37 protein-coding genes, 1 tRNA gene and 1 pseudogene (1 of these 39 running past the window's edge) are annotated in these 57,671 nt (G+C 42.2%); 12 read left to right on the top strand and 27 right to left on the bottom strand.

Features of this window, described 5'->3' with window-relative positions:
- Position 1: 1 nt before the first annotated feature.
- From ACLI09_RS14225 to ACLI09_RS14270, 10 genes are all read right to left on the bottom strand, one after another.
- The gene (locus ACLI09_RS14225) at positions 2-1,390 is read right to left on the bottom strand and encodes an endo-1,4-beta-xylanase (RefSeq protein WP_411420303.1); all 1,389 of its coding nucleotides are present in this window, start codon (positions 1,388-1,390) and stop codon (positions 2-4) included.
- A gap of 119 nt (positions 1,391-1,509) precedes the next feature.
- A complete protein-coding gene (locus tag ACLI09_RS14230) occupies positions 1,510-2,613 on the bottom strand; it encodes a hypothetical protein (protein WP_411420304.1) in 1,104 nt (367 codons plus the stop codon).
- Between the two features lie 12 nt (positions 2,614-2,625).
- Positions 2,626-4,149, bottom strand: coding sequence for a RagB/SusD family nutrient uptake outer membrane protein (locus tag ACLI09_RS14235; RefSeq protein ID WP_411420305.1), 1,524 nt, complete (start codon positions 4,147-4,149; stop codon positions 2,626-2,628).
- 53 nt (positions 4,150-4,202) lie between these two features.
- Positions 4,203-7,262 carry a SusC/RagA family TonB-linked outer membrane protein gene (locus tag ACLI09_RS14240; RefSeq protein ID WP_411420306.1) on the bottom strand — a complete coding sequence of 1,020 codons (3,060 nt, stop codon included), beginning with the start codon at positions 7,260-7,262 and terminating at the stop codon, positions 4,203-4,205.
- Positions 7,263-7,734: 472 nt separating this feature from the next.
- Positions 7,735-11,880 carry a two-component regulator propeller domain-containing protein gene (locus ACLI09_RS14245; RefSeq protein WP_411420307.1) on the bottom strand — a complete coding sequence of 1,382 codons (4,146 nt, stop codon included), beginning with the start codon at positions 11,878-11,880 and terminating at the stop codon, positions 7,735-7,737.
- 483 nt (positions 11,881-12,363) lie between these two features.
- Entirely contained in the window at positions 12,364-13,959 is a 1,596-nt protein-coding gene (locus ACLI09_RS14250) for a RagB/SusD family nutrient uptake outer membrane protein (protein WP_411420308.1), read from the bottom strand.
- 18 nt (positions 13,960-13,977) lie between these two features.
- Complete coding sequence (locus tag ACLI09_RS14255; RefSeq protein WP_411420309.1) at positions 13,978-16,983, bottom strand: SusC/RagA family TonB-linked outer membrane protein; 3,006 nt, start codon at positions 16,981-16,983, stop codon at positions 13,978-13,980.
- Between the two features lie 178 nt (positions 16,984-17,161).
- A complete protein-coding gene (locus tag ACLI09_RS14260; RefSeq protein WP_411420310.1) occupies positions 17,162-19,603 on the bottom strand; it encodes a TIM-barrel domain-containing protein in 2,442 nt (813 codons plus the stop codon).
- A 439-nt stretch (positions 19,604-20,042) separates the two neighbouring features.
- Complete coding sequence (locus tag ACLI09_RS14265) at positions 20,043-24,059, bottom strand: ATP-binding protein (RefSeq protein ID WP_411420311.1); 4,017 nt, start codon at positions 24,057-24,059, stop codon at positions 20,043-20,045.
- An 855-nt stretch (positions 24,060-24,914) separates the two neighbouring features.
- Positions 24,915-25,250: a winged helix-turn-helix transcriptional regulator gene (locus tag ACLI09_RS14270; RefSeq protein ID WP_411420312.1), complete on the bottom strand. Its 336-nt coding sequence runs from the start codon at positions 25,248-25,250 to the stop codon at positions 24,915-24,917.
- A 132-nt stretch (positions 25,251-25,382) separates the two neighbouring features.
- On the opposite strand from ACLI09_RS14270, the gene ACLI09_RS14275 reads away from it, so the two are divergent.
- Together ACLI09_RS14275 and ACLI09_RS14280 are read left to right on the top strand one after the other, a co-directional pair.
- Positions 25,383-26,165, top strand: a complete 783-nt coding sequence (locus ACLI09_RS14275) for an SDR family oxidoreductase (protein WP_411420313.1) — start codon at positions 25,383-25,385, stop codon at positions 26,163-26,165.
- Positions 26,166-26,185: 20 nt separating this feature from the next.
- Positions 26,186-26,356 carry a hypothetical protein gene (locus tag ACLI09_RS14280; RefSeq protein WP_411420314.1) on the top strand — a complete coding sequence of 57 codons (171 nt, stop codon included), beginning with the start codon at positions 26,186-26,188 and terminating at the stop codon, positions 26,354-26,356.
- Positions 26,357-26,588: 232 nt separating this feature from the next.
- On the opposite strand, the gene ACLI09_RS14285 is transcribed toward ACLI09_RS14280, so the two are convergent.
- The 4 genes from ACLI09_RS14285 to ribD form a co-directional block, all read right to left on the bottom strand.
- A tRNA-Val gene (locus ACLI09_RS14285) sits at positions 26,589-26,663 on the bottom strand.
- A gap of 93 nt (positions 26,664-26,756) precedes the next feature.
- The gene (locus ACLI09_RS14290) at positions 26,757-27,134 is read right to left on the bottom strand and encodes a DUF4258 domain-containing protein (RefSeq protein WP_411420315.1); all 378 of its coding nucleotides are present in this window, start codon (positions 27,132-27,134) and stop codon (positions 26,757-26,759) included.
- A 63-nt stretch (positions 27,135-27,197) separates the two neighbouring features.
- Entirely contained in the window at positions 27,198-27,818 is a 621-nt protein-coding gene (locus ACLI09_RS14295; protein WP_411420316.1) for an HAD-IA family hydrolase, read from the bottom strand.
- Complete coding sequence (ribD, locus tag ACLI09_RS14300; RefSeq protein WP_411420317.1) at positions 27,796-28,896, bottom strand: bifunctional diaminohydroxyphosphoribosylaminopyrimidine deaminase/5-amino-6-(5-phosphoribosylamino)uracil reductase RibD; 1,101 nt, start codon at positions 28,894-28,896, stop codon at positions 27,796-27,798. Before ribD ends, ACLI09_RS14295 begins: the two co-directional genes overlap by 23 nt.
- A 96-nt stretch (positions 28,897-28,992) precedes the next feature.
- Here ribD and ACLI09_RS14305 point away from each other — a divergent pair.
- Positions 28,993-29,397, top strand: a pseudogene (locus ACLI09_RS14305) (GNAT family N-acetyltransferase); the annotation flags it as partial.
- A 63-nt stretch (positions 29,398-29,460) separates the two neighbouring features.
- The gene (gene prmC, locus ACLI09_RS14310) at positions 29,461-30,351 is read left to right on the top strand and encodes a peptide chain release factor N(5)-glutamine methyltransferase (protein WP_411420363.1); all 891 of its coding nucleotides are present in this window, start codon (positions 29,461-29,463) and stop codon (positions 30,349-30,351) included.
- Between the two features lie 66 nt (positions 30,352-30,417).
- On the opposite strand, the gene ACLI09_RS14315 is transcribed toward prmC, so the two are convergent.
- A complete protein-coding gene (locus tag ACLI09_RS14315; protein ID WP_411420318.1) occupies positions 30,418-31,662 on the bottom strand; it encodes an ABC transporter permease in 1,245 nt (414 codons plus the stop codon).
- A 147-nt stretch (positions 31,663-31,809) separates the two neighbouring features.
- On the opposite strand from ACLI09_RS14315, the gene hisS reads away from it, so the two are divergent.
- Positions 31,810-33,231 carry a histidine--tRNA ligase gene (gene hisS / locus ACLI09_RS14320; protein ID WP_411420319.1) on the top strand — a complete coding sequence of 474 codons (1,422 nt, stop codon included), beginning with the start codon at positions 31,810-31,812 and terminating at the stop codon, positions 33,229-33,231.
- A gap of 73 nt (positions 33,232-33,304) precedes the next feature.
- Here hisS and ACLI09_RS14325 read toward each other — a convergent pair whose 3' ends face one another.
- The 4 genes from ACLI09_RS14325 to ACLI09_RS14340 form a co-directional block, all read right to left on the bottom strand.
- A complete protein-coding gene (locus ACLI09_RS14325) occupies positions 33,305-34,330 on the bottom strand; it encodes a M28 family metallopeptidase (protein WP_411420320.1) in 1,026 nt (341 codons plus the stop codon).
- Between the two features lie 2 nt (positions 34,331-34,332).
- On the bottom strand, positions 34,333-35,310 hold the full coding sequence (locus tag ACLI09_RS14330) for a DUF3667 domain-containing protein (RefSeq protein ID WP_411420321.1): 978 nt from the start codon (positions 35,308-35,310) through the stop codon (positions 34,333-34,335).
- Positions 35,311-35,472: 162 nt separating this feature from the next.
- Positions 35,473-36,234 (bottom strand): dienelactone hydrolase family protein, encoded by a 762-nt coding sequence (locus tag ACLI09_RS14335; protein ID WP_411420322.1) that lies wholly within the window; start codon positions 36,232-36,234, stop codon positions 35,473-35,475.
- 96 nt (positions 36,235-36,330) lie between these two features.
- Positions 36,331-36,879, bottom strand: coding sequence for a type 1 glutamine amidotransferase domain-containing protein (locus tag ACLI09_RS14340; RefSeq protein ID WP_411420323.1), 549 nt, complete (start codon positions 36,877-36,879; stop codon positions 36,331-36,333).
- A gap of 150 nt (positions 36,880-37,029) precedes the next feature.
- On the opposite strand from ACLI09_RS14340, the gene ACLI09_RS14345 reads away from it, so the two are divergent.
- Entirely contained in the window at positions 37,030-37,722 is a 693-nt protein-coding gene (locus ACLI09_RS14345) for a DUF421 domain-containing protein (protein ID WP_411420324.1), read from the top strand.
- 77 nt (positions 37,723-37,799) lie between these two features.
- Here ACLI09_RS14345 and ACLI09_RS14350 read toward each other — a convergent pair whose 3' ends face one another.
- Complete coding sequence (locus ACLI09_RS14350) at positions 37,800-39,116, bottom strand: hypothetical protein (RefSeq protein WP_411420325.1); 1,317 nt, start codon at positions 39,114-39,116, stop codon at positions 37,800-37,802.
- A 150-nt stretch (positions 39,117-39,266) separates the two neighbouring features.
- On the opposite strand from ACLI09_RS14350, the gene ACLI09_RS14355 reads away from it, so the two are divergent.
- Positions 39,267-39,761: an N-acetyltransferase family protein gene (locus ACLI09_RS14355; RefSeq protein WP_411420326.1), complete on the top strand. Its 495-nt coding sequence runs from the start codon at positions 39,267-39,269 to the stop codon at positions 39,759-39,761.
- 160 nt (positions 39,762-39,921) lie between these two features.
- Here ACLI09_RS14355 and fumC read toward each other — a convergent pair whose 3' ends face one another.
- The gene (fumC, locus tag ACLI09_RS14360) at positions 39,922-41,319 is read right to left on the bottom strand and encodes a class II fumarate hydratase (protein ID WP_411420327.1); all 1,398 of its coding nucleotides are present in this window, start codon (positions 41,317-41,319) and stop codon (positions 39,922-39,924) included.
- Positions 41,320-41,566: 247 nt separating this feature from the next.
- Here fumC and ACLI09_RS14365 point away from each other — a divergent pair, with 247 nt between their 5' ends.
- The 4 genes from ACLI09_RS14365 (at position 41,567) to ACLI09_RS14380 (ending at position 47,754) form a co-directional block, all read left to right on the top strand.
- The gene (locus ACLI09_RS14365) at positions 41,567-41,731 is read left to right on the top strand and encodes a hypothetical protein (protein WP_411420328.1); all 165 of its coding nucleotides are present in this window, start codon (positions 41,567-41,569) and stop codon (positions 41,729-41,731) included.
- 194 nt (positions 41,732-41,925) lie between these two features.
- Positions 41,926-43,788, top strand: coding sequence for a glycoside hydrolase family 2 protein (locus ACLI09_RS14370; RefSeq protein ID WP_411420329.1), 1,863 nt, complete (start codon positions 41,926-41,928; stop codon positions 43,786-43,788).
- A 74-nt stretch (positions 43,789-43,862) separates the two neighbouring features.
- Entirely contained in the window at positions 43,863-45,236 is a 1,374-nt protein-coding gene (locus tag ACLI09_RS14375) for a glycoside hydrolase family 27 protein (protein WP_411420330.1), read from the top strand.
- Position 45,237: 1 nt separating this feature from the next.
- Positions 45,238-47,754: an alpha-L-arabinofuranosidase C-terminal domain-containing protein gene (locus ACLI09_RS14380; protein WP_411420331.1), complete on the top strand. Its 2,517-nt coding sequence runs from the start codon at positions 45,238-45,240 to the stop codon at positions 47,752-47,754.
- Between the two features lie 68 nt (positions 47,755-47,822).
- Here the strand turns inward: ACLI09_RS14380 and ACLI09_RS14385 are convergent, their stop codons facing one another.
- From ACLI09_RS14385 to tsaD, 6 genes are all read right to left on the bottom strand, one after another.
- On the bottom strand, positions 47,823-49,208 hold the full coding sequence (locus ACLI09_RS14385; RefSeq protein ID WP_411420332.1) for an MFS transporter: 1,386 nt from the start codon (positions 49,206-49,208) through the stop codon (positions 47,823-47,825).
- Positions 49,209-49,248: 40 nt separating this feature from the next.
- The gene (locus tag ACLI09_RS14390; protein ID WP_411420333.1) at positions 49,249-49,905 is read right to left on the bottom strand and encodes a bifunctional 4-hydroxy-2-oxoglutarate aldolase/2-dehydro-3-deoxy-phosphogluconate aldolase; all 657 of its coding nucleotides are present in this window, start codon (positions 49,903-49,905) and stop codon (positions 49,249-49,251) included.
- 115 nt (positions 49,906-50,020) lie between these two features.
- A complete protein-coding gene (locus ACLI09_RS14395; protein WP_411420334.1) occupies positions 50,021-51,034 on the bottom strand; it encodes a sugar kinase in 1,014 nt (337 codons plus the stop codon).
- A 190-nt stretch (positions 51,035-51,224) separates the two neighbouring features.
- The gene (locus ACLI09_RS14400; protein ID WP_411420335.1) at positions 51,225-52,730 is read right to left on the bottom strand and encodes a tagaturonate reductase; all 1,506 of its coding nucleotides are present in this window, start codon (positions 52,728-52,730) and stop codon (positions 51,225-51,227) included.
- Between the two features lie 27 nt (positions 52,731-52,757).
- Positions 52,758-53,462 carry a 16S rRNA (uracil(1498)-N(3))-methyltransferase gene (locus tag ACLI09_RS14405; protein ID WP_411420336.1) on the bottom strand — a complete coding sequence of 235 codons (705 nt, stop codon included), beginning with the start codon at positions 53,460-53,462 and terminating at the stop codon, positions 52,758-52,760.
- Positions 53,462-54,484 (bottom strand): tRNA (adenosine(37)-N6)-threonylcarbamoyltransferase complex transferase subunit TsaD, encoded by a 1,023-nt coding sequence (gene tsaD / locus ACLI09_RS14410; protein ID WP_411420337.1) that lies wholly within the window; start codon positions 54,482-54,484, stop codon positions 53,462-53,464. The genes ACLI09_RS14405 and tsaD overlap by 1 nt, the downstream gene beginning before the upstream one ends.
- Before the next feature lie 94 nt (positions 54,485-54,578).
- Here tsaD and ACLI09_RS14415 point away from each other — a divergent pair, with 94 nt between their 5' ends.
- Positions 54,579-57,671: the 5' portion of a translocation/assembly module TamB domain-containing protein gene (locus ACLI09_RS14415; protein ID WP_411420338.1), read on the top strand. The gene runs 1,440 nt beyond the window's last position; 3,093 of the gene's 4,533 nt are visible here — the first part of the coding sequence; its start codon is at positions 54,579-54,581; the stop codon falls past the right edge of the window.

A 57,671-nucleotide genomic window follows, 5' to 3' on the forward strand; every position in this document is an offset into this window, starting at 1 on the left:
TTTAATCTAAGCCTTGTAGGAATCCGGTATGGGCACTCTTGATTGCAAAATTTGAATCATATAGTAAAGGCCAATCGTTCCCCGGGTGGTTAAGTTCGGCATTATATGGAATCCAGGATTCATTGTCCCTCATCCCCCAGATTGTCAGGGCATATTTGTTTGCCGAAGGAATTGCATTATATATTTTGACAATTTCTTTGTATTTATCTTTTTGATCTAACCTTCTTTCATTTGTAAAAGTCGAAATATCATTAAATGGATTTACCTGTATGTCAAGCTCAGAAATATGAATTTTTAAGCCTTTACTCACGGCCCTGTTAATATCAGTTTCTATCTGGTCTTTCGTAGGGCTTAGGTAGGTGTTGTGCATTTGAAACCCAACACCATTTATAAGGTTACTTGCTTTTAATGCATCAACCAGTTCATATACCTTATTTTGTTTTGGTATGTTAGCTGAAGTAGCATAATCGTTGTAAAACAATAATAAATCGGTATCTCCCGCCGCATCAGCTGCTTCTCTTGCCCACTGAAAACACTGATTAATATAATTTGGCCCCATCCTTTGAAGAAATATCGTATTTCTCAGGTTACCAGTGTCGTCTACTGCTTCGTTTACTACATCCCACGACGTTACTTTCCCTGCAAAATGAGTAACAACATCGGTAATGTATTGTCGCACTTCGTTACTAAATTCGGCATCTGTACCCGGATAATTGGTTAACCAATCCGGTACTGCAACGTGCCATACCAAAGCATGACCATGCACGTTGATGCCATTGTCATTTCCGTAAGCAACAATTTTATCTGCGGCTTCCCAGTTATAAACGCCACTGGCTACAGAAATAGGGTTCATTTTCATTTCATATTCGGCGGAAATGCTGCTAAATTCATTTTTTAAAATTACATCATATTGGCTTCCTGTTTCCAATTGACTGGCTTTTACAGCCATTCCTACAAAAAATGGATGTTGTAGTGCATTGGCCTTTACTTTCAGGAACGTAGGGTCTTCGGGAATACTGCTCACACCGTTGGTTACTACACTGATTACATTAGAATATGCAGAAATTTCGGAATCCCTTTTAGCCCTTACCCTGTAGAAATAACGGGTACCACCATCTAACCCCACTACAACTTCATTTAAATCGGTCACGGGCTTTGAGTTGTAATCTGGCAGGAATGTTTCAAAATCAGCACTGGTAGAAATGTCCAAAAGGTAGCTTTGGGCGGTAGAAACGTACATCCATTTTGCCCTGAAACCTGTATTGTTTACATCTTTCGCCGGGTTTGCTACAGGCGCTTCCAGCGCATTAGCACCTTCGTTATCATCTTTTGAGCATGAATTTAAAAAAAGCATAGCGCCGGTAAACACTAGTAAAAATATATTTTTCATATCTTTTATATTGTATTATATTCTCCTTGGTAATATGAGTTTCATGTTATTGTTTCCTTTAAATCTTAATGGTGATTTACATGACAGTTTAAACATAAAACCCAAAACCCATTAGTTAATTAATTGTAACGTATCTTTATGTTATCGTACTTTATTGTGCTGGGATTAGGCGTATCTCCCTGGGCGATACCCACCTTGATTTCGTTAACTTTTGAGGCATCAAGCCCGGCAGCCGAGTTACCTCCGAACCCATAGTTGTCTTTAAAATCAGCGAGTAACAGGGTCTTGGTAGTCCAGTTTACATCGGTTATTTTAAAATTATAACCGTAGTTTACACCATCAATTGTATTAAGCTGGATAGCAAATTGCGCACCTATAACATTTGCACTGACATCTATATCTATAAAAGTCCTTGTGGCATCATTATTTGTGGCGTTTAAAAAGTTAGCGCCTCCGCCTCCGCTACTGCCATTGTAACCATTTGCGGTAGAACCTGCCCAAGTAAGTGATGCATAATTGCCCGTGGGGCCGCCCGGAGTGGCCGCGTTAAACGATTCAACATCGCCGTAAGAAACCCATGATTCCCTTACGCCGCCTCCGTCAAAATCTGATACAATAACTACGGTTGCAAATTCTATTGTTGTGGATGCCGTGCCGCCCGGGGTGGTAATTACTAATTCTGACCCCGATACCGCGTTTGCCGGCAAAGCAACAATAATTGAAGTGGGCGAATTTGCAGAAAAAGTTATCGCAGTGCCGCCTAATGTTACTGACGTTACATTATAAAACCACGTACCTACAACCTCTAAAGGATAACCGGGCGTTGCCACAGCCGGTACCGTATTGGTTATAGTGGGAACGGGCTGTAAAATTTCAATATTTTTAGTAACTATGCCGTTTGCAGTAATAAAGGTAATTGGCTGTACCCCAAACCTGCTTCCCAGGTCATCATCAAACGGAACTGTAAAAATAAAAGACTTGTCTGAATTATAATTAGCGTTAAAAGCAACATCAATTGTATTATCAAGAGTAATCTTCTTTAATCCGGCCAGCCCGTTGCCTTCAACCCTTACTTTGTTTAAGGGGTAGGCCTGGTTTAGCAAATCGCCGGGTTCTGCAACCATTGCATCTACAGTCGCAGTACCTTCGTCGTCTTTTTGGCAGCCTGTAAAAAACACCAGGGCACACAGTATAATAAGGCTATATTTTATTTTATTTATCATGTTATAAAGGATTTAATTAAAGTTATAAGCAACCGGAGGTTCTAACAGCGATGGGTTAGTGTCTATTGCAGATTGCGGCAATGGTAATTCAAAGTAAGTGCTTGAAGGCGTAATCATATTTGAAACTAAAACTGTCCTTGCATCATCAGAATAAAATCCAACTTCCTGCTGCGATATTATTGCAGTTGCTTCAGAAAGGCCACGGCGTTTCAGGTCGAAAAAATATTGTCCCTCAAGTGCAAATTCAGTTCGCCTCTCTTTAAATAACTCATCTCTTGTAAGTACCGTTTTAAGCGGTAATCCCGCCCTGGCCCTTACCTGGTTAAATGCATTGAGTGCAGACGCATCGGTTGTAGAGCTGGCTCCTGCTAAAATTGCCTCAGCATGCATTAATAAAATATCAGAATACCTTAATATAATGGTGTTTTGAGATGTGCGCATAAAAAAGACATCGTTTCTTTCGGCAGCAGAACCTACAATATACTTCCTGAAGTTAGCTCCTGTAGCAGATAGTATTTTTGTATACGTAAACCCTCCCTGGCTACTCAGCAATTCCGGATAAAAGTCGCCATCGGTCATTATAGTACTCTTCTTTCTCCCATCCTGTGGCTCAAAAGTACTTTGCAATGAAATAGAAGGCAGGTAAACGCCCCATCCGTCACTACCGCCTGTTATTCCGGTGCCCGCCGGAACTATATAGGCCTGGTTTGTATTTTGGGTTCCCCATTCGGTAGCTATGGCTTTCCATTGCAGCGCAAACATACTCTCTGCACTATTATTGTTTTCCGGGCTGCTAAATAAGTTTCCATACTGCTGTATAAGGGTATATTGCCCACCCATAATTTCCTCGGTTAACGCAGCACATTCGGCATATTCATTTAATGTTAAATGCACTTTTGCCAGAATACCTTTAGCTACCAGCTTAGTAATATATCCTCTTTTTGCGGCAGTTTCGGGCAAATTTTCCGCGGCATATTGCAGGTCTAGCTTTATAAACTGATAAACATCCTCTACGCGGTTTCTTTTTGGCTGTGCTGCAGAACCTGCCCTGTCAACAATAGGTACAGCACCAAAGGTCCTAACAAGGTAAAAATAAGCATTTGCCCTCATAAACCGTGATATCGCTATAGCGCTCCTGTAAGATTCATCGGGTAATTGATCCCTCTGGTCTTCAACCAGGCTCATTAAGTTGTTAGACTGGTCAATCACCGAAAATAATGAAACGTATCCTTCTGTTAAGATGGGGTTTTGCGATGTTACCTGTGCATTTAGGAATTGGGAATAAGCGCCATCAAATGTAAAGGCATTTCCCGCATACATATCTCCTACGGCAATTAAAAACTTATCGTTAAAGGCAAACCAGGGTTTAAAATATAAACTCTCGGCAATCCCATCAAAGGCTGTTATTCCCTCAGGCAAATCGCCCGGGGTAAGCTGGTTTTCAGATGGCGCATCTAAAAATTCATCTGAACAGGAAAACAAGGACAGCAATGCTATGAGCATAGCCATTATAGAAAGTTTTAAACGTTTTTTCATAACTATACTGTTTAAAAGACTATTAATTAATAAGTTAAATATTTTAATGTTAGTTAAAACCTTACATCAACACCTACTGATGTGGTTCTTGGCACAGGGTACCTGCCTAAATCGATGCCGCTTAATGTTATATTTTGATCTAAATTTCCCAAAGCAGGATCAAAACCTGAATATTTTGTGAAGGTGTATAGATTTTGCACATTCACATAAAATCTTACATAAGAGAAAATAGAGTGCTCGAATATAGTACTGGGTAAATTATAGCTTAAAGACACATTTTGAACCCTTAAATAAGAACCGTCTTCCACAAACCTGTTTGAAATCCTTCCATTACCATTAGGGTCTGTAAGCGTAATCCTGGGCTCATTTGTGTTCTCATTTACACCGGGTTCAAATGCATTCATTACCCTGGTACTTACGTTTCCGTACCTGTCTCCAAATCCCGGGTAAATACCGTCTATATAATGACGTGTAAAGTTGTATATTTCATTGCCCTGGCTACCGGTTAATACTATAGACAGGTTAAAGTTTTTATACTTAAAGTTGTTTGTAAACGAGTAGGTAAAATCAGGTATCGCACTGCCGATATTTGTTTGGTCTTTAGAATCAATTTTCCCATCGCCGTTAAGGTCTTTAAATCGGATATCGCCCACTGCGGTCCCGGCTTCCTGGGTAGGCCCGGCAGCTAACTCAGCCTCATTTTTAAACAGCCCTTCGGTAACATATCCATAAAACTGCCCTACCGGCTGTCCCTCGGTAGTCCTTGTAATGGTATAGAGGTCAAATTGTACTTTGCCCAGCAACGATTTACCCTGGCCCTGAAAACTCGTTAACTCATTTTTATATTTCGAAAAAATGACGGTACTTTCCCATGTGAAATTACCTGAATCGATATTCCTTGTATTAAGTGTTAAATCAACTCCTTTTGTTTGAATTTTACCGGTGTTTAAATAGTAGTTAAGCGCACTTTGGTTAGACTCATCATTGATTTGTTTCGTTAAGAAATCCGATGAATTTTTAATATAGTAATCCACAGCTAATTTAGCCCTGCTGTTAAAAACATCGATATCAAAGCCGGCATTAAACGATTTTAGCGATTCCCATTTAATATTAGGATTCCCTAAGTTATCAATCGTTGGCGATGAGCCTCCAAATGGAGATGCGGTTAAAGTTAGTATGGTCTGGTACCTGTTGGCCGGGATATTTTGATTTCCTACAGAACCATAACCGGCTCTAAACTTAAAGTAATTTATGGTGTTTAACAGTGGCTCAAAAAACTTTTCGTTACTCACAGTCCATCCTCCGGACAGTGATGGAAAATACCCCCACTTATTATTAGGCCCAAAGTTTGAAGAAGCATCTGCCCTCATTGAAGCTGTAAGTGAATACCTATCCGAAAAACCATAATTTAATCTTGAAATGTAAGATGTCATGGACCATCTGCCGGAACCATTTCCATTTAAAGCGGTATCAATATCGCCTAAATTTAAATTGGGGAAATCTGAACTTAAAAAATCCCCACTTCGGTAGCCGCTCAAATATTCATACCGGCTTTCCTGGGCCTCCTGACCTAATAATAAGGTAAAATTGTGCTTATCATTAAAACTCTTATCATATGTTAAATAGTTTTTTATGTTCCAGTAATAGCTTTGGTCCTGCTGTTTGAACGATTTGTTTAAAAGTTCAGTAACGTTTCCTAAAGTGTAGGCTGGCGCAAACGAACTGCTTTTTGCAAAATTTAAATCATACCCCAACTCCGACCGGTAGACCAACCCTTTTATCAGCGTAATATCGGCAAACAGATTTCCATTCATCTTATACCTTTCATTCTTTGCATTATTGTACTCAGCCAATGCAATCGGGTTAGTTGCCTCATTTGCCGAGGATCCTAAGCCGTTTACAGGCCCCGCAAAAGAACCGTCCGCATATCGTACCGGTAATTCCGGAGATTGCCTTAATGAATTCATAACTAAACCGCCCCTGTCATCATTCCGCACAACTTTTTGGGTTGACCTGCTTAGTGAAACATTATTGCCAATTTTCAACCATGGCTTCACGTCAGAATCTACATTTAACCGGACAGACATCCTGTTGAAATTTGAATTTAAAACAACCCCTTCCTGATCAAAGTAATTTATAGATGAATAATATCTTGTACCATCCTTATCGCCCGAAAACGATAGCTGATGGTTGTACATAGCAGCATTTCTAAAAAGTTCATCCTGCCAGTCAGTACCTCTCCCCAATAGGTCTGGCTTTTGATACTGATATGGGATGGGTTCGCCATTTAACTCTAAAACTTTAGTCTGATATTTTGCGTATTGTGGTAAATTTAAAACGTCGACAAAATTTATAACCTGCTGAACACCCATATAGGTTTCATAAGAAACGGTCGATTTTCCTTTTTTACCTTTTTTGGTCGTAATTAAAACCACACCATTCGCGCCATTCGCGCCATAAATAGCGGTTGCCGACGCATCTTTTAAAATATCAATAGATTCTATGTCAGACATATTTAAACCTGCCAAGGCAGAGTTTTTAGTTTGCCCGCTGCCACCGCCCAATGCGCTAAATGAAAAAGAATCATTGTTTTTATCAGCAAATACCGGTGTACCGTCTACAACATACAGGGGCTCATTTCCGTTAATAGACGTAATCCCCCTAATCTGTACTGAGATCCCTCCACCGGGGGTACCTGAGTTTTGCGTAACGTTTACCCCTGCAGCCTTCCCTACAAGCGCCTGGTCTATAGACGTAAAAGGCTTACCCTGGATTTCAGAGGCCTTAATTGAAGATACTGCGCCATTGATATCTTTCCTTTTAGACGTACCATATCCCACGATAACTACCTCGTTTAACTTTTCAGCTTCAAAAACCATGTTTACCTGCATTACCGATTGCGCATCTGCCTGCATCGATACGCTTTTGTAGCCTACATACGTAAAAAGAAGGTTAGCCCCCTGTGCTACATTGTTTAAAACAAAGTTACCTTCAGTATCTGTAACCGTTGCGTTGCTTGTCCCTTCTACCAATACGCTAACGCCCGGCAAAGCCACACCATCTGAAGCTACTTTACCTTTAATGGTCTGGGCAAAGAGAAAGTTCGCCCACATACATATAATTAAACACAGGAGATTTTTTAATGTAATTTTTTGCATAGATTTTGTTGTTGATTATAAATTACTGTTAGGGTTATAGTCTTTAAATGCTGCTGCCCGAAAAACGTCTTAAGGATAGGGGCATTTAAATTATTGATTAAATTACCCGACGAATGTAGATTGTTCATGCCCGGAATTATGAAATAAATAAAGCATTTTATAGCATATTTGTTGCATAATAAGCTCCCGGAAGTCCATTATGAGCAAAACTCAATCTCTTGGCAATAAAAACATTGCTGAATTATTGCTATAAAACCTCATTAAAAAATATTATACCCATAAAAAAACAATGATATTTTTCTTAAAAACATATTTAAGCAATAAGAGAGGTATAGATGGATACTTAATGCAATTAAGGTTAAATGCAAAAAGCCTCAACGTAAATTGAGGCTTGGGATTAAATATCTAAATAAGCAGTAACCCTTATTTATTCTTTTGGCTTTTTATGTTGCTTGGGGAGGTGACCATATTTAGCCTTATAACATTTAGAGAAATAAGACGGCGAAGTAAAACCTACTATATAGGTTATTTCATTGATATTATTATTACCTAATTCTATCAGCTGCTTTGCTTTTTCCAACCGTACATTTCTAACAAATTCATTAACCGAAACACCGGTAAGTGTTTTTATTTTCCGATATAGCTGGCTTCTGCTCAGGAAAATTTTTTCAGACAAGAAATCTACATTTAACTCTGGGTCGCTTATGTTCTCATTAATATAGCGCAGGATTTTTTGAATAAATTCATTATCAAGGGTCGTAGTTTTATCCATCCCTAATTTTGTAATTCCGGTATAAAACTTCTTAAAAATAATTTGCCTGCTTGTAATAAGCTGCGCCAGGCTGGCTTTTAAGACATCTAACTCAAAAGGCTTACTTAAATACATATCAGCTCCGGAATCAATTCCTTCCAACTTGTCTTTCACCATAGCTTTTGCCGAGAGCATCAATAAAGGGATGTGGCTTGTTTTTATGTCTCCTTTAATCTGTTTACATAACTGCAAACCATCCATAACCGGCATAACTACATCAGTTATAATTAAATCAGGCAATCTCTCAACAGCAAGATTATAACCTTTTTTACCATTCTCTGCTACAATTACCTTATACAACTTGCTAAGTTCTTCCTTAAGGTAGGTTCTAAGTGCTACATTATCTTCAACAATTAAAACAGTACTGGTTTTTATAACCTCTTCTTCCACTTCCTCATCAAAGTCATAATCCACCTCCTTGTTTCCATCTTGTTCAGTTATTAGCTTGTTATCATATTTTTCACGCCTGTAAGATTCATGAACTATTTCACTTTCATTGTAGAAAGAATTGCCTACCGGAAATATAATTTTAAATGTTGTGCCCTCTCCCTCTTTGCTTTCAACATTTATTTTACCCCTGTGTAATTCAACAAATTCTTTTACAACCTCAAGCCCAATCCCGGTACTGCCGTAGTATTCTTTATTTAAATTACCTACCTGGTAAAACCGGTCAAAAATCCTTTCCAGGTCATTTTCATTTATTCCTGAACCGGTATTTTTTATTGAAATTGAAATCGATGGTACCGTATCCCCGTCAAGAACTAATAAACTATCTGCACCGGATTTTTCAATAGTAACCGTTATAAATCCATCATCCGGAGTAAACTTAAACGCATTTGAAAGAATATTAAAAATTATTTTTTCAAGCATGTTGGGGTCAAGCCAGTCTTCGAGCTCATCTGTGTCAGGTTTAAAACTAAGCGAAATGTTCCTGGCAATTGCCTCATCATCAAAATAGCTTATAACATCTTTTGTGAATCCAATTAATTCAATTTTCCTGACTTTAAGCGGTATTTTATTAAACTGTATTTTATTAAAGTCCATAAGCTCATTAATTAATCTTGACAGCCTGCTGGAACTTTTATGGATTGTTTTTAATTTGCTTATTATTTCCGGTGGAACCCCCTTGTTCTTTAAAATATCTTCTAAAGGATTAATTATTAAGGTCAGGGGTGTCCTGAACTCGTGTGATATATTTGTAAAGAATTGTAATTTCTTATTGTTTAAATTTTCTGTCTGAACTAATTTCTCCTTTTCTAAAATTATAGCCTGTTTAGTTTTAAAACGGTCCTGGTAAATTTTATTAAGATATACTACCACAGAAAATAAAAGTAATGTATAGGCAATATATGCCCAGAACGTTTTCCACCAGGGTGGTAAAATGCTTATTTTTAGCTCTAAAGGCACCTTGTTCCACGAAGCGTTGCCATTAGCAGATTTTACCTTAAATACATATTCTCCCGGGGGCAAGTTAGTGTAAGTGGCACTCCTTTTATTACCCACATAATTCCAGCTTTTTTCAAAACCTTCAAGGTAATATGCGTACTGGATTTTTTTTGGGAAATTATAGTCAATCCCTACATATTCTATGGTGAATACTGATTGCGAATGGTTAAGCGTAATTTCTTTGGTTTGGGAAATTACTTTAGACAAAGGTGAAGAATCTTCCTGCGGCTTTACAGAAAAATTAAATAATTTAAAATCACTAAAATATAGCCTTGGTGATTTCTCTGTTTTTTTGATTTGGTTAGGGTTAAAATAATTTACTCCTTCATAACCCCCAAAATATAACTCTCCGTTCCCGTCTTTAAAAACAGAATTATTATTAAAATCATTATCTATAAGGCCGTCATCTTTATTAAAATTTGTACTTATCTTGTTTTTAAGATCAAGTTTCGTCAGCCCATTTCCGCCGCTTACCCATAAAGAACCGTTATTATCAGAAACTATAGCACGTATAGATTTATCTGTAAAACCCTGAAAATCATTATAATTTAAAAACCGCCCGTTCTTTTTGTTGTAGCTAAACAACCCTCCTCCATCAGTTCCTATCCAAATTGTTTTGTCGTTAGATTCATAAATGGATAAGATGGTCTGAATACTTTTATGTTTTGGCATGTTACTTAACATTGCGCTTCGCATAGGCGTTACCTTAAAACCTGAGCCGGCTGTAAAATGTACCTTGTAGAGCCCCAATACGGTTCCCACCCATAAAACATCATCAGAATCTACTAAAACCTTACGTATAAAAGAATTATCTAATCCATTGTCTACAAAAGGCTTAGAATTGCAATGAACAAATGTATTGCTCCCGCTATCAAAATAATGCAACCCTTTTACAAAGGTTCCAATCCAGATTCTGCCCGTGGAATCTTCTGAAAAACTAAATACCCTGTTTGATTTTAACCCCGGGGTATTTCTTGTGTTGTAATTTATAAACTTCGTGGTACCACTTTTTAAACAGTAAATACCACGGTCCCAGCTCCCTATCCAAATGTTCTGTTTGCTGTCTATAAATATAGTCTGTATATAATGCGCATCTAAGCCTGAGTAGTAACTCTGATTTTCTTGATTAACGTGGATGAAATTTTTGTTGCGTAGATTATAGATATCTAAACCGCCCCCTTCGGTGCTTATTAATAACCGGTCTTCCTTATCTTTTACAACAGATGTTACATAGCTTGTTTGCAGCGAATTATCATTATTTACAAGTGATTCTATTGCAGTGAATTTGCTGTTAGGTTTATCAAATACACCAAGCCCTTTATTGTAATAGCCTAACCACAGCCGTTTCTCCTTATCTTCATATAAGGACCATACCGAATTAGACTTCAGGCTAAAATCATTGTATTTATTATACAGATATTTTTTTATTACCCGGCCTTTGTAGTCAACAATCAGTAATCCGTCATTTTCGGTGCCGCAAATAATATAATCCTTACTACTTTGTAAAACAGATAATATTTTATTTTTGGTAACAGCATGATTTTCATACTCATAACTATCCATTTCAGGTTTAATTTTTATCAAACCATTTGAAAATGTCCCGAGCCAGATATACCCAAATTTATCTATCACCATGCTTTCAATATCATCTGAAATAGGCGTTCTTTTAAATTTGTCGGCATAAACCTGAGTTATAGCTCCATTTGAATCCAACGCAAAAAGTCCGTAGCTGGTTCCCAAATAAACAATCCCCTGCCTGCTCTTCGCCGAACATTTTATCAAAAAATTTGGTTTTTGCCATAGTTTCGACCTGATGGCAATAGCTTTCTGAGTTTTAACATTAAGTTTAAATAACCCGAAACCATAGGTGCCAAGAATTAAATTGCCATTGTTATCCTGAACAATAGTTTTTATCGTAACCGGGTCATGAAGCCCGTTTGTAATGCTGTCATCAATAGTAATTTTAATAAAATTATCTAAATCCCTGTTGTATAAACACAATCCTTCATCGGTGCCCACCCACAAATTATTATAAGAGTCTACAAACGTGGTAAAGACAACATCACTGTTTATGGTACTTGTTTTTTTTTGGTCATACCGGTACCCTACATAGTTAACACCATCGTATCGGAACAAACCCGAACCTACTGTACCAATCCAAAAAAAACCGTCATTGTCCTGAACAATTGACGAGATTGCCCTTTTAGAACTGGTTTCCTGTATATTCCTAAATTGGTAGTTATCAAATTTACCTTGTGAAAAAACATAATTTATGAAGATACAAAAGCATATAAAACTATATTTTAAGTTTTTCATTTTTAATCATTTACCAATATTGACCAAATTATAGGCTCCATTTTCATTATTCTATTGTCATTATGTACATGTTGTGTTATTTGCACATAACCATTAAATTGAAACCAAAACATGATAACGTATGTAAAACATTGCGAGTTAAAACTTTGTGTCTTGGACTTATTATTTAATATAAAAAAAATAAATCACTAATTTTGTTCATATTCAGCCTGTTTAATCACAACACGTGGAGAATATGCCAATTTAAAATTATTAATTCGGTACTTACCCTTATAATGTATTGCTCAATAAATGGTACTTATATCATAATCAACCAAAATTCTGCTAAGGTAATAGATTTAAAATATGCTTTTTCATCTTTTTTAAAATCTTGTATTATCAATCATTATTAGAATAATTTATTTTATAAGTAATGCCCGCAGGTAAAATAACTTAATTATTAAACCTACAGGCAAAACCTCCAAACTAAACAATCTGTTATACTTAATCGCCGTAACCCGGGTTTTGCACAAGGTTACTGTTGGTTTGCATGGCCTGCAGCGGTATTGGGTACAGGTTCCTGTTAGTGTTAGACGGGTCGTGGGAGAACCATGATTTTGTAGTAAATACCCCAAAGCGCACTAAATCCTGGCGGCGGCGGCCTTCCTGGCAAAACTCCCACCCCAGTTCATCAAGAAACCGGCCAAATGTAATATCGGCTCCGCCGTCATGCGTTTCAGAGTAGGTATCCCTGCGGCCATAATCATAGGTACTTCCCTGGGTTAATTGTTCGTCTGTTACAACCGCAAGGTTTGGGTTATCAAAATCCCTCATTCTTACCTGTGTAACCAATGCACCTGCGCCTCCCTGGCCTGAACGCATTAGTGCTTCTGCTTTCATTAGCAATATATCGGCATACCTAAATACCGGAAAATCATTACCCAGGCGGTTTTGGGCGCCAATCTTAATTTCAAACTTACCCCATCGGTAGCCATCGTCTTTGTCAGATTCATCTATAGAAGGTACACTGTTAGTATAGTTTATGCTTAACGGGTCGCCATTACGGGCAAACTGAGGCCCTTTAATATAATTTTGTTCAAGCCGCTTGTCTTCGGGGTTAAAAGATTCAATAAACTGCGGTATGGCACATACTCCGCCCCACGGTGCATACGTCATACTGTAGGTTTGCTGGCTTTCCTGTGCAAGGGTTTGCATATGGAAGTCAAAGGCATTCCAGTCGGTTACATAAAGTTCGTCCATCGGCAGGGCAAATATTATTTCCTTTGAATTTTGGTTCTCGGTAATAAAAATATTTTTCTGGTTTGTTTCCAGTGTGTAATGCCCGGATGCCATTACAAGATCACACTCAGCAATACATTGCTGCCACATAGCCTCACCGCGCCATACTTGGGCATTAAGATACATTTTAGCCAGTAGGGTGTGGGCAACCCATTTATTCATCCTGCCATAGTAGTAACCTCTTGGCTCATCAGATAGCAGGTTGATGTTTTCATTGATTTCGCTTATTATGTAATCAAATACCTCGGCCCTGGTTGATTGCTGCGGAAGCGAAGTATCACGGAAATCTGTAACCAGTGGCACGTTACCAAAAAGGTCTACTAGTATGTAGTAGTATGACGCCCTGAGTACGTGCAGTTCTGCCAGCAGCGCTTGTTTTTGCTCCTCTGATGGAAGCACTATAAGGCCCTCTTCAATTTGGGCAATAATCCTGTTGGTATTATTAATGCCCTCATAAGTCCGGGTCCAGGGCTGCCACATACCATCATCATTTGTGGTCCAGGTGTGCTGGTGCCACCTTTTATATATATAGCCGTCAAGCCATCCAATACCTATTCGGGCAGGTATCACATCCTGGTCGGCAGAAAGCTCCTGTGTGCGTACTACGCCGTTCCATAACAGCATGGTTTTGCGCCACGGGATGTAAGCCGCATTTACCAGCGCGCTGATTTCGAGTTCTGACTTTGGTGTGTAATTTTCAGACACTACCTTACCGTAGCTTTCATCAAGCAGTTCGGTGCATGAGGTAGCGCTTAAGAGAAATGCCAGTGAGGCCGCTAAAAAGAGTTTATTTGTTTTCATTACAGTTGTTTTTAATTGTTAAAAGCGGGCTGTTACACCAAAGGCGAATGTGCGGGTAGTAGGAAATTTTTCTCTCCTGTCTATCCCTGGATCCAGGCCGGAAGTGCTCACCTCCGGGTCAATGCCTTTGTAGCCTGTAATAATAAAGGCATTGTTTACCGAACCGTAAATCCTTATGTCTTTAAAGGTGCTTTTAAATTTGTTAAATGTATATCCTAACGTTATGTTGTCTATTTTCCAGTAATCGCCGTCTTCTATATAATAGCTGTTGTACTCAGCGCCTACAGAAGGGCTTAATGTTGTTTTTCCAAAGACTTTGTCATTAACAGAGGTAAGCCTGTTATCGCGGTAACCGTTCTGTGTACCTTCAAAGTTCATGCGTGGCTCGTTTAATACCTGGTAATTAAATGCACCACGCATATTTACCGTAAAATCGATATTTTTATATTTAAGGGTATTATTAAAGCCTGCATACCATTTTGGTATACCATTACCCAGGTAATGCCTGTCTTCAGGGGCATGTGTAAACTCATCATAAGGTATCCTTTCGCCATTGCGGTCTTCATATATCCATTTGCCACCAGCATCCACATCTACCACTTTAAAACCATAAAAATTACCTATTGGCTGGCCTACCTGTGCCCTGTGCGAGCTGGTGCCCTGGCCTTCATAAGGTGTCCATCCCGTGTCAAAATAGTCAAAGTCAGTTTTAAATACGCTGCCGTTAAGGCTCTTAAGCTGGTTATCGTTTACTGAGTAGGTTACCGTTGTGCTCCAGGTAAAATCGGTAGTTTCCACAGGGGTTGCATTAATTAATACTTCAACACCGCGGTTTACCATATTACCTCCGTTTGCTACAGTTGTATTAAACAGGTTTGGCGGGGTTGGTACGGTGTACCTGTATAAAAGCCCTACCACGTTGCGGCTGTAAGCATCTATTGAACCGGAAATGCGGCCACCCAGCGAACTCCAGTCAACACCTATGTTAGTTTCCCTTTTTTCCTCCCACTTCAGGTCAGGGTTGGGGTTAGATGCTGGTATGATGGTGCGTATCCACTGGCCGTTTACATAAGCATAATCGCCATATTGCAGCATGGATACCCCAAGGAATGACTCCGATGGCTGTGAGCCGGTAACACCGTAGCCTGCTCGCAACTTGAGGTCATTAAATATTTTTTGGTCTTTCATAAAACTTTCGTTTGTAATTTTCCAGCCTACAGAAACTGCAGGGAATGTACCCCAGGCGTTATCGGTACCCCAAAGCTGGCTGGCTCCCTCGTAGCGAACACTGGCCATTAAAAGATATTTATCATCAAAAGCATAGGTAGCCCTGGTAAAGAAACTAATAAGGTTGGTTCTCCATTTTCCAGACCCCATAGTTGCCAGGCCTTCCTGTATACCCGCACCGGATCCTATGTTATGCCACCCTCCAAAGACATCGTCCTGGATTAACTTGTTAAACATATTCCACGATTCTCCGCCATTTTCTATATAGCTGTACCCACCCAGTACTGTGAATTTATTTTTGCCAATAACCTTATCATAGGTCGCAGTAAGTTCCATAAGTTTTTCAGTATCTGTATACCCGCCTATAGAGGCCGTTACTCCTGCATTATCACGCACATTTGCAATATGGTTTAATGTTGTCGAGTTGCCGTTAGTACTGGGCTGGCGCCTGTATGAAAAATTTGCATTTAAGGTAAGATCCTTAATAGGGTTATAGGTAAGTGTGCTGGTATAGCGCATTTCGGTTGTTTTTGTATTGCCATCGGCTTCATAAAGTAAAGCTAACGGGTTTTCATACCCAAGTTTATTCAGGTTTTCATGCCATGAGCCGTCTGCATTTTTAATAGGGTCTGTAGGATTGCGCCTCAGGGCCGAATAATATACCCAATTTCCAAAATTACCATTGGTATAGGCTTCCCTGCCTAAAATTGAAAATCGTATTTTTAACTTGTCATCAAACATCTTATGGTTAACTTCTATACGCCCCCTGAATGTTTTATTGTTCGATTCTAAAAAAACACCTTCCTGGCTGTTGTAGTTAAGATTTGCTATGTAGTTGGTTTGCGAGCTTCCTCCCTGGAAAGAAAGGTTATGAACGTGGGTTACCGGCGTTCTTGAAATTTCATCAAGCCAGTTTACATTAGCACCATTATCCGCTTCCGGATACAGTTCCCTGAATTGCTGTGCGCTTAAAAAATCAAGTTTCCGGGCATTTTGTGCCGTACTGATATAGCTGGAATATTCAACGCTGTTTATTTGTGCCCCTTTAGCTTTTTTAGTGGTAATTAAAATTACCCCATTTGTACCACGCACGCCATAAATTGCTGCAGCCGATCCGTCTTTTAACACATCAATACTTTCTATATCTTCCGGGGCCACAGTATTTAGCCATCCGGGCACCCCGTCTATTAATACTAGCGGGTCAGAATAAGCCCCGGCCAATGTATTGTTGCCCCTTAATTTTATTGTGGTCGTTGCATTAGGGTCGCCGCTCGCATTGGTAACATTTAAGCCTGCAACTTTTCCTGTTATCAGTTGCCCGGCATCACGCACCTGCCCCTGTGTAAATTTGTCTGCCTTTACACTGGCTACTGCACTGGTTACATCTCCGGCTTTTTGCTTGCCGTAGCCAATAACTACTACTTCATCAAGTTGCTGTACATCTTCCTGTAATGCCACATCAACAGTAGTTTGGCCATTTACAGCAACTTCCTGATTTATAAACCCGATATACGAAATAATAAATACTGCATCGGCTGGGGCATCAATAGTGTATTTACCATCCAGGTCGGTAGTAGTTGCAATCTGTGTTCCTTTAATCAGGATAGTGGCTCCGGGCAACGGCATGCCATCGGTTTTAGAGGTTATAGTACCGGTTATATTTTGTTGAAAATAGGCAGCTTTTGCTGTCGAAGCAGCTATAGCATAAGAACTGAACAGCATATTTATCACCAGGGCCAATATAGGGATAACCGACCCTTTTTTGATGGCGTGGTAACTTTTGTAAAATTCATTCATAAATAGTTGATTTAATGTTAGTGTGATTCTTAATGACGCACTACGCAAACGTTTTCGTAAAGAGCGAAATTTTTTTATTGTATTCATGATTTCATAATAGGGAGAATTTTAATTAGTTATATTTATATGAAACCTAAAAGCCTGCCCAGTACAGGCTTTAGGTTTTATTAGTTAGAAATTAAAATTTTATTTCTGTCTTTTTACCGGTGTAGGTTACGGTTTTATTTTCGCCTGTAGGTAACACAATTGTGAATTTTCGGTTTTGGAGCATTCCGTTATAAGAGCCTTTACGGTTAGCTATGGTAAGTTTTTTTGACGCGTCATTCCATGAAAAATCGATCTCAGTATACGCGCCTTTTTCATAATTGTAGTTGTCAAACTCATCCTCATATAATACAAAAGAGCCATTAGCGCCGGGGTACACTTTTATTTCGAGATTATCCCACTTTTTTTCAGTGGCATATTGCACCTGCGGCCCGGTAGGAATTATTGCCCCGGCCCGTATATATAGCGGAACGATATCAATAGTTGTTGGCCTGGTGATTTCCTGGCCGCCGTTATATTTTTCGTTAGTCCAGTAGTCGTACCATACAGTACCCGCCGGCAGGTATACCTGTGTTGATTTTTTAGTGGTAAAATCTACCTCCGCTTTAGCCGGTGCATCCTTACCGTCCTGCTTGTTCCATCCGGTCTGTTCATCTACCTTTACAACTGTTTCCGGGGTATACTGGGCATTTACTACAGGAGCCACTAGGATAGATTTACCAAACATATATTCGTCATTTATGTCCCATACCTTTTTATCATTTACAAAGTCCATGAAAAGGGCACGCATAAAGGTTGACTGGTTTTTGCTAACGTCCCAGGATACAGAATAAATATACGGCAAGAGTGCATAGCGCAGGTTTATAGACTTATCTATCGCGTCGTATATTGGCTCACCTTTATTTCCGAATTGATAAATTTCACGCGGTATATCAGTACCATGCGAGCGCATCATAGGATTAAAGGCCCCAAACTGCATCCATCGCACATACAGTTCCTGATACGAAGGGTTTTTAGCGCCGGCTCCCTGGTATTTGCCATGGTTATAAGCGCCTGCAAAAAAGCCGCCTATATCAGAGTTCCAGTGGGGCATACCTGTTAATGAAAAGTTTAACCCTGCAGGTATCTGCTTGCGTAGGTTTTCCCAGCTTGAACCCGTATCGCCTGACCATGTGTTGGCACCGTATCGCTGCTGGCCTGCAAAAGCCGACCTTGTAAGGATGAACACACGCTTATCTGAAGTGGTCTGGCGCTGGTGGTCGTACATGCCGCCAACAGTCATAAGTGGAAACGCGTTACGCACTTTGCGGAAAGAACCAAGATAGGTTTTGGTGTCATAATCAGATGGTTTAGGATTAAAATGGTCGGGCTCGGTAGAATCCATCCACCACCCGTCGATGCCCTTTGCAAACAGGCCTTCATTGGCATACTTCCAATAAATGTCGCGGGCTGCGGGGTTGTATACGTCATACACCCTTACGCCCGACGGATAATCCATATTAGGAGGCCACGTTTCCAAGCCCGACTCGGGCCAGGTTTTGATATTAAACAGCATACCTTTCGCATCCATATCACGGTACTGTTTTGTTTTTGGGCCAAAAGAAGACCATATAGAGATAATAAGGTGCGCATTGAGTGCATGCACGTCATCGGCCATCTTTTTTCCATTGGGAAACTCCGGATTTAAAAAGTCCATGGCATTCCACAGGTAATTATTGCCCCAGTATTGCCAGTCCTGTATAATACCATCTAATGGTACATTTAGCTCACGATATTTTTTAACTACATCTGTAAGTTCTGCCTGGCTTTTGTAGCGCTCCCTGCTTTGCCAGAAACCATATGTCCACAACGGGAACATAGGCACCTTGCCGGTAAGTTCACGCATATTGGCAATAACACCGTCGGCAGTGCCGCCGTACATAAAATAATAATCTACACCGTCACCTACTTGCGATTTAAATGATGTTTCATTAGCATCGTCAACAAATTCTGTTGGGGAATAATTATCCCAAAATAATCCATAGCCTTTTACTGACTGAAAAAAGGTTACCGCATCTTCTACATTACCCTGTTCCAGGTGGTATTTTTGGTTGCGCTGGCTCAGGTCGCCCCGCTGGTGCTGGCCAAGCCCGTAGATGGGTTCGTCTTTGTCTAAAGTAAAGGACTGGTAAACGTTATACGTGCTTGCGCCGGCATCATCAAAGGGGGTAAGTTTTGTACCGTTACCTTTCTCTTTCAACAAGGCCTGCCCGGTGGGGGATGAAAATTCTACGGCTCCCGTAGAAAGTTCTACAGAAACACTTAGTTTATTTGATCTAAGCGTAACAACATTGCCAGTTTGCTTTGTTGCAAACGCCGTTTTAGATGGAGGCAGTATCACAGACAGGCTTTGCTTTATAAATGTTTTGCCTGTAGGTACTTTAATAATACGCACTATAGTGGGGCTATAGAATTGCACTTCTACATCATTGCCATTTGCAACGGTTTTTACTCCAAATTGGGTTTTTTGAAAAGATTGTGCATATACATTCAAGGACGATACTGCAAGCACAAGCATCAGGCAGATTTGTTTCATTTATAAAAATTTATATTGGTATTAATTTTCCCGCACCATGCTACTACATCGTAATAGTTCACTGGGTTAAAAATAGAATATTACAATAATTAAGATTTTTACAAATGTTGAAACAATTGTAACAAATGTTGAAATGTGATTTAAGGCTGCTTTAAATTATTGATATTTAATAATTTATATTTAGGTTTGTTTTTAATAAAATTAAAAATATCAGGTTTAAATTACATATTGATAAATAAGGGTTTAGTTTAAAAGCCTTTTTATTTAGTTTACTTATACTTTTGATATGGTAATATTTAAAGTATTTATTAAGAAAACTTTGACAGATGCCTGATTGTGCTGTTTTATTATCAAGAAACCTGCAATAGTAATCATTTAAAAGATGTTTAAATAATTTAGTCGTGATGGCAATTTAGGGTGTTAAAGTAACTGTGCTATTTTAATTTTTAGAAATTTTTTCCTCTCTGTATTGGCTCGGGGTCTTACTAAATGAGTCGTGGAAACATTTAGAAAAATAAGACATACTGTTAAAGCCTACTGCTTCGGCAATATCGGCTATGGCCATGTTACTTTCAGAAAGCAATTCAGCTGCTTTTTTAAGGCGGATGGAACGAATAAAATTAATAGGGGGATATCCGGTAAGTGCTACTAATTTTCTGTAAAGGCCAGTACGGTCCATACCCATATCTGTGCTAAATTTCTCTACTGAGTAATCTGGGTTAGATAGGTTTTTGTCTACAAACCTAAGTGCCCGTTCAAGCAATTCCTTATCAAGCGGGTTTGTGGTAATTGATCCTGCCTTTACATCTTTCTCATTTATGAAGGTTTTATGCCTTGTATAGTTCATTTCTAACAGTTTGGCAATACGCAGCAATAAGAATTTAATATCAAATGGTTTTACAAGATATGCATCGGCCCCGGATTCATATCCTTCAAAACGGGCTTCATCAGAGGTCCTCCCGGTTAACATTATTACTGGTGTGTGGCTTATTGAAATATTATTTCTAAGGGCTTTGCAAAATGCTGCCCCGTCCATTTCAGGCATCATCATATCGCTTATAACTATGTCAGGTAAATACTGTAGCGTTTTTTCTAATCCTATTTTACCGTTTTCGGCTGTTATTATATTATAATATGACGACAATTCACTGCTTATGTAGGTGCGGAAACCAGGATGGTCTTCTACTAACAATACCGTTTTTTTATCATTTACATGGCCAGGCGTATGCAGCACATCTGTGTTTTCTTCCTTACCAGATAAAAGTACCTTAAAGCAGGTGCCACTCCCTGGGGTACTCTCTACAGTTATGGAGCCCCGATGCAGGTCTACATATTGTTTTACCATAAATAACCCTATACCGCTGCCTATAGGATTGTCATCTTGGTTGTCAGCCTGGTAAAATCGCTCAAAAATGCGGTCTAATTCTCCCGGCTGTATACCTGTACCGGTATCCTTAACTGCTATGTTTAACTCTTCGGTAGCCTCGTTAAAAGTTGCAGAGAGCGTAACCCTGCCGCCTACAGGTGTAAATTTAATAGCGTTTGACAGTAGGTTAACTATTATCCTCTTAACCTTTTGCTTGTCAATATGGATGTGCAGGTCGCCCTCAAATATTTCCTGAGTAAACGCAATTTGTTTTTCATCGGCCATTTCAGAGTAAGCGTCGCATATCTCACTTATAAAATTGAGGCTGCCACAAAAGTGAGGGTGCAATACTTCATTTGCGGCATCTATTTTTTTAAATTCCAGCAATTGGTTTACCGTATCCAGCAATAAATTAGCATTATTGCCTATACGCCTTAGTTCAGCTTTAAGGTTGCGGTCGGGTACTTTTTGTATTAGTGCCCTGAGCGGGGTTATAATCAACGATAAAGGCGTACGTAATTCATGGCTCATATTTGTTATAAAGTCTGACTTGGCTTTTTCAACAGCTTCGGCATGCTGCTTCTCACGCTTTAGCGCGCTGCGCTTTACTATATACCTGTATAATAGCCATATAAAACAGCATCCTATGATGCCGTACAATAGCTTGGCAGAGGTTGTTTTCCAAATGGGGGGCGCAATTACCACCACCATAGTTTTAGGTTTATTTACCCAGTGAATACCGTCGGGGCTTGCTTCTAATTTAAAAACGTATTCGCCCGGGGCAAGTCCGGTATAAGTTGCTTCGCCATAATCTGACGGGGGGGCTTCCACCCTCCAGTCGTCATCAATACCCTCCAGTTTATACCGGAAATGGCTTTCAGACGGATTAATATAATTGAGGCCTGAATAGCCGATGCTGATAAAATTTTGTTTATAGTTAAGCCGCAGGGTATCGGTAGCGTTCAATGCATTTGTTAGTATATTATCATTATCTGCGCTACCGGCTGCAACATTTTTTCCAAAAAGCTTTAGGTTAAGAAATGTTGGCCTGAGGTAACGCTGCTTTATTCCGGCAGAACTTTGCGGGATGTTATTCATGCCATCTATAGCCCCAAAAAACAGCCCGGATACCGGTGAAAGAAACGCAGCCCTTTCTGTAAAGGGATGTTCTATAATACCGGTGTGCTTATAATGGTTTATGACACTAAAGGTACAATTAGCGCCGGAACAGTTTTTTATAATATGGCTTACCCCTCTGGATGTGGTAACCCAAATGGCATGGTCCTCATCCTCAATAATCGCCTTGATACTGTTATTTATTAATCCGGTCTGGGTGTCCATCCGGTATAGCTTTTTGTTTTTGCTGTCCCACATGGTAAGCCCGTCATAGGTACCCACCCATAAATCCTGCGCTGAATCAGTAAAAATACAGGTATAGCGATGGCTCTTCCTGCCAAACATGGGCAGCTTCTTATCATTTTTGCCTGTCGATACTGTAATTTTATGGGTTTTTAAATCCATTATAAAAGGTCCACCGGAAGATAACCCTGCTAAAAACCCACGCCACTCTGTAAATTGCTGTATATGAGATATTTTTGTTCCCGTATAAATACATTCAAAAGATTCAGATGCCTTGGTCCATCGCAGCAACCCTTCATTTTCTGTACCTACATATATTGCGGAATCTGTGGCCTCATACACATAATTTGTAGCTTTAGGATACCTGAGGCGTAAGGCACCATCCCTCTCCCGGACATATAGCCCCACCGGAGTGGATAGCCAAATACATCCCCGTGAGTCTTTAACGAGGGCATTACAGTATACCCCCGGCAGCAAGTGTTCCATTACTGATGAACTGGTAAGCGGAAGAGGGGTGGTAAAGAGCCCCTGGTTAGTGCCTATAAGCAGTTTACCGTCGTCGGCATCCGTAAAACAATTAACCTGGAGCTCATTATCTCCTGATATTTTGAAAAGCTGTTTTTGGTATTGCGGAAACCGAAACCTATCAGGATGATAATAATAGAGCCCCTTATTTAATGTTCCTGCCCAAAATCCGCCACGGCTGTCAAATAAAACCGTACTAACCTCGGTAGTAATATCATTACGGCCTAAAATTTTCAACTTAGGATATAATGTACCTTTTGTACTACCGGGGTTAAAATGCCACAGCCCTTTGTTGCTGCTCATTATAAAGCCGCCATCTTTATCGGCGGCAAAAGTGTTGAGCCAGTATTCGTTAGCATCTATTAATGTCTTTACTTCATGTGTTCTAGTGTCGAACCTTAGTAGCCTGCCTTCATAAATGCCCGCCCTAATAATGTAAATATAATTACCAACTACAGTTGTATGTATCCACTCTTTTAATGTATCAGGACTTTTGCCGGTAACACGCTTTTGAAACAATTCTTTTGCCGTAAACCGGTTAAAACAGCGTACCAAACCCGATTTGTAAAACAGGTAAATATTTTTATTACAGTAGGCTATATCATACACCCTGTCGACAGGACTGCCTTTTAGGGCTACATCCTTTAAAAACAGCCTGTTTTTTTTCGAGCCACTATCATAGCATTGCAACGCACCGGTATCGTTAATCACCCAAAGATCATTTGCTTTATCTACAAATAAATCAACGGGAACGCCCGTAAAACCCATTTCTTTTAAAACTTTACCGGGGTCTTTTTCACTTTTTTCTTTTGAAATATTAATAAGCGAAAGTTTGCCCAGGCATTTAAACCATAAATGGTTATTCTCTATATAACTGTGGTGAAAGCCGGTATACGATGTTACAGGTATTGCATTTAAGTCATCAAGGTGTATGGTCTTAAAACTACTGCCATCATATATATTAAGCATCCCTTCCGTGAACACACCAATCCTGCCGTCTTTAAGCTCAATAATATTGCGTATTCTTTCTTCGTTTAGCTGCTGCCTGCCTTCTACAGGAGTAAACACCATTTCCTGGGCACCTGCTACATTATTGCCTAACAAAAGTAATAGCCATATGGCTGGGTTAAGGGCGCAAAGAGTTTTGGCTACCCCACGTGCCCTGTTAATTAGTGCAATGAAAATTTTATATAAAATTTTTATCATGCCTTGAGTATATTGTTTTAAGATCATTAAATAGCATTAACAACAGAAAGTTATACAAAAATACTCAATATTACCCCGTGGTACATTATGGTGTTAATCAAATCACAGTATTGCTTCCTATCGTACTTGAAGGCATTCGACTCTCAGTCAGCACGCATCTCCACAAAGAGCTTACAACATGGATAATTGAGGGTGCTGAGTAAATAAAATATTAAACAATACATTTTTACAGATGAGGCTATAGCCGTGTCTTTATAGAAGCAATATGAAAGGAAAACCAATGATAAATTCTTAAACCAGCTAATTGTGACAGACACTTCCGACGGTGGTGTAAGTGCTCTAAATAAATTATTATCTCAGCTATCTATTGTTGGGCAATAAGAATTTTACTTACAGTTATCTTGAAGACGGGAGGGATGGATTAAAAGTGATTAGTAATTGTGGCGGATTTTGTACAAGAACCTGAAGATGCTTACTATCCATACATTCAAAAAAATGCAATTAAGCAGGTTCAGTTTGACTATATTGTTACAGTAAGCGAGATAGATAGTATAATTTATCTATTAATCTTCCGGAAAATTTAAAAGAGTATTTCAATTATGATTAGCCCTAAAAAAACAATGCAGGATTAATAATAGAAAAATACATTTTTTAGACAGAATTAGCTTTGTGGTTACTTCTGTTTTTTGTTTTATAAGTTTTCTTTTTGGTAGTTTTTATATATCGTTATTTCAGGACTGTGCAGAATCAGGGATCACAATCTAACGCTTATAACCTATTTTGTCTTTCTATGAAGCAGTGCAAATTGATGATTGATTTATTCAATGTCATAAATTTATCCCAAACGCTTTAAGATCAATGACCGTAAATGTCTTCATGTTCATCTCCCCAATTTCCTATAACTGAAATTACAGGGATTAACGTTTTTCCAAAATCGGTCAGGCTGTACTCTACTTTCGGAGGCACAACAGGGTAAATAACCTTTGTCACAAGCTCATGTTCTTCTAATTCCTTCAGCTGGATATTTAAAACCCGGCGCGAAGCATCGGGTATTTTGCGCTGCAGTTCGCTTGGGCGCTTATGCCCCTGCCCGATAAACCAAAGCAAACGTACTTTCCATTTGCCATAAAGTACTTCACCTATCAGGTCAAGGCCACAATTAAGGTTTGGTATTGTTTTTCTCTCATACATATCACAAAAGTAATCCTATGTTCTTATATGCACAATAGGGGAATAATTTATCCCTATACGATTCGTAACTCCGTACTTGTGAGGAACTAACGTACTCCCGAGATTTGTACAAAGAAACTTAAACGTAAAAAAATGGATTATCAAAACGAATTGTCAGGCAAGATTGCCTTAGTGACAGGTGGTACAAAAGGGGCAGGCAGGGCCATTGCCGAAAGGCTGCTACAAGCCGGGGCAACGGTGATTATAACCGCCCGGAATGTTCCGGAGAATGAAAACAGCCGGCTGCATTTCATCCCTTCCGATTTGATTAAGGCAGAAGATGCGCAAAAGCTGGTAAGCGAAGTACTCTCTACGTATGGGCGACTGGATATCCTGGTGAACAACCTGGGTTCCTCAACAACGCCTGCAGGCGGCTTTAGCGCATTAACTGATGAAGACTGGGTATCAACCCTGCAAGCCAATTTACTGGCCCCGGTTAGGCTGGACAGGGCATTTTTGCCGCAAATGATAGCTAAGAAAAGTGGTGTTATTATCCATATAGCTTCTATTCAGGGCATACTGCCACTTTATGATTCTACCCTGCCTTATGCCGCCGCAAAAGCAGCATTGAGAAATTACAGCAAAAGCCTATCCAATGAAGTTACACCAAAAGGTGTCCGGGTACTTACGGTTTCCCCGGGATGGATAAACACATCAGCATCTGTAGCCTGGCTGGGCGAGATTGCGCGAAATGCAAACAGCACCGTAGAAGAAGCGCAACAAGGTGTTATGGATGCATTGGGTGGAATACCGTATGGCAGGCCTGCACAACCCGAAGAAGTAGCTGAGTTAGTAGGCTTCCTTGTCTCACCAAGGGCAGGCTACCTGACAGGTACTGAATATGTAATCGATGGCGGTACAGTACCCACAATTTAATAATCTAAAAAAATAACAACATGAACTTACCAAAAGTAATAACAGACCTGGTTAATGCGCAAAACAGTTTTGACAGCATTGCCTATGCGGATTGTTTTTCTGAAACCGCCGTGGTATTTGATGAAGGTAAAACTCATAAAGGAAGACTTGAAATAGAGCGTTGGATCGACCACTCAAACAAGAACTACTAAGCAGTGATGAAATCACTGAAATATACCGAAAGCAATAACATTTTAACTGCAGAATGCTCAGGAACATTTCCAGGAAGCCCTATCACGCTAAAATTTCATTTTAATATTGTTAACGGTCAAATTCAGCATTTAAAAGTAACAGATTAAACATAAAAGAGAGTCCGTCTGTTTACTGTAAGTTATTTAAACGACAAAGCCATTGGAATCCAATGGCTTTGTTTGTCTTTCTGTGTGGGCGATGAGGGGTTCGAACCCCCGACCCCCTCGGTGTAAACGAGGTGCTCTGAACCAGCTGAGCTAATCGCCCCAATATTTTTGCAATGTCGAAAGCTGTATTGTTCCGTATTGCGAGTGCAAAGATACATTTACTATTGATAACAGCAAGCATTTAAAGCTAAAATTATTGCTTTTTTATGCTAAGTAAAAGAGCCTTCGATCCGCCATTAACTATTTCTATTGTAATAGGCTCATTTTTAGTATTTCTCCCTTCAATAATATATATTTTCCCTCCCTCTTTATACGGAATTTTACTTTTAGAAAAATCAACATCGCCGTAAGTAAGGGTGTTTTCTACATCTTTTTGATTTACCCATCCCATGCGAAATGTGTTTTTTGCCTCTTCACTTATAAGCAGCTTTTTTGAGCGGATGTCTTTTAATACCCTGCAATTAGGCAGGTAGCAAAAATTTTGGCCACGGTTTTGGAAAATAAAGAGAACAAAAAAAGTGCCTATCATTAACCCAAATAAAAAATAAGCGAGCCTGAATTTAAATTTCATTAATTAAAAAATTTTTGCAAAAGTAAGCAATAGATTCATTGCGGCTTGCATATGTGCAATAAATTAGCGGGCTGTTTCCATCGGTATTACCTTTTTGTCAAAAAGTTCAATAACGTCTTCTACGCCTTTTTGCAGGTTCCATACCATAAAGCCCAGTGCTTCCGCAGCATCAGTATTAAACTTTTTATCATCCACTACGATTGTGTTCTTTGGCTGAATGTCATGGTTGGTGGTAAGAAAGTTAAACGCCTCATCACTTGGTTTCCGCACACCTATCTCATGCGAAAAATACACCTTTTCAAAGCACTGGTAAAAGTCGCGGTAGAAAGACATACCTACATCCTGCTCAAATTTTTCGATATGGATAGGATCTGTATTACTAAGTAGGAACAGCCTGTAATTGGGGACGAGTTTTTGCAAAAACTCCAGGCGGTAGAGCGGAAAATCGGCTATACCCGCATTCCAGGCATCCCTTATCGCCTCAAGCGAAGCATTATCTGTAAATGGCTGTATACCTTTAAGGTACGCGTCTGAATCTATTTTTCCGGTTTCAAACTTCTTTTCGAGAGTTTCTAAAGCTTCGTTCCACCCATAGAGGCCAAGAGATGCAAACGCATCTACTTTTGCCTGCTTATCTTTATTTAAAAAAACATCACCCAGGTCAAATATTATCGTGTTTACCATAATTCCTAAAAATAAAGAGTTCATCGTTGTCTATTCGTTGCTGCGAGTCCGGTACTTTTTTCAGCAGTGGGGCAGGGGTTCCCTCATTAAATAAAATGCTGCTTTTGAAAACACGCGCCTCATCCCAAAGATTTGCATCAATAAAAAATTGCAGCGTTTGCCTGCCGCCTTCAACTAATACCGATAGCAGGTTGTTATGGTGTAATATGTCCATTACCGCAGGTAAAAAGCCTTCGCCAAACTGCACATTTTCATACACTATGCCATCTAAGTTAGATAAATTCTCCTGCCCGGTCAAAACAATTGTCTTAATTTTTTGGTTTTTAACATTGTAACCGTTACTTATTTTTCCAGTTCGGTCTATTACTACACGCACCGGGTTTGGCCCTGTCCACGAGCGTACGTCCAGCGATGGGTTATCGTCCAGTACAGTTTTTGTGCCTACTAATATTGCGGCTTCCTCGCTACGCCATTTGTGTACCAGTTGCCGTGAATACTTATTTGTTATCCAAACGGGCTTCTTTTCTTCCGGGTTACCGGATAGTCCATCACCCGAACCGGATGCCAACTGAATATTCGGACTCAAAAATCCATCCGCGCTTTCTGCCCATTTAAGTATAATGTAGGGACGTTTCTTTTCATGAAAGGTAAAAAAACGGCGGTTGCTCTCGCGGCATTCTTTCTCCATCGCCCCAACAATAACCTCCATACCCGTTTCACGCAGTTTTTTAATACCATTGCCCGCCACTTTTTCGTGGGGGTCGGCTGTACCAACAACAATTTTTTTTATTTGTTGTTTAATAATCAGGTCGCAGCAGGGTGGGGTATTGCCATAGTGGCTGCAGGGTTCCAGGCTTACATAAAGCGTGGCATCGGGTATCAGGTGGCGGTCGGCCCCGGTTACCGAATTAATGCAATTCACTTCGCCATGCGGGCCGCCGTACGGCGATGTATGGCCTTCGCCAATGATGCGCCCATCGTGTACCAAAACTGCGCCTACAGAAGGGTTAGTCATGGCCGCCCGCATCCCTTTTTCGGCCAGCTCCAGGCAGCGTTGCATATAAATTTCGTGGCTCATCTTTTGTAGCAGAGTTATAAGGTATCAAAGTTACAAAGTTTTGAGTTGCCGGATTAACAAATTACCGCATCCACAAATAAACTGTAAATTTGCATTATGGATACTATTATAATTCGCCCAATACAGCCGGAAGATAACCCACAGATAGCTGCTATAATACGCGGTGTTTTTGATGAACTTGATGCCCCTAAAACAGGCACAGCCTATGCAGACCCGGTGCTCGACCGGCTAAGCACCGCATACAAAAGTGAAAAGTCGGTTTACTATGTTGCTGTTGTTGATGGTAGGGTTGTAGCCGGTGCAGGTATCGCTCCGCTCGAAAACGGCCCTGAGGGTGTTAGCGAATTGCAAAAAATGTATGCTTCGGCAGCAGCACGGGGCAGGGGAGTAGGGGCAAAACTCATTGAAGCATGTTTAAAAGCGGCTGTAGGTTTTGGTTACACCCAGTGCTATCTTGAAACCCTTCCCTACATGGATGCCGCCCAAAAGTTATACCTGAAATACGGTTTTACGTATATTGACGCGCCCCTGGGCAATACAGGCCACAGCTCATGCCCCGTGTGGATGATTAAAGAATTGGGCCCCCAACCCCCGAAGGGGGAGTTGTTAACCGGAATAAAAGAATACAAAAAACAGTTTACCGAAACCCTTACCCCAATATATGGTGCGGATGAAGCAGAGTCGATTTTTAACATTTCGCTGGAAGAAATAACAGGGCTAAGGCGGGTAGACCTTATCATGAATCCGGATAGCGTACTTACCGATGTGCAAAAGGACCGATGGGAGAGTGTCTTAGCACAGTTGCAGGAACAAAAACCCATCCAGTACATATTTGGCAAGGCCCACTTTTACGGACTCGAATTTAAGGTTACCGAAAATACCCTGATTCCCCGTCCTGAAACCGAACAACTGGTAGAGTGGATCATCCATGAAAATAAAAACAGGCAGGATATCACTATACTCGATATAGGAACCGGTAGCGGCTGTATCGCCATTTCGCTGGCTGATAATTTAAAGCAGGCCTTTGTTTCCGCCCTTGATGTTTCTGCCGAAGCATTGGCAGTAGCCGAAGAAAATGCCATGGCGAATAATATAACTGTTGATTTTATCCAGGAAGATATACTTACCACGGCGTCGTTGCCACAGCGATATGATATTATTGTATCTAACCCGCCCTATGTGCGTAACCTGGAAAAACACGAAATAAAACCTAATGTGCTGGACTTTGAGCCGCACCTGGCGCTTTTTGTCAACGATAACGATCCGCTAATTTTTTACCACAAAATTGCCCAACTTGCAAAAGTGTATTTGAAAAAAAACGGTACACTATACTTTGAAATAAACCAATACCTTGGCTCACAAACAGGGCAAATGCTGGAATCAGAAGGCTTTAAGAATGTTATTTTACGTAAGGATATGTATGGAAATGACAGGATGATTTCCTGTAGCGTTTAAAAAGTTGGCAGTGTTCAGTAATCAGTTGGCACATATCCTGAGACTGAACACCGAACACTAAAACTGCTACTCATAACGAAGCGCCTCAACAGGGTCGAGTGCGGCGGCTTTTACAGCAGGGTACAGCCCAGATACTATTGTAACAATTACAATGGTGCCTAAAGCCGCAAATGTGGCTACCCAGGGCATAGGGAACGAAGCATTCATTATTGCAGAGAGCCCGAAACCTGTAAGAAGGCCAAGTATGAGTCCTATAATTCCCCCAAAAATACAAATCACCAGTGTTTCGGTAAAGAACTGCATGGCTATGGTCCCCTTTTTGGCCCCCAGTGATTTTCGCACGCCTATTTCGCGGGTACGCTCGGTAACAGATACCAGCATGATGTTCATAAGTGCAATAGACGACCCAAAAACGGTAATTATCCCAATGACCCAGGCAGCGGCAGCAAGTGTATCCGTTTCGCTTTTTAGGGTTTCCAGTAATTCATCGCTGCGTTCTATACCAAAGTTTTCTTTGGCAACAGGTGCCAGCTTACGTATGCGGCGCATGCTTAGTATGGCTTCGCCCACAGCGCCATCCAGAAAATCGGGGTTAGCGATGCTTACTTTTACGGTATAGTCAATATTAGGTGCGCTGTAGAGCGAGCGTGCAAGCTGTACGGGTATAATAAGGTTAAGGTCCTGCCTGTTGCCAAAGGTAGAGCCCCTTCCTTTTAGCACACCGATTACCTTAAACTTCGCCCCGCGTATGGCTATGGTTTGTCCTATGGGGTTTACATCTTTAAGTATCCCTTTTTCAAAATCGGCGCCCACAAGGCATACGTAATTATTATTGCTTATATCAAAGTTGGTAAAATTCCTGCCCTGCGTGGTTTCGAGGCCAGAGTTCGGCAGGAAATTTTCATCAGCGCCCAAAACAGTTACTTCCGGGTCTGACTCTTTTTCGCCAAATTTAACCTCAACGCCTGAGGCCGCAGTAAACGACAGCGAGGTTTTTGCCCCCGGGAAATTATATTTTTCCTGGAATGCCCTGGCCTGCGGATATGTAACGATAGGGTTTTCGCGCACATCAGCGTCGTTTTGCCGGCCTATCTGGCCGCTGGTATCATAGCGGGTAATGGTAAAGGTATTGGTACCCATAACGGCAAAGTTGCCCATAATACTGCTTTCCAGCACGGCTACAGCCGCAAGTACGCCTACAAGCGCCCATACGCCCAGGCCGATAATAAAAATGGTAAGTATGGTGCGCAGCATTTGTGCCCTTATGGACCCCAGCGCTATTTTTGTATTTTCCCTGAAGAGGTTAAACATTTTGTGATTGATTTTACTGCTAAGGTAAGAAAATTGTTTAAAGTTTCAGGTTTCAGGTTTTAAGTTTGGGTACGTGGACGATTGAAAGCTGCTGCCCACTGCGACTGAACACTGAACACTATTTGCTATCTTTGCAAAAAAAATACAATGGCAAAACCGGGTATCCCTAAAGGTACGAGAGATTTTTCACCTGCTGAGGTGGCTAAACGTCAATACATCATATCAAAAATAAAACACCATTTTGAGCTGTTTGGCTTCCAGCCGATAGAAACCCCTTCGTTTGAAAACTCTGATACCCTGATGGGCAAATACGGCGAAGAAGGAGACAGGCTTATTTTTAAGATACTGAACAGCGGCAATTATTTTTACGATAAGAAAGGCCTTGAGTTACCCGGAGATATGGACGGGCTTTTAGCCAATTCTGCCGAAACCATCACAAAAGAACAACTTGTAGCGCTTAATAAGTTTACAGCTAAAATATCTGAAAAAGCCCTGCGCTATGACCTTACCGTGCCCTTTGCGCGCTATGTGGTACAGCACCAGAACGAGATAACCTTTCCCTTTAAACGCTACCAGGTACAGCCGGTATGGCGCGCCGATAACCCACAGAAGGGACGCTTCCGCGAGTTTTACCAGTGCGATGCCGATGTTGTGGGCAGTACCTCTCTGTGGCAAGAGGTAGAGCTGGTGCAGTTGTATGATGCTGTGTTTTCATCGCTGGGGCTAAATGGTGTTACCATAAAAATAAACAACCGTAAAATACTAAGCGGCATTGCCGAAGTAATAGGTGCTAAAGACAAGCTTATCGATTTTACCGTAGCGCTCGATAAGCTGGATAAAATAGGAGAGGATGGCGTGAAAGCCGAAATGCTTGCAAAAGGCATTGATGAGGCCGCAATAGACAAAGTGCAGCCGCTGTTTAACTTTACAGGTAGCATAACCGAAAAACTGGATAAGCTTACTACATTGTTATCTTCTTCTGAAGAAGGCATGAAAGGGGTAGAAGAGCTGCGTTCTATTTGTACCAACGCCCTTGACGCGGGGCTGGATAAATCAGTGCTCGACCTGGATGTTACCCTGGCGCGGGGGCTAAATTACTACACCGGGGCTATATTTGAAGTAAGCGCACCTAAAGAAGTAAAACTGGGCTCGATAGGCGGAGGTGGACGTTATGACGACCTTACCGGTATCTTTGGGCTTAAAAATGTTAGCGGTGTAGGCATTTCCTTTGGGCTTGACCGTATTTACCTGGTGCTTGAGGAACTAGGCCTGTTTCCTGATACAGTTACCGAGGGTACTAAGGCACTGTTTATAAACTTTGGCGAAGCCGAAGCAAAATATGCGTTTAAAGCTATTGCAAAGCTGCGTGCCGCCGGAATAAGGGCAGAACTGTATCCTGACACTGCAAAGATAGGCAGGCAATTCCAGTATGCCGATAAGCGGGGGATACCCTTTGCGGTACTTACCGGCGACGCTGAGATAGCGGCAAATCAATATACCCTGAAAAACCTGGCTACAGGCGAACAGGAAACGGTGGATATTGACGCACTTATAAAGCGTATTAAGTAATACATAATTTTTTTGCAAAAAAGGCTGTCTATTTTTTTAGAAAGCCTTTTATACATCGAGGCATGTTGCTCCCTTATTTACCGTCTTTATCTACCACAGGCCGGTTTTCGCGGTTAGCAAGCTCCCATGCCGTGGCAAAGGCCAGCTGTGCCCGTTTTGCCTGTAGGTCATACTCTATCTTGTCCGGTGTATCGGTAGGGCGGTGGTAATCGTCATGCACACCGTTAAAATAAAATATAATAGGTATTCCCTTCCTGGCAAAGTTATAATGGTCGCTCCTGAAATAAAACTGGTTAGGGTCTTCGCGGTCGTTAAAGGTATAGTCGAGCGCCAGTTGGGTGTACTTTGCATTTGCGGCCTCATTAATGTTATGTAGGTCGGTGCTCAGGCGGTCAGAGCCTATTACGTAAACATAATTACCATTCTCTTTGTGGGCATCGTCGCGCCGGCCTATCATGTCTATGTTTAAATCGGCAATGGTATTGGCTACCGGGTACAACGGGTGTTCGCTATAATAACGCGAGCCATGCAGCCCGTGTTCTTCGCCGGTTACATGTAAAAAAAGTATCGAGCGTTTAGGGCCGTAGCCCTCCTGCCTAGCTTTCATAAATGCCTGGGCAATTTCCAGCAGGGCGGTAGTGCCCGAACCATCATCATCGGCACCGTTGTATACCTCGCCGTTTTTGGTGCCTACGTGGTCGTAGTGTGCAGATATAACCAGTACTTCATCTGGCTTTTCTGAGCCGGGGATAAACGCCCATATATTTTCAGAATCATTTAGCTTAGGGCTAAAGGGTTTCTGCATAAACTCTGCCGGTACCGGTTGGTACCAGCCCGTAGCAGCAGGGGGGTAAGACATACCAATGGCCTTGTATTGGCTTATAAGGTAGCGCCCCGCTTTTTTCTGGCCTTCAGTACCGGTATTGCGGCCTTCCATAGAGTCGTTTGCCACTATATACAGGTGCTTTTTCAGGTCGGCAGCAGTAATGGTATTCATATACCTGGCCACATCGGCCTTTGCATAGTCTTTCTTTTGGGCCTTTCCGGCGCTGCACCCTAAAAGTAGTAACGAAGATAATAACAGTGGGAGTTTTTTCATGTTCAGTGGAAGGTAAATATAATATAAATCAGTACGGCAATTAAAACTATTGTAATAGTAGTTAGGTTAATAAAAAACAGGGCAAGGCTCTTAATGCGGGATATGTACTTTTTTTCTCCGTACATAATGCTGTGTGCCCTGAAAAAGTAAAATATAGAATAAAATAAAATAATTGAAGATATTATTGTACCTACTAAATCTCCTAAGTTAATGCTAATAAAAGATGTCAAGCGTTGAAATACTGTCGCAAAGCATATTAGCAGTAGTAATAACGAGAAATAATGCAATGTAAATATTCCATGGTCAAAAAACAGCCAGCGTTTTTTGCCATGAAAAAGCCATAAGAAAAAGGCAAATATCGGCATATAGATAAATAAGACTTTAGGGAAAATATGTTGCAATGCTTCCAAAATATCTTCCGGTGTGATTTTTCCGTTTACTGCCTCAAACTGCTTTTTCGCAAATAAATATTCTATGTTGGATAAATTGCTTCCGGGAATTGCTTTTATCGAGTCCAGTTCCTTAATACTATGCACCACAACACCATTGTATAAGGTAAGATCATAGTCTTCTTTAGCCTGTGCGTTATCACGCTTTACTTCGTGATTTTCATCTATTAGTACTGAAGATACCGGCTCATTTGCACCTGTCTTTTTCTCAATATTCTCAGGCAGTACACCAATAATTAAAAAGGTAATAAAACTTATAAAGATGTACAGCTTTACCGGGGGCACATATGACTGTCTTTTACCTAAAAGATATTCTGTAGTAAGCTTCGATGGGCGAAACAGCAGGTACTTTATGGTTTTCCAGAATGCGCCGTCGTAGTGTGTGAGGTCTTCGGCAAAATGTGCTACAAGATGAGCAAAGCTTTGCCGTGTTTCTGTATTTTTCTGCCCGCAGTGCGGGCAATAAATTTCCAAAACTTCGTGGCCGCAGTTTTGGCATTCGGTATCGTCCCGCAGTTTGTCGTGTGCCATAGTGTTTTTTTTGTTTTGGTGCGGTTAAAGCTATTGAAAAAAATATAGACCCGCAATAAGCGGGTCTATATTAGTATATTATTTAGCGAAACTAATTAATTCTTTTAGCAAATAGTTTTGTATTAAATACTTTCCTGGAGTCTGGCTTTTCGTTTACCGGAGTTACTCCAGCTCTTTAAGAAACTGCATAAACGCTGCCCATGAACGTTTATCTGCCTGTTCATTATAGGCAGCGCCCTTGCTGGGGTCGTTGCCGGCTTCTTTTTCGGTAAACGCATGTACGGCACCGCTGTAGTAAATAAGCTGCCAGTCGGCATTACCGTCTTTCATCTCTTTAATAAAAGCGTCTACATCTTTTTGTGGCACATAAGGGTCATCCGCGCCATGCAGTACCAGTACGCGCGGGCTTATGGTTCCGTTGGCACGTGTCGCGTCTTTCCCCACACCTCCGTGAAACGACACCACGCCCTTTACCTTTAAGCCGCCGCGAGCAGCTTCAAGAGCGCCGGTACCGCCAAAGCAGTATCCTATAACCACAATATTATCTGCACTTGCCCCTGCCTTTACAAGCTGTTCAAGCGCGGCCTGTATACGTTTTTGGTAGGCTTCATAATTCTTTTTATAATAGCCACTCTGTTGTCCGCCCTCTGCCGTATTTTGCGGATATTTACCTTCGCCATAAATATCGGCTACAACCGCGTAATAGCCATCTTTAGCCAGTTTTTCGGCAACTTCTTTGCTGTGCTCATTAATGCCCAGCCAGGCTGGCAGCACTACAATGCCCGGTTTTTGCTTCAGGGGTTTTTTAGGGGTGGCAATAAAGCCGTTCAGTTTTTGGCCTCCCTCTGTATAGGCAACGGGCTTTAACTGTGCGTTGAGGGTAACTGCCATTAAGATAATGGGCAGCAATATAAGTTTTTTCATACGTGTGTTTAAGTTTTAGGTAAAGGTAAAAAAGAAAGCCTTTACGCACAAGGCATAAAAGCTTTCATTGTATAAAGACATAATCTTTTACACTATTTAGCTGTGCTGCAGCTGGTGTTTACCTTCGTTTATTTCTTCAACAAGTTTTTTGTTAAATGCAGGCAGGTCTTCAGGTGTGCGGCTGGTTACAAGGCCCTGGTCAACAACTACCTCTTCATCAACCCAGTTGGCGCCGGCGTTTATAAGGTCCTGGCTTATTGATTTTACCGAGGTTACCCTACGGCCATCTACAACACCTGCATTAATAAGCGTCCACGGGCCATGGCAAATGGTGGCTACCGGTTTCTTTTGGTCAAAAAAGGCTTTTACAAAGGCCAGGGCTTCGTTATTTGTGCGCAGCTTATCAGGATTTATTACCCCGCCGGGCAGTACCAGCGCATCATAGTCAGACGCGTTAGCATCAGCTATAGTTAGGTCAACAGGATATTCCTGCCCCCAGTTTTTTTCGGCCCAGGATTTAATGGTCCCGCTTTCCGGGCTTATAATCTCGGCGGTCCAGCCTTGTTGCTCAATATATTCTTTAGGCGATTTCAGCTCGCTTTCTTCAAACCCGTGGGTTGCCAGTATTGCTATTTTCCTGCTCATAATTTTAGTTTTTAAATGTTATTAATAATGATGTTTTGTAAAGTTACCACGCTATAACTGAACACTGGTTTAATGCAGTATTAAAGTTGTGCTAATGTTTGTTAATCTAAAGGTTAGCTGGTATAACTTAGTAAAACAATTCTTCTTAAAATGAAAGATATATTTGAATGGGATCGGCTCTTGTTTAACGGCCTGCCCTGGTTTTTTGTGGCAGAAGTAGCCTTCCGTACCGTTATAATGTTTATAGTGGTGCTTATAACCCTTAAATTTACGGGCAAGCGGGGGGTAAAGCAACTCTCGGTTTTTGAAGTGGTAATCATCATATCGCTGGGTTCTGCGGCGGGCGACCCTATGTTTTATGAAGATGTGGGCCTTATACCGGCCATTACTGTTTTTTGCATTATCTTATTAATGTACCGCGCTGTTACCTGGCTACTGGGTAAGAGCAAACGGTTTGAAAATTTTATGGAGGGTACCGCCAAATGCATTATTGAAGACGGTCAGTTTTCTATCCATACCTTTCAAAAAGAAGACCTGGCCCAGGATGAATTTTTTGCCGAATTACGCCTTAAATCGATAGAGCACCTGGGGCAGGTGCGCAATGCTTATATGGAAACCAATGGTGCGATAAGTGTATTTTTTTATAAAGATGAAGATGTAAAGCATGGCCTACCCATACGGCCGCAGCTCTTTGCAATGAAAAGCAAGACCATTCCAAAATCCGGCATATATGCCTGTACTTTTTGTGCCAATACCCAGCACCTGGAGCCTACCGAGGGTACTTGTACAGTGTGTAAACGCAACGAATGGGTGCATGCCATTATTACTAAGCGTGTAGTATAAACATAAAAAAACCGGGCCACATTGCTGCTCCCGGTTTTTAAATTGAATATACTAACTTCTAAATAACTACTTATTTGTTAACCACGGCTCCTGCCGCCGCCATTTCCGCCACCGCCACGGGTAGAACCGCCATTCATTGCCGGGGCGCTTTGCCTTGCAGGAGCAGGGCTTTGCATCCGTGGGGTGCTTTGCTGGCGTGATGGAGCTGAGTTTATACTTGGTGCACTTTGTCGCGCCGGTGCAGAATTTTGTATTCTTGGAGCCGCACTGCGCGGAGCCGGAGATGTGCTGCGCATAGCTGGCGCATTATTATTTTGTGCAGGTGTAGTATTGCTCCTTACATTGCTGCTGTTGTTATAACGTGGTGTGCTGTTTATACTCCTTGCATCATTGCTGCTGCTGCGCGGTGCAGCAATTGAGGGCTGGCTGTTGCCACGTGAGGCAGTACTTACCGGTGTGCCACCGTTAGTAAGGCTCCTGCCGCTGCGGTAACTGCTTTCACGGTTTACACTATTATCACTTAGTGTACGGCCCTGGCCGTTATTGCGCGAGCTGTTTTGAAAACTGCTCCGGCTATTAACCGCCTGGCTGCTTTTGCCGGTGTTGCTGTTACGTGTGCTTGTGGCTATACCCCTCGATCCACCGCTGGTAGCCCTGCTTTGCACCAGTTCGTACCTGTTAGCTACAGAACGGTTCCTGCTGCTAAAACCGGTATTGGGGTGCTGCCTTTCATAAGCATTGTTCCTTCGGGAGTTGTAAATAGTTGCCGCCCTGTAGCTGTGCCTTACATTTACATAATTATAGGTATTGTATGTGTTTATATGTACATTAACATACCTGTGGTACCTGTAAGGTGCGCACGGCGCCCAGTAACTGTAGTAACTTGGGTAATACCCCCAGTACCAGGGAGAATAATAAGGGCGGTAGTTGCTTACCCAAAATACATTAAATAATACGGGGGGGGCTACATATACCGGCTGGTAAATATAATTAGGCCCGTATATATACGTGTCGCCCACTACCTGCACTGTAACATTGTTCCTGCTGTCGCGCTCTACTTCTATAGTGGCAACATCCTGAAAAGTGTCAATATCTAAAACAGCCTGTAATACTATAACGTGAGTGCTGTTTTCAGAAAGTTCTACAACCCTCAGGTAGTCTACGCGGTTATCTCCGTTAAGGTCAAGGTTAGATATCATGATTTTAGGGTCGTTAAGCCTGCGCTCAAAATCTTCAAGGTCGCGGGAGTCGCCAAAAATAGAAGCTACTGCCTTAAGGTCGAGGTTATCGCTTATATCGGTACTGTTTGCCCTTACGGTTGTTACGTTCTGGGCCATCATGCTGCCAAAACTAAATATGGCAAGTAATGCTGTATGTAAAATTGTCGTTTTCATGATCGTATAAAAAAAGTAAAGTTAATGCCAGATAAAACGTTTTTCTTATGGTTGATTAGTTGTATCCAATATCTGTGCCAATAATTTTTTATACCTTTACAAAATTGAAAATCCCTTATATTTAAAGGGATTTATGATAATATTTTTTTTATGCATATAAGAAAAGCCTCACAGCAGGATTTTGAAGCCATATACCATATAGCGGTAATAACCTGGAACGCTACATACAGTAACATACTTAGCCCCGAACAAATGCAGTACATGCTTGAGCTAATGTACAGCGCCGGTGCAATAAACGAACAGATTGCCATAAAGGGCCATCATTTTATAATTGCCGAAGACGATGAGGGTAGGGCAGTTGCCTTTGCATCTTATGAGGTAAACCACATAAGAGAAACTACCAAGGTGCACAAGCTTTATGTACTGCCTGATAATCATGGCAGGGGAGTGGGCAGGGCATTAATTTCTGTAATAGAAAATGCCGCGCGCCATAGTGTTAATGATAAATTACTGCTTAATGTTAACCGCTACAACCCTGCGGTTAATTTTTACCTTAAAACAGGTTTTATAAATATGGGCATTGAAGATGTTGATATAGGGGCGGGATACCTGATGGAAGATTATAAAATGGTGAAGCAAATTTAAATACAAAAAAGATAGGAATGATTGAATCTTCTGTTCTTTAGGTTCTATAAAATGTAAGAGGATTAGGGAAAGCATAACGGAGAATGAATAAAAAAAACAGGAGCAATTTATATTACTCCTGTTTTTAACTTTTGCATTATGCTGCTAGGCATGAAAATTATTACTTAAGCGACCCCACCATATCTTCAGGTTTTACCCAGGCATCAAAATCGTCAGGGGTAACGTAGCCCAGGCGAACGGCCTCATCTTTAAGTGTGGTGCCGTTTTTGTGTGCAGTCTGCGCAATTTCAGCAGCTTTGTAGTAGCCTATTTTAGTATTAAGCGCAGTAACCAGCATTAATGAGTTGTCTACAAGCTCTTTAATGCGGGTGTAGTTTGGCTCAATGCCCTGTGCGCAATGCTCGTCAAACGATACACACGCATCGCCCAGCAAACGTGCCGATTGCAGGAAGTTGGCCGCCATAACCGGCTTAAATACGTTAAGTTCATAATGGCCCTGCATGCCGCCTACGCTAATGGCAACATCATTACCCATAACCTGCGCGCACACCATAGTTAGCGCCTCGCACTGTGTAGGGTTAACCTTGCCCGGCATGATAGACGACCCCGGTTCGTTTTCAGGGATGATAATTTCACCAATACCTGAACGCGGCCCTGAAGCCAGCATGCGCACGTCGTTAGCTATTTTATTAAGCGAAACCGCAAGCTGCTTAAGCGCGCCGTGTGCCTCAACAATGGCATCATGGCTGGCAAGCGCTTCAAACTTATTAGGTGCTGTTACAAATGGGAGGCCCGTGAATTTTGCAATGTATTCTGCTACTTTTATATCATAGCCATCAGGGGTATTAAGGCCTGTACCTACTGCGGTACCGCCCAGCGCAAGCTCGCTAAGGTGGCTTAGTGTATTTTTAAGTGCCTTAATGCCGTAGCTAAGCTGCGCGGCATAGCCGCTAAGTTCCTGTCCCAGGGTTAGGGGTGTGGCGTCCATAAGGTGGGTGCGGCCTATTTTTACCACGTTCATATACTCGGCAGATTTTACCGCCAGGGTATCGCGCAGTTTTTCTACGCCGGGAAGCGTAACTTCTACCACAGCTTTATATGCGGCAATATGCATTCCGGTAGGGTAGGTGTCATTGCTTGACTGCGATTTGTTTACATCGTCATTGGCTTTAAGCACGGGTTCTCCTTCGCCTATTTTAAATCCGGCAAGTACCTGGGCACGGTTAGCCACCACCTCGTTAACATTCATATTGCTTTGTGTGCCAGAACCGGTTTGCCAGATTACTAACGGGAACTCGTCGTCAAGCTTCCCTTCAAGTATTTCATCGCACACCTGGCCTATGGCATCGCGTTTTTCGGCGCTAAGCACACCCAGGTCGTGGTTTGCATAGGCAGCCGCTTTTTTAAGGTAGGCAAAGCCTTCAATTATTTCCTTTGGCATAGAGCCGGAAGGGCCTATTTTAAAATTATTGCGCGACCGCTCGGTTTGGGCACCCCAGTATTTCTCGGCAGGTACCTTAACTTCGCCCATAGTGTCTTTCTCTATCCTGTATTCCATTTTAATAAAATGATTTATGATTTGTTACAATTATTTCATCAGTTGGCTTCCCGCCACGTATGGTTTTCAGCCATAATTCACTGGCTTTGTGCTAAAATTATAAAGCCAGCCAAAAATAAGCAATAAAGGATTTTTAAGAAAATGATTTCGCCATTAATTTTACCGAATTTTTGTCAGTAAATTAATTGGCTAACCAAACCTTTTGCTTTATATTTGGAGCATAATTCAAAAAAAAATTCCGGAAAGCATGTTTGAATTTCACCAGTATTTAGGTTTTCTACTTTTCCTTACCATAGCCACTATTGGTTTTTGGTTGCTTATGTTCCTTGCAAGCTTTGTGTTTTACTGGCTTGGTGGTGCAACTGTTGAGCTTATCAAGGAGAAGAGAGCCCAAAAGAAAGATGAGCAATAATATTTATTGTTTCATATATAAAGCCCCTTAATTGGGGCTTTTTTTGTGGTTTAATTTAAGCTGTACCGTTCTTTATACGCATTATCAAGTTAGCGCTACTATTTGGTAAAAAAGATAATCCGTATATTGCACCTATGTATATTTGCTCGCTATAAATAACCAAATTTCCAAAAATACATTCCAAGCTATAAACCATGAAGAACCTTATTTTAGCTGCCATTGCCTTTTTAGGCAGTCTCTTTTCCGCAAACGCCCAAAACGACCTTATAGTAAACACGGCCGGCCGTAAAACCGTATCGCTAAATGGTACCTGGCATTATATTATAGACCCCTATGATACCGGTTTTTATGATTACCGCTTTAAGGAGCGCCCTGAAAAAGATGCGGGTGCTTACTGGAATGACAGCCGCCCGAAAGATAAAACCCAGTGGGCCGAACACGGCTACGATGCCCCCTACAACATTAAGGTGCCGGGTGACTGGAACAGCCAGGACCGGGTGTTTTTGTACTATGAAGGTGCAGTGTGGTATCAGCGTGAGTTTGATGCCCCTGCCATAACTTCCGGTGAAGACGTGTACCTGTACTTTGGCGCGGCTAATTATGAAGCCCATGTATATCTTAACGGTAAAAAGCTGGGCATGCACAAAGGCGGTTTTACGGCGTTTAACTTTAAAATACCTAAAGAGCTGCTTAAAGATAAAGGCAACTTCCTGGTGGTGCGGGTAGACAACCGCCGCCATGCCGATGAGGTGCCTACCGTAAATACCGACTGGTGGAACTACGGCGGCCTTACCCGGGATGTAAAGCTGGTTATTGTACCAGGGCATTTTATTCAGCAATACGCACTGCAGCTCGACCCGAAACAGGATATAGCATTAGCCATAAAAAACAAAAAATATGCGCTAAACGGCTGGGCTAAAATTGCCAATGCAAACGGTGGTAAAGTAACGGTTGAAGTGCCGGAACTTAAGCTGAAAAAAGAATATGAAGTGAAGGGCGACAGCCTCGCGTTTAGCCTGGAAGCGAAAAGCATAAGCTTGTGGTCGCCGGAAAACCCTAAGCTGTACCAGGTAAAGTTGAGTTATGGTAACGAAACGGTGAGCGACAAAATAGGATTCCGCAAGATAGAAGTTGAAGGAAAAAAAATAGTGCTTAACGGCAAACAGGTTTTTCTCCGCGGCATCAGCATCCATGAGGAAATTCCGCAGGAGGCGCGCCGTGCAAACAGTAATAATGATGCAAGGCAGCTATTGGGATGGGCTAAGGAACTGAACTGTAATATGGTGCGCCTGGCACACTACCCCCACAACGAGAACATGGCCCGGGTTGCCGATTCATTAGGCCTTATGGTGTGGAGCGAAATACCGGTGTATTGGACGATAGACTTTGGCAACAAAGAAGTTTTGGCAAAAGCCAAAAAACAGCTCACTGAAATGATAGCACGCGACCGTAACCGTGCAAGCATCATTATATGGTCGGTTGGTAACGAAACACCTGTAAGCCCTGCGCGTAATGAATTTATGAGTGCATTGGCAAAAATGGCAAAGAAAATGGATAGTTCGCGCCTTATCTCGGCCGCACTTGAGGTAGGTTATAACGAGGGTATTAACCATGTAGACGACCCACTGGGGCAGTATACCGATATTGTAGCCCTTAACGAATACCTGGGCTGGTACCGTGGAATACCCTCTGACAGCCGCACCGCAAAATGGACGGTGGCTTATGATAAGCCGTTTTTTATCAGCGAGACGGGTGCAGGTGCAAAAGCAGGCTACCACGATGATAAGACCGCGCGTTTTAGCGAAGAATACCAGGAATGGTACTACCAGGAGCAGGTAAATATGTTTAAAACACGTTTCCCTGATAGTTTTAGCGGGTTATCGCCATGGATACTGGCAGACTTCCGCTCGCCTAAGCGCAGCAACCCTTATTATCAGGAGGGCTGGAACCGTAAGGGCCTTATTAGCAATAAAGGCGAGAAGAAAAAGGCGTTTTATGTATTGCAGGCCTATTATAAAGAAATAATGGAAAGGGAGAAAGCTGCAAATAATAAATAACAAATTCCAAATTCCAGACAACAAGTCTCAAATAACAAACTGCAATACATATATTATAATCAATATCACACACAATGAATTTAAATAAATCAATTGCACTTTTTGCCTGTACGGTGCTGTTAGCGGGATGTTCATCCGGTAAGGGCACTACTGGTAAAACGGCACCTAAAGATGATTTCAGGTCGTGGGCGCAAACACCGCCCATGGGTTGGAACAGTTGGGACTGTTACGGACCTACCGTAACAGAGGCTGAAGTAAAAGCTAATGCCGATTATATGGCGGCTAACCTTAAAAAACACGGTTGGGAATACATAGTTACCGATATCCGCTGGTTTGTAGAGAACGATAAGGCAGGGGGATATAACCAAACCGATGCCCGCTATGTTATAGACCAGTATGGCCGTTACCTGCCCGCTGTAAACCGTTTCCCTTCCGCTGCCGGTGGAAAAGGCTTTAAAGAGCTTGCGGATTACGTGCATAGCAAGGGCCTTAAATACGGCATACACATTATGCGGGGTATCCCAAAAAAAGCCGTTGACGGGAAAATGCCCATAATGGGCGCCAACGGCATTACCGCAGATATGATTTATACTACCGAGATGCAGTGCAAATGGCTTAAGGATAACTATACCATAGTGGCGGATAAACCCGGCGCGCAGGAGTATTATAACTCCATCATCAACCTGTATGCGTCATGGGGTGTAGACTTTATTAAGGTAGACGACCTTTCTGCACCGTATCACGAAGGCGAAATAAACCTTATCCGCAAAGCGATAGACAACTGTGGACGTAAGATAGTACTGAGCACCTCACCGGGTGAAACCCCTATTAGTGCCGCTGCCCACGTAAGCACCCATGCCAACATGTGGCGTATGGTAGACGACGTTTGGGATACCTGGCCGCACATAACCCACCTTATGGAGGTAAGCCAGAAATGGTACCCCTACATCGCGCCCGGTACCTGGCCCGATTGTGATATGATTCCCCTGGGGCGTATATCGGTACGCGGCGAGCGCGGTGAAGACCGTATGACCCGCCTGACAAAAGACGAGCAATATTTGCTGATGACGTTCTTTACCATATTTAAATCGCCACTGATGTTTGGTGGTGATATGCCGAGCAACGATGCCTTCACACTGTCTCTGCTTACTAACGACGAAGTACTTAAGATGCACAGGGAAAGCACCGGTGTAAAACAGCTGTTCCAAAAAGACGGTAAGGTGGCCGTTACCTCTAAAAACCCTAAAGACGGCAGTACCTACCTGGCGCTGTTTAACGTGTCTGATTCAGAAAAAGAGGTTTCGGTACCCTTAGCAGACCTTGGCCTATCCGGTACCGTGAAGGTTATGGATATTTGGACCGGATTGCCTAAAGCCGGAATACCGGGTACAGTAGCTGTAACACTTACCCCGCACAGTTCGGCTTTATACAAAATAAGCAGCAAATAATATGAAGCAGTTTTCTAAAATAGTGTTGCTGTTTATAGTGGCAATGGGTTTGGCATTACAATCTTTTGGCGTAAATCCAAAAGATAAAAGCCCGCATAAAGTATACCTGTTTGCCTATGCTACCGAAAAAGACAAAGGCCACAACGGGCTGCATTTTGCGTGGAGTAACGATAAGGTAAACTGGTTTGCCATAGGCCCGGAGCACGCTTTTTTAAAGTGCGACTATGGCCGCTGGGGCGGTGAAAAGCGTATGCTGCAGCCCTTTTTGTTTAAAGACGATGCCGGGTTGTACCATTGCCTGTGGAGTGTAAACGAAACGGATAATGTTTTAGCCCACGCCGCCAGCCCTGACCTTGTAAGCTGGAACCGCCAAACATATGTGCCCGTAATGAAAGAGGGTAACGTAGAAAAACTCAGCGTAAGCGCTAAAGGCGGTAGATACCATATACACTGGATAAGCAAGGATAAACCCTATGGCAACAGTACAATTGATTTTAAAAATTATTCCGCCACAGTTTCCAGTGCTCAAGCGCCGTTAAGTACAGAAATATTGTTGAACGGTGGAAAGCAGGCAGGGAGTATTACCGAAGTAGACTATACCTTGGTAGAAAACCTTATAAAAACTGCACAAGCTGTAAAGTATAAGAACACACACAACAAAACATCACCGGAAAGCGATGCGAAGTTATTTGCCGGCCTGAAGCCGCTACAGGCTAAGATTACGATAGACGCTAAGAAAAGTAAAAAGATAAGCAACCTGCTTACCGGTGTTTTCTTTGAAGACATTAACTACGCTGCCGACGGTGGGCTCTACGCTGAACTGGTTCAAAACCGTGACTTTGAATATAACACAGGCGACAAAACCGGTAATGATGCCACCTGGAACCACACCACCGCCTGGACAGGCGTTTTTACACTTGACAGCCTTAACAGCATCCACACGAATAATAAACACTATGCAGTGGTTAAAAATGGCGCTATTGCTAACACCGGTTTTGATGGCATAGCCGTTAAGGCAGGCGAGAAGTATGACTTTTCTGTATTTGCTAAAGGCGCGAAGTTTACGGTTAAAATAAAAGATGCTTCGGGTGCTGTTTTGGCGGAAGCCAGTATCAAACCGGGCACAGACTGGAAGAAATATGCGGCAGTATTAAAGCCAAATAAAACGGTTGTAGATGCCACACTCGAGATAAGCACTACAGGCGAAACCGCTGTGGATATGGTATCGCTGTTTCCGCAAAAAACATACAAAGGGCATAAGAACGGCCTCCGTGCCGACCTTGCCGAAAGCGTGGCCAACCTGCGCCCCAGGTTTATGCGTTTCCCCGGTGGGTGTGTGGCGCACGGCGACGGCATTGAAAATATTTACCGATGGAAGAATACTATAGGCCCGCTTGAGAGCCGAAAAGGCATGCGTAACCTGTGGGGCTATCACCAGAGTATGGGGCTGGGGTATTTTGAATATTTTCAGTACTGCGAAGACATGGGAGCCGAACCGGTTCCGGTATTGGCTGCGGGCGTACCCTGCCAAAATTCGGGTACAGGCGGTGCCGGACAGCAGTTTGGCATCCCGATGGAACACATGGACGAGTATGTACAGGATGTGCTTGACCTTATAGAGTATGCAAACGGCAGCGCTACATCAGCCTGGGGTAAGAAGAGGGCAGAGGCGGGACACCCAAAGCCATTTAACCTTAAATACATTGGCATAGGTAACGAAGACCTGATAACCGACGTATTTGAAGAACGCTATACGATGATTGTAAACGCGGTGCGTAAAAAGTACCCTGATATTACGGTTATAGGTACCGTGGGGCCATTTTTTGAAGGGGCAGACTATCGTGAAGGCTGGGCCATTGCCGATAAACTGAATATTCCGATGATAGATGAGCATTACTATGAGCAGCCGGGCTGGTTCATCAACAACCAGAATTTTTATGACAGTTATGACAGGTCGAAATCAAAAGTGTACCTGGGCGAATATGCCTCATGGGGCAGCACCATGTATAACGCTTTGGCCGAGGCCCTGTACCTTACCAGCCTTGAGCGCAATGGGGATGTAGTGAGCATGGCAAGCTACGCACCGCTGCTTGCGCGCGAAAAGCACACCCAGTGGAACCCCGACCTTATTTATTTTAACGGCAGCGAGGTAAAGCCTACTGTTAACTATTACGTGCAGCAGTTGTATGGTAGCAATCCCGGCGATGCGTACCTGCAAAGCTTTGTAACGCTTTCTGACAACAGCGAGGCGAACAAACGCTTTGGGGTTTCGGCAGTAACCGATGCTGCTACGGGCGACCTTATCATTAAGCTGGCGAATGTACTACCGGTAAGTATTACGCCGGAATTGGAACTTAAAGATATTGCCCCTGTAGGTGCCGCTACTTATACGTTATTTACCGAAAAGCCCGACAGTAAGACAGGGAAACCAAATGTAACTACATTATCGGCAAAGGAGGCATTAGTTAAAGAACTGCCGCCATATTCATTTACGGTGATACGGTTTAAAACTAAATAAATACAATAATTTATAAAAGTAAAAGGGCAGCTCACATCGGGCTGCCCTTTTTGTTTCAATTTAAAATACTATAAATCAGTAATCTGCTTATAGGTAGGTACTAAAGATTTCATTCCAAGCCAGGCGATTATATACGCCAATCCGCAGAAAGCAAACATTATGGTATACCCGGTTTCTATATGTCCTAACGCTTTATAATGGTCAAACAACGCCCCGCCGGTTTTAGTAACTATTACGCCACCAATACCCCCGGCCATGCCACCGATTCCTATTACGCTGCCTATAGCTTTTTTAGGGAACATATCGCTCACAGTGGTAAAGATGTTAGCGCTCCATGCCTGGTGCGCGCTGGCACCAATACCTATAAGCACAACGGGTATCCAAAAGGAGGATTCACCAAGCGGCTGGGCAAGTAGTACAAGAAGAGGGAAAAGTGCTATAATAAACATTGCGCGCATACGCCCGTCATACGGAGAGTAGCCTTTATTTATGTAATACATAGGGAACCAGCCACCGCCTATGCTGCCAAACATCGTCATGGTGTAAAGTACCGTAAGCGGTAATTGTATCTCGATAGATTTCATTCCGTATTGCGCGTCAAGGTATTTTGGCAGCCAGAATAGGAAAAACCACCACACACCATCGGTCATGAATTTACCAAATACAAATGCCCAGGTTTGTCTGTAGCTCAGTAGTTTGAACCACGGCACCTTTACAGTTGCTGCTTCATGCTTGGGTACCACAGGGTCTTCAACGTTGTTTATATCGTAGTTAATATATTCAAATTCAGCGGCAGAAAGCCATTTTTGTTTTTCAGGCTTTTCATAAAAAATAAACCAAAAAAACAGCCATAAAAAGCCTGCCGCGCCTACTAAAATAAAGGCCATTCCCCACCCCCAGAGTTCTGCAATAATTGGCACACTAATAGGGGCTAGTATAGCACCTACGTTAGCGCCGGAGTTGAAGATGCCGGTAGCAAGCGCACGTTCTTTTTTCGGGAAATATTCGGCTGTGGCCTTAATAGCGGCCGGAAAATTACCTGCTTCGCCAAAGCCCAGTACTGCACGGCTTATCATAAACCCCACCACTGACGGTACTGCGATAATGCCTACAGCTGCTAGAATACCTGATGCCGCTTCGCCTACCGCTACTGATTCCGCATGCAGGATTGCACCCAAACTCCAGATAACAATGGCAATGGCATATCCCCATTTGGTACCCAGCCTGTCGATAATCCTCCCGGCAAACAACATAGACAACGCGTATATAAACTGGAATACTGCTGTAATATTTGCATAATCGGTCTCACTCCAGTGAAATTCTTCTGACAGCTTTGGTGCTAAAAGGCTGAGGACCTGCCTGTCGAGATAATTTATAGTGGTGGCTACAAAAAGGAGGGAACATATCGTCCATCGGTATCTTCCTATAGATTTTGTAGTAAGCGTTTCATTCATGAGATAAAGTTTTGTATGAGGTTATGTCAAAAGTGGGTTATCAGCCCCTTAACGATTGTATGGTTTCAATTACTTTTTTAGTATTGGTTTCTAATGTTTCGTAGTTCCTATAGTCCATTAGCTCTTTAGTTATCAACTGGCTGCCCATACCTACGGCACATACCCCTGCCTTAAGCCAGCCGCTTATGCTCTCTGCGTTTGGCTCTACGCCGCCTGTAGGCATAAACAGCAGGTTAGGGAACACGCTCTTTATACTGCCCATAAACTCAGGCCCCAGGATGTTGCCGGGAAACAGCTTTATAAACTCTATACCACTATTTTCGGCGGCTATAATTTCAGTTGGTGTCATGCAGCCTGGTGCATAGAGGATGTTATTTGGTACTGCATATTCGGCAATTTCCAGCACAAAGCCCGGGCTGATAAGGTAATCGGCACCGGCGCCAATGTATTTTTCGGCATCAGGCCTGTTCTTTACCGTGCCGATGCCCAGGTACATATCGGGCATTTCGCTGTTGCGGATGTTTACCATGGCGGTAAAGTTTGCAAAGGCTTCAGCGCCGCGGTTAGTATATTCTACCGCGCGTATGCCTGCCTTGTAAAGCGCGCGCAATATGTTGATGCTTACCGTTTCATCCGCATTAAAGTACAAAGGCAACACCCCCTGTGCTATAATAGCGTCTATAATTTTATTTTTCATCAGTTGTATTTTTATTTTATTTGGACCTAAATCGATTTCGAAATTCGGCCAGGGTGTACCTGCGATTTTGTTATTTTCTATAGCACACTGAATACCGAATTCTTAATACTGACGGCTATCTTTTCAGCCTTCCGCTTACATTACCTTTAGCCACTTCCTGTATCTCTGCAAAGCCTGCCAGGTTTACATCGCCAGCTATGGTGTGCTTTATGGCGCAGGCGGCGTTAGCAAACGCTATGGCTTCCGCATCATCCATGCCGGTTTGCAGACCGTAGATTAGCCCCGCCGCGTAGGCATCTCCCGTACCTATCCGGTCTACCACATCGGTTATCTCAATTTCGGCAGTGCTGAGGTAGGTGGTGCCATCCCATGCCTGGGCATATATCTTCTGGTGGGTGGCACTAAGGCCGGTACGCACCTTGTCGTAAACTTTTGTAATGTTGGGATAGTTCTCCATCAGCCTCTTTGCCGCGGCAATAAAACCTTCTTCACAAAACGGAAATTCAGTACCTAATATCTCGTTTACCTCATTTACGCCGCCTATAAAAACAGTGCTTAAGCCTACAAGTTCTGCCAGTACCTCATGCCCGTTGCGCCCGTACTGCCACAGGTTACTGCGGTAGGCGGGGTCGGTTGTTATGGTTATGCCTTTAGCGAGGGCAAGCGCTAATCCTGCTTTAAGGGTTTGGTACGCACCTTCGCTTATGGCAGGTGAAATACCTGTCCAATGAAAATGTGATACGCCATCCAGTACCGCTTCCCAGTCTACCTGATCCGGGCCTATATTAGCAAACGACCCATGCAGGCGGTTGTAGGTTATCTGGCTGGCACGCAGGCCGCTGCCTACTTCCATAAAATACAGCCCCAGTGGGTGCTTTACTTTATTGATGTGCGATGTGGTAATGCCATAACCGTTCATGCAGGCAATGGCTGCCTCGCCTACAAAATCGTTGCTCACGTTGCCTACGTGCTTTACAGGAAGGCCCAGCTGTGCCAGTGATGCCGCTACGTTCATCTCGGTACCCCCAAAATAAAACTCCAGTTCGCGGCTTTGCTTCATCTTATTTACCCCCGGCGGTGAAAGGCGCATTATTACCTCGCCAAACGTTACTATACTGCCTTTTGACATGTTTATATTGTTATTGTTCAAAATTTTTCCGGTTGCAACAAGATATTCCGTGTTTATTGCCTTGTAAATCCAAAAGGTGACTAAAGTATTTAATATTTTCAAACCATGAAAGAAATACTTACAATAATAGCGGTTGCTTAACCTGAAAGGACTTTGTGATACCTGATATTTTGAGCCAGATTAAGTTGGTTTATTTCACGGCTTCTTCAAGTGCGGCAACAGTGCTAAGAGCGCCGTTTGCAATAATACTCTCAAGCTGTGTTTGTACTGCATCAAGAAAGCCCGGCAGTTTAGTGAGGTCAGTGCCCCAAAGCGATTTATCTTTCAAAACTGCCCCAGGTACTGTCGCGGCATCATTGTTTTGCCACACCTCATAAAAATAGTGGGCACTGTCATCTTTAATTTCATAGGCTATCCCATCGCGTTTACCAAAATATTTAGGACCGTTTTTTTCAGATTTCATGTACAGTAAATAGGCTGCAAATCCGGTAGCCATATATACAGGTACTTCATCAGTCAGTTCGTAGTGGCGTTGCAACAGTGGTACGTTGCGCATTTTCATCTTAGAAGTGTATTGTACGGTAATGCTTAGCCACTGGTGGTTGATGAACGGGTTGCTAAAACGTTCAAACGTGTTTTTTGCAAAGTTTTCTTTTACAGCTTCATCAATTTCATACGGAATGGCATCGCTTATCTGTTTCATAAGCTGTTTTGTGAAACTGCTGTAATGTTGATCATTTACCGCTTGCCTTGTAAGGTCGAAACCACATAAAAAGGCAAGGCCGCAGTTAAAGGTATGCGTACCGTTAAGTATACGCAGTTTCAGTTCTTTATATAAAGTGATATCAGGCTCTATTTTAATCGCGTCGTCAACTTTATAAAAAGAGAGTACTTCTTTAACTTTTTCATCGCCTTCAATCGCCCAAAGGCAAAAAGGCTCGCTCATGGTGAGCAATGCATCGGTATAGCCCAATGCAGTTTCAATTTCATCAAGGTCGCTACCCGAAGGCCTGCCCGGCACAATGCGGTCTACTAATGAGTTGCAGAACCTGTTGTGGTTTGTTACCCAATTTATAAAATCGGAGCTTAAATTATTGAATTGCGCCAGTTGCAGTACTATTTCTTTCAGTTTATCGCCGTTATCGGTAATCAGTTCGGTAGGTACTATTACCAGGCCGCTATTTGCATTGCCGTTAAATTCCTGGTAGCGCTCGTATAAAAAGGCAAGCAGCTTTCCGGGAAACGATTCCGGCACACCATCCAGTATGTTTTCTTCTACTAACTGAATACCAACTTCGGTAGTATTTGAAAACACAATTTTCATCTCAGCATTATGGGCGCATTTCAGTATCGCCTGCCAGTCGGCTTTTGCGGTTAGCACCCGGCTCACTGACGCGTTTATGATGTCGGTTTTTACTTCGTTGCCCTCGGCAATACCGCGCACACATACTGTATAAAGGCTGTTTTGTTCATCAAAATCAACACTGCTGCCATCGGTAGATTTTACAATTACCACACGGCCGTTAAAAATCCCCTGCTTATTGGCCTTATCTATAAAATAATCGGGCAGGCCACGCAGCAGCACACCGGTGCCGAACTGCAATACTTTCTCGGGTAAATCAAATAGTTTTTCATCCGGAATATCAAGCCCCGGCTTTGCGGCAATGTTCTTTAGGTTGTTTTTTGATAGCTGCATCTTTATTTTTTATTGGTATAATGCGAATTATTCATTTACAAAAGCCACGCTGTGGGCTGCCACAATAGCGGCGGTTTCAGTACGCAGGCGGGTATTGCCTAACGACACCGGTATGTAGCCCAATCCCACTGCCTGGCCGATTTCTTTATTAGAGAAGTCGCCTTCAGGGCCTATAAGCAGGGTAACGTCCTCTTTAGGTCGTAACTCGGCCTTAAGGAGTTTTTTATCAGTCTCCTCACAATGGGCTATAAAAAGCAGCCCCTTGCGCTGCTCTTGCACGAAAACAACGTAGGGCACGGGCTCGTGCAATAACGGCATATGGTATTGCAGCGACTGCTTCATGGCGCTTTGTATGATTTTCTCAAAACGCTCGCCTTTAAAAAAGCTGCGCTCACTGTGTTCGCAAATTATAGGGGTAATTTCTGTAATGCCTATTTCCACGGCTTTTTCAAGAAACCATTCATAGCGCTCGTTCATTTTGGTAGGCGCTACGGCAAGGTGCAGGCGATAGGGCATGGGGGGGTAAAAATGCTCGCCGGTAATGCGTACTTCGCATTTTTTTTCGTTGGCAAAAGCCACTTCGCCGGTAAACAGGTAGCCCTTACCGTTAGTTATATGCACAATATCTCCCTCCTTTTTGCGGAGCACTTTAATAATGTGGCGGCTTTCTTCTTTATCAAAAAAGAAAGTGGCGCTGGCGGGCGTAATATCTGGGGTATAAAATAACTGCATTATAGTGCTATACGGGCTTTACTGGTTGTGGCAGCATCATTAAACTGCTCCTCAAGAAATTTCTGGTAACCTACTATACCTATCATTGCTGCATTGTCGGTGGTATATTCAAATTTTGGCACAAAGGTTTTCCAGTCATATTTTTTTTCGGCTTCCTTAAGCGCGTTTCGAATACCGCTGTTTGCCGATACCCCGCCGCCTATTGCTACCTGCTTAATGCCGGTTTCCTTTACCGCCATCTTTAGCTTGTCCATCAATATGTTTATAATGGTATACTGTATCGATGCGCAAATGTCGTGCATATTATTTTTTATAAAATCAGGATCGGCAGCAACATTCTTTTGCACAAAATACAATATCTGGGTCTTTAGCCCGCTAAAGCTAAAATTAAGCCCAGGTACCTGAGGCTTTGTAAACGGGTACGCCTTCGGGTTACCGGTTTGCGCATATTTGTCTACAAGGGGTCCCCCGGGATAGGGCAGGCCCAGTATCTTGGCACTTTTATCGTAGGCTTCGCCTACCGCGTCATCAGTGGTTTCACCTATAACTTCCATATCAAAATGGCTGTTTACGCGCACTATCTGGGTATGGCCGCCACTTATTGTCATTGCAAGAAACGGAAAAGTAGGTGTATCAAAACCGTCTTCGTGTATAAAGTGGGCGAGTATGTGCGCCTGCATGTGGTTTACGGCAATTAGCGGCACATTAAGTGCCAGGGCTAATGATTTTGCAAATGAGCTGCCCACAAGCAGGCTGCCCATAAGGCCCGGCCCCTGTGTAAAAGCTACCGCGTTAAGCTGGCTTTTTTGTATGCCCGCTTTCGTTAAGGCTACATCTACAACGGGCACTATATTTTGCTGGTGGGCACGGCTGGCCAGTTCAGGTACTACGCCGCCGTATAGCTCATGAACCTGCTGGCGGGCGACAACATTGCTCAGTACTTTATCGTTTACAAGTACGGCAGCGGCAGTATCGTCGCACGAACTTTCTATTGCTAATATGTATATGGGCTTTTCAGCCATAAAAGGCACAGATTTTGAGTTTATAAAAAACGGTTAAAGGAATTTAACGCTGTGTAAAAATCCCTACATTTGCCACTAATGGCACAATTACATTTTGGAAGACAAAGTTACGACAAATAGCGGTTTCAAAAAATTTAAAAAAATACTTCTCCGCACCATAATGTGGTTGGTGGTGTTTTTACTGTTTTTAGCCATTTCGTTGCAACTTCCGTTTGTACAAACCTGGCTGGCGCATTATGCCACAGGTAAGGTTAATAAAAGTTATGGTACCCATATTTATGTTGATAAAGTAGCGATATCCGTTTTTGGCGGCGTTAAGCTAAAGGGTATCCTGATTATGGACCACCATAATGATACCCTCATCAGTGCCAAAACCGTACATACCAATATACTTAGCTTTAGTAATTTAGGAAAAAATAAATTCCAGTTTGGCACCCTTGATGCCCATGCGCTTAATTTTCACATGAAAACCTATAAGGGCGAGAACCTAAGCAATTTTGATACCTTTATAAAAGCTTTTGATAACGGCAAGCCGGGTGATGGCTCTTTTCGCCTGACGGCAGGTGATATTTATGTTGCCGGCGGACGCTTTAGGCTTACTAATGAAAACGCCGTAACCCACAAGGTGCTCGATTTTAAAAAACTGAGCGGCCATGTTAAGGAATTTTTGATACACGGGCCTGAAATTACTGCCCAAATACGCAAATTAAGCCTGCTCGACCACCGTGGGCTTTTTGTAGAGAACCTTACCGCGGGCTTTAGCTATACAAAAACGCATATAATACTTAAAGAAGCCGCGATAAAAACATCAGAGTCTGAGCTTACCGGTACCATGAGCCTGGCGTATACCAAGGAGCACATGAAAGACTTTGTAAATCGTGTGCCCGTTGATTTTAATATAAAGCGCGCTTCTGTAAGCAGTAATGAGCTTAACCTGTTTTTTCCTGAATTCGGCAAAAACCAAAAGTATTATTTATCTACCAGGCTTACCGGCCCGCTTAACAACTTTGTGCTGCACGACCTTAAGTTGCTTGATGATAAGGGAAGCGAAATAATAGGCACGGTAAATTTCCGTCACTTGTTTGATAAAAAGGGCCCGGGTTTTTATATGGATGCTAATTTTAGCCGCGTAAGCTCCCAATACAGTAACCTTCGCGGTATTATGCCGCGTATTTTAGGTAAAAGTCTGCCACAGGTTTTAGAAAAATTCGGTAAGATAGACCTTGTAGGCCATGTAGTACTTACCAAGCAGGACCTTACTACCCAAATGTATGTAATGAGCGAACTTGGCGAAGCACAGGCCGATATTGCTATTAAAGGCTATAACCTCCCTGATGAGGCTGTTTATAAAGGCAGTATTGACCTTAATGGTTTTAACCTTGGTGCTGTTACTAATATAAAGGACATGGGCCTTGCAACCCTTCATGCTGACGTAGACGGCAAAGGCTTCCGCAAAGAGTCGCTTAATACTATTGTAAAAGGCAATGTAACCGGCTTTGCCTTTAACGGCTATAACTACAAGAACATTACCATAGACGGGCGCCTGCGCTGGCCTTACTTTAATGGTCACCTTAACAGTAACGACCCTAACCTGCTCATGAGTTTTGATGGCCTGGTAGACATGAGCCAGCGTATAAATAATTATGACTTTCATGCCCAGATAGATTATGCTGATCTTGCCGTTCTAAAGCTTATGAAAAGTGATACCCTTTCTATTTTTAAGGGCGATATGTTGTTTGAGGCATCTGGTAATAATATAAACGATATAGCGGGTACCCTCCAAATTTCGAGGTTATCTTACCAGAACAGCCGCGACAGCTACTTTTTTGAAGACTTTTTTGTATCCTCGTCTTTTGATGAAAATAATGAACGTACCATAGCCATCAATTCTCAGGATATTATTGAAGGAAGGGTTACCGGTAAGTTTGATATAAACCAGGTGCCTAAAATTTTCCAGAATGGCCTGGGCAGCCTGTATACTAACTATACCCCTTATAAAATTAAAAAAGGCCAGTACCTTGATTATGATTTTACCATATACAACAAAATTGTAGGTATCATTTTCCCTGATATTTCGGTAAGTAAAGATACGCGTCTGCACGGGAGGGTAAAAGGCGATACTAACGAATTTGTACTGGCGTTTAATTCGCCTAACATTGAGGCGGCAGGCAACACTTTTGATAATATTAAAATTGACGTTAATAATAAAAACCCACTTTACAATACTTATATAAGCGTGGACAGCATGCGGGTAAAAAATTACAAGGTTTCAGATTTTAGCCTCCTTAATATTACCCAACACGATACGCTCTATGTGCGTACCGAATTTAAAGGCGGTAATAAGGGGGCTGATTTTTATAACCTCGACCTGTACCATACTATAGATAAGGATAAAAATTCGGTTGTAGGGTTTAAGAAATCAGAGGTTAACTTTAAAAACTTTATGTGGTACATTAATGAGGCAAATGCCCATGACAATAAGGTAGTGTTTGACAAAAAACTTAGAAACTTTACGCTTGATAATATTAGCATGTCCCATAACGACCAGCGGGTACAGCTTAATGGCGACATAAAGGGAAATAATTATAAAGACCTTCACCTGTCTTTTGATGATGTAGACCTTAGCAAGGTTACCCCGTCACTGGATAGCCTAAACTTTGGCGGAAGGCTTAATGGCGAGGTAAGCCTTAAACAAAGCAGGGATGTGTACCAGCCGGCATCATCGCTTACAATCGATTCGCTTCAGCTAAATGAATATGTTTTGGGCGATATGAAACTTGATGTAATGGGAGACAGGACGTTCAGGAAATTCGACCTCAATACTACTATAAGCCGTGATGGCTCTGAAACTTTTAATACAGCGGGGCAGATAAATATTGCAAACGGGCAGACTAACCTTTCGCTTGATACTAAGCTTACTAATTTTGATATTAGCCCGCTACAGGTATTCCTTCAAAAAGTATTCCCTGAAATAAGGGGCTATGCATCGGGTAGGGCGGCCATAGTGGGTACGGTGAAGAACCCTGAGATAGACGGGCGCCTTTACATAAAAAAAGGGGGTGTAAAAGTAGGCTACCTGAATACAGGCTATAATTTTGAGGAAAACGCTACGGTAGATATTACCGAAAGCAGCATATACTTCAGGAATATAGAGCTTACAGATTCCAAAATGGGCACAAAGGGAATG

This window comes from Flavobacterium sp. RHBU_24, assembly GCF_046613695.1.
Classification (GTDB): domain Bacteria; phylum Bacteroidota; class Bacteroidia; order Flavobacteriales; family Flavobacteriaceae; genus Flavobacterium.

Coding starts and splice junctions, on each gene's coding strand:
- ACLI09_RS14225 (WP_411420303.1), bottom strand. CDS start 1,390: ATGAAAAATATATTTTTACTAGTGTTTACCGGCGCTATGCTTTTTTTA.
- ACLI09_RS14230 (WP_411420304.1), bottom strand. CDS start 2,613: ATGATAAATAAAATAAAATATAGCCTTATTATACTGTGTGCCCTGGTG.
- ACLI09_RS14235 (WP_411420305.1), bottom strand. CDS start 4,149: ATGAAAAAACGTTTAAAACTTTCTATAATGGCTATGCTCATAGCATTG.
- ACLI09_RS14240 (WP_411420306.1), bottom strand. CDS start 7,262: ATGTGGGCGAACTTTCTCTTTGCCCAGACCATTAAAGGTAAAGTAGCT.
- ACLI09_RS14245 (WP_411420307.1), bottom strand. CDS start 11,880: ATGAAAAACTTAAAATATAGTTTTATATGCTTTTGTATCTTCATAAAT.
- ACLI09_RS14250 (WP_411420308.1), bottom strand. CDS start 13,959: ATGAAAACAAATAAACTCTTTTTAGCGGCCTCACTGGCATTTCTCTTA.
- ACLI09_RS14255 (WP_411420309.1), bottom strand. CDS start 16,983: ATGAATGAATTTTACAAAAGTTACCACGCCATCAAAAAAGGGTCGGTT.
- ACLI09_RS14260 (WP_411420310.1), bottom strand. CDS start 19,603: ATGAAACAAATCTGCCTGATGCTTGTGCTTGCAGTATCGTCCTTGAAT.
- ACLI09_RS14265 (WP_411420311.1), bottom strand. CDS start 24,059: ATGATAAAAATTTTATATAAAATTTTCATTGCACTAATTAACAGGGCA.
- ACLI09_RS14270 (WP_411420312.1), bottom strand. CDS start 25,250: ATGTATGAGAGAAAAACAATACCAAACCTTAATTGTGGCCTTGACCTG.
- ACLI09_RS14275 (WP_411420313.1), top strand. CDS start 25,383: ATGGATTATCAAAACGAATTGTCAGGCAAGATTGCCTTAGTGACAGGT.
- ACLI09_RS14280 (WP_411420314.1), top strand. CDS start 26,186: ATGAACTTACCAAAAGTAATAACAGACCTGGTTAATGCGCAAAACAGT.
- ACLI09_RS14290 (WP_411420315.1), bottom strand. CDS start 27,134: ATGAAATTTAAATTCAGGCTCGCTTATTTTTTATTTGGGTTAATGATA.
- ACLI09_RS14295 (WP_411420316.1), bottom strand. CDS start 27,818: ATGGTAAACACGATAATATTTGACCTGGGTGATGTTTTTTTAAATAAA.
- ribD (WP_411420317.1), bottom strand. CDS start 28,896: ATGAGCCACGAAATTTATATGCAACGCTGCCTGGAGCTGGCCGAAAAA.
- prmC (WP_411420363.1), top strand. CDS start 29,461: ATGATTAAAGAATTGGGCCCCCAACCCCCGAAGGGGGAGTTGTTAACC.
- ACLI09_RS14315 (WP_411420318.1), bottom strand. CDS start 31,662: ATGTTTAACCTCTTCAGGGAAAATACAAAAATAGCGCTGGGGTCCATA.
- hisS (WP_411420319.1), top strand. CDS start 31,810: ATGGCAAAACCGGGTATCCCTAAAGGTACGAGAGATTTTTCACCTGCT.
- ACLI09_RS14325 (WP_411420320.1), bottom strand. CDS start 34,330: ATGAAAAAACTCCCACTGTTATTATCTTCGTTACTACTTTTAGGGTGC.
- ACLI09_RS14330 (WP_411420321.1), bottom strand. CDS start 35,310: ATGGCACACGACAAACTGCGGGACGATACCGAATGCCAAAACTGCGGC.
- ACLI09_RS14335 (WP_411420322.1), bottom strand. CDS start 36,234: ATGAAAAAACTTATATTGCTGCCCATTATCTTAATGGCAGTTACCCTC.
- ACLI09_RS14340 (WP_411420323.1), bottom strand. CDS start 36,879: ATGAGCAGGAAAATAGCAATACTGGCAACCCACGGGTTTGAAGAAAGC.
- ACLI09_RS14345 (WP_411420324.1), top strand. CDS start 37,030: ATGAAAGATATATTTGAATGGGATCGGCTCTTGTTTAACGGCCTGCCC.
- ACLI09_RS14350 (WP_411420325.1), bottom strand. CDS start 39,116: ATGAAAACGACAATTTTACATACAGCATTACTTGCCATATTTAGTTTT.
- ACLI09_RS14355 (WP_411420326.1), top strand. CDS start 39,267: ATGCATATAAGAAAAGCCTCACAGCAGGATTTTGAAGCCATATACCAT.
- fumC (WP_411420327.1), bottom strand. CDS start 41,319: ATGGAATACAGGATAGAGAAAGACACTATGGGCGAAGTTAAGGTACCT.
- ACLI09_RS14365 (WP_411420328.1), top strand. CDS start 41,567: ATGTTTGAATTTCACCAGTATTTAGGTTTTCTACTTTTCCTTACCATA.
- ACLI09_RS14370 (WP_411420329.1), top strand. CDS start 41,926: ATGAAGAACCTTATTTTAGCTGCCATTGCCTTTTTAGGCAGTCTCTTT.
- ACLI09_RS14375 (WP_411420330.1), top strand. CDS start 43,863: ATGAATTTAAATAAATCAATTGCACTTTTTGCCTGTACGGTGCTGTTA.
- ACLI09_RS14380 (WP_411420331.1), top strand. CDS start 45,238: ATGAAGCAGTTTTCTAAAATAGTGTTGCTGTTTATAGTGGCAATGGGT.
- ACLI09_RS14385 (WP_411420332.1), bottom strand. CDS start 49,208: ATGAATGAAACGCTTACTACAAAATCTATAGGAAGATACCGATGGACG.
- ACLI09_RS14390 (WP_411420333.1), bottom strand. CDS start 49,905: ATGAAAAATAAAATTATAGACGCTATTATAGCACAGGGGGTGTTGCCT.
- ACLI09_RS14395 (WP_411420334.1), bottom strand. CDS start 51,034: ATGTCAAAAGGCAGTATAGTAACGTTTGGCGAGGTAATAATGCGCCTT.
- ACLI09_RS14400 (WP_411420335.1), bottom strand. CDS start 52,730: ATGCAGCTATCAAAAAACAACCTAAAGAACATTGCCGCAAAGCCGGGG.
- ACLI09_RS14405 (WP_411420336.1), bottom strand. CDS start 53,462: ATGCAGTTATTTTATACCCCAGATATTACGCCCGCCAGCGCCACTTTC.
- tsaD (WP_411420337.1), bottom strand. CDS start 54,484: ATGGCTGAAAAGCCCATATACATATTAGCAATAGAAAGTTCGTGCGAC.